The organism is Achromobacter ruhlandii (assembly GCF_902859695.1).
GTDB classification, from domain to species: domain Bacteria; phylum Pseudomonadota; class Gammaproteobacteria; order Burkholderiales; family Burkholderiaceae_B; genus Achromobacter; species Achromobacter ruhlandii.
This window is the reverse complement of the sequence record NZ_CADIJL010000002.1, coordinates 229677-287347: the sequence shown is the minus strand read 5'-3', so window position 1 is coordinate 287347 and position 57671 is coordinate 229677. Positions and strand designations below refer to the sequence as shown.

The window sequence follows — 57671 nt, the reverse complement described above, 5'->3', positions numbered from 1 at the left end:
GCTGCTGGGCGAGCACACGGCCGAGATCCTGCGCGCCGAACTGGGGATGTCCGACGACGAGATCGCCCGGCTGCAGGCGGAGGGCATCGTATGAGCGGCGTCGACCATGACCTGATCGAAGAGATCCGCGACAGCGCGCGCGACTTCCTGCAGCGGCGCGACCAGCGCCAGCGCAAGCGCGCCGAGGCGCCGCCGGACCGCGACTATTGGCGCGAGATCGCCGGGGTCGGCTGGCTCGGCATGAGCGTGCCCGAGACGCTGGGCGGGCTGGGGCTGGGCTGGCGGGCGATGGCGGCAGTGCTGGAGGAAGCGGGCCGCGCACAGTTGCCCGAGCCGCTGGTCGGCGCCGGCGTGCTGCCGGCGGCGCTGCTGGCGCGGATCGAGCCGGTCGATGCGGCGCGGCGCGACGCGCTGTTGCAGGCCGTGTGCGGCGGCGAAACGCTGCTCGGGCTGGCCTGGCAGGAAACGGAGGGCCAGCTGGAGGCCGGCGAGGCCGCCACGGCCTTCGGCGTCAGCGTGATCGAACGCGAGGGCGCGTACGTGCTCAATGGCGAGAAGCGCCACGTGGTGCCGGGGGCCGGCGTCGATGGCTGGCTGGTCACGGCCGATGGCGAGCGCGGCACCGCCCTCTTCTTCGTCGCGGCCGGCACCCCGGGCGTGACCGCGCAGGTCCACGCGCGCGCCGACGGCGCCGCCGCCTGCCACCTGGCGATCGAGTCGGCCGTGGTGCCGGCGGACGCGCTGCTGGCGCGCGACGGCGTGCTGGACGCGGTCGACGAGGCGCTGGACCTGGGCCGCCTGATGCAGTCGGCGGAACTGGTGGGCGTGGCGCGGCAGGTGTTGGCCGATTCGGTGGCCTATCTGAACACGCGCCAGCAGTTCGGCCGGCCGCTGGCGTCGTTCCAGGCCTTGCAGCACCGGCTGGTGGATGCCGCCATGCAGGTCGAGCTGGCGTCCAACAGTCTGCTGGACGCGCTCGATACGCTGGCCGCGCGACCGGACGACGCCACCCTGCGCAAGACGCTGGCCAGCCGCGCCAAGGCCCGCGCCGCGCGCGCCGGCCTGGAAGCGGCGCGGCTGGCGATCCAACTGCACGGCGCCATCGGCTACACCGAGGAATGCGACGTCAGCCTGTACTTCCGCAGCGCGCTGCACCTGGCGGCCTGGTTGGGCAATGCCGCCGCCCATCGCCAGCGCTACGGCGCGCTGGCGGCGCTGCCCGCGCCCGGCGCCGATGACGACGACGCCGCGCCCATCACGGATTTCCCGCGCGAGGCCGACTGGAACGGCATGCCGGAAGCCGACTTCCGCCGGCTGGTGCGCGGCTTCTTCCGCGCCCACTACCCCGAGCACCTGCGCCACGCGCCGTGGCGGCTGCATTGGGACGAAATCAAGGACTGGTATTTCACGCTGTCGCGCCAGGGCTGGATCGCGCCGTCGTGGCCGCGCGAGCACGGCGGCATGGCGCTGTCGCCGGCGCGCCAGATCGCCTTCATCGAGGAAGCCGAACGCCACGGCGTGGCGCGCGCGCCGGACCAGGGGCTGGTGATGCTGGGGCCGATCCTGATCCGCCACGGCACCGAGGAACAGCGCGCGCGCTTCCTGCCGGGCATCCTGTCGGGCGAGGCGGTGTGGGCGCAGGGGTATTCGGAGCCGAACGCCGGCTCGGACCTGGCTTCGCTGCGCTGCGAGGCGCTGGTGGACGGCGACGACCTGATCGTGAGCGGCCAGAAGACCTGGTCGACGCTGGCGCAGGACGCGACCCACATGTTCATGCTGGTGCGCACCGACAAGACGGTCAAGAAGCAGGCCGGCATCAGCTTCCTGCTGGTGGACCTGGCCAGCCCGGGCGTGAGCCGCCGCCCCATCCGCACGCTGTCGGGCCACGAGGAATTCTGCGAGGTGTTCTTCGACCAGGTGCGCGTGCCGCGCGCCAACCTGGTGGGCGAACTGAACGCCGGCTGGGGCATCGCCAAGGCGTTGCTGGGCTTCGAGCGCCTGTTCAGCGGCAGTCCCAAGCACGCCAACCACGCTCTGCAGCAGATCTTCAGCATCGCGCGCCAGCGCGGCCTGCTGGCCGACCCGGCGTTCGCCGACCGGCTGGCCGAGCTGCGGCTGGACGCGGCCGACCTGACCGCCATGTACAGCGTCTTCGCCGAGCTGGCCAAGGCCGGCCGGCCGTTGCCGCCCGAGCTGTCGCTGCTGAAGGTCTGGGCCACCGAGACGCACGAGCGGCTGGGCGCCCTGCTGATCCAGATCGCCGAGGAATACGGCGGCGCGGCGATGCGGCTGGGCTATGGCAACGGCCAGGTGCACGCGCTGGCGCCGTATGTCAACGCGCTGGCGGCGACCATTTTCAGCGGCACCAACGAGATCCAGCGCAATATCTATGCCAAGCAGTTGGGGCTGGAAGGCGCATGACAACGACGCGCCGGCCACGAGCCGGCGCCACAGGAGAGAGACAGAATGAACAAAGCTACCGCACTGACGGCGGCCGCCCTGCTGCTGGGCGCCGCCTTTGCCGCCCCGGGCCAGGCCGCCGCGCCCTGGCCGAGCCAGCCGATCCGGCTGATCGTGCCCTACCCGCCCGGCGGCTCGGTCGACAACCTGGCGCGGCTGCTGGCGCCGGCGCTGGGCCAGCGGCTGGGCCAGACCATCGTGATCGAGAACAAGGCCGGCGCCAGCGGCACCATCGGCGTGGACGCCACGGTGCGCGCCACGCCCGACGGCAACACCTTCGGCTTCGGCGTGCCGGGCGCCATCACCGGCCTGCCGCATGTCATGAAGGTGCCGTATGACGTGTCCAGGATCCAATACGTGTCGCTGGTGGCGCGCATCCCGCTGGTCATCGTGGTCAACCCGTCCCTGCCCGACGCCACGCTGGCCGACTTCGTCGCCAGCGCCAAGCGCCAGCCCGGCAAGTACAACTATGGCTCGGCCGGCAACGTCACCACGCCGCACCTGGGCGGCGAGCTGCTCAAGCAGCAGACCGGCATCGACATCATGCACGTGCCGTACAAGGGCGCCTCGCCCGCGGTGACGGCGTTGCTGTCCAACGAGGTGCAGATGTTCCCCGGCGACGCCTCGGCGGTGCTGGGCTTCATCAAGGCCGGCAAGCTGCGCACGCTGGCGGTGGCCAGCCCGACGCGCTTCGAGGGCCTGCCGGACGTGCCGACCACCAGGGAGGCGGGGTTTCCCGGTGTGATCGTGGAATCGAACTACGGCATCATCGCCCCGACCGGCACGCCGCCGGAGATCGTGCAGAAGATGTCGCGGGCTATCGCCGAGACGCTGGCCGAGCCGGCCCTGCGGCAGAAGATGATCGACCAGGGCGCCATACCCACGGCCACCACGCCCGAGGCCTACCAGGCGCTGATGCAGGCCGAGTCGAAGAAATGGGGCGAGGTGATCCGGCGCGGCAAGCTGGGGCTGGAATAGTCCCATGCCGGCCCGCTTTTGCCGTACCCTTATGCCGTCTCTTTCGTTGCCGCCTTATCCATCATGCCGCCTGCCAAAGCCACGGGCCTGAGCCTGGACGTCACCGCCGACCTGCACAAGTGGCGGGCCTTCCTGGCGATCGCGGAACTGGGCAGCATTTCGCGCGCCGCCCTGTATCTGGACCAGGACCAGTCGGTGCTGAGCCGCCGCATCAACGCGCTGGAACGCGAGTGCAACGCGCGGCTGTTCAACCGCACCGGCCGCGGCGTGCACCTGTCGGAAGTGGGCGAGCGCCTGTTTCCGCTGGTGCGCACGCTGCTGGGCGACGCCGAGCGGCTGGAACTGGAGCTGAACGGCGAGGCGCGCGAGCCGGCCGGCGAGGTCACGCTGGGGCTGCTGCCGTCCACCGCGCATCCGCTGATCCGGCGGCTGTTCTCGCGGCTGCGCAAGCAGTTTCCCAAGGTGCACCTGAAAATCCTGGAAGGCTCCAGCGGCCAGATCGAGGAATGGCTGACCGACAGCCGCGTCGACATCGCCATCCTGTACCGCTATGGCGACAAGTGCCCGCCGGGCGAACAGGCGCTGGCCTCGGTCGATTCGTACCTGGTGGGCGCGGCCGGCGACCCGCTGACGCGCGGCGGCGAGGTCGCCTTCGAACAACTGGACGGCCTGCCCTTCATCCTGCCCGGCGCGCCCAACGGCCTGCGCAATGCGCTGGACGGGCTGGCGCGGGCGCGCAAGATCAGCATCGCGCCGCTGATCGAGGCCGATTCGCTGCCGCTGATGAAGTCCATCGTCGAGCACGAACACATGTACACGGTGCTGCCGCTGCATGCGGTCTGGCAGGAAGTGCAGGAAGGCCGCCTGGGCATCGCCGCGCTGCGCGATCCGGCCATGGGCCGCATCATCTCGATGGCGTTCGCCCGCGCCAAGGGGCCGGGCCGCACCGTCACCGAAGTGGCCGCGCAGATCCAGAGCCTGGTGCGCGAGATCGGCGGCGAAGGCGTGTGGCACGCCAGCCCCTGACGGGGCCGGCGCGTCAATCGAAGCCGTAGAGCCGCGCCGGGTTGTCGACCCAGACCTTGCGGCGCAGGGCGTCATCGCCCAGCCAGCGCTGCGCCACGTCCACCAGGGCGTCGGCGGACGGCGCCGACGCGCCCATGCGCACGAACGGCCAGTCCGAGCCCCACAGCACCTGGTCGGGGTTGGCGGCGACGAAGGCGTCGTGGATGAAACGCGCATTCTCGTAGTCCGGCGCGCTGCCGACGCGGCACAGCGTCAGCTTCATCCACAGGCGGCCGTCGGCCAACAGGCCGCGCAGCAGCTGGAACGCCGGGTCCTGGTCGCCACGCGCCGGGACCAGGCTGCCCAGGTGGTCGATCACCAGCGGCAGGTCCAGCTTCGCCAGCGCCGGCAGGTGGCGCAGATAGGTATCGCAAGGCGCCCACAGCTGCGCGTGCAGGCCGTGGTGTTTCATGCGCGGGGCCAGCGCGGCGACCTGGTCGAACCCCACGCTGCCCGGAAACAGATTGCCGGCGGGATCGCGGGCCTCGACGAAGCGCAGCCCGCGCACCCCGCCGTCATACAGGGCCCGCAGTTGCGCGTCGCTGACCGAGGGGTCGGCCACCGCGATGCCGCGCAGGCGGTCGCCGCCCTGCGCCAGCGCGTCCAGCAAGGCATCGGGATGCGTGCCGTAGGGCGCGGGCTGCACCAGCACGCCGCGCGCGGCGCCCAGGGTGTCCAGCATGCGCAGGTAGCGCTGCGCCGGCGCGTCGGGCGCGGCGTAAGAGGACGGATGCCACAGCGGGAAGCGCTCGTAGGGGCCGAACACGTGGCAATGCGTGTCGCAGGCAAGAGGCGGCAACGGTTCGGTGGGCGCTTGTGGCATGCGCGGCGTCTCGACGCTGTCGGGCGCGTAGGGTTGCGTGGAGTCGGCGGACGCGGTCATGCCTTGCCCTCCCCGACCAGCGGCGCCAGCCGGCTCAGCGCCGGCCAGCCGTCCTGTTGCGGCAGGTCCAGCGGCGCGGGCGCGTCGTCCGGCATCGGAATCTCGTGCGCGTTCAGCGTCATCGACACCATGGTGTAGTAGCCGATGACGGCGGTCAGTTCGACCACGCCGACGGCGGCCCAGCGCTGCACCGCCTCGGCGTACAGGGCGGGCTCGACCTGGCCGGTCTCCTGCAGTTGGCGGGCGTAGGCGTAGACGATCTCGTCGTCGCGGTTGTCGAATACGGGTTCGCGCCGCGCCTGGATGGCGTCCAGCACCGCATCGGCAATGCCGGCGGCGCGGGCGGCCTGGGCGTGGATGTGCCATTCAATCTGGCTGTTCCAGCGGCGCGCGGTAACCACGATGGCCAGTTCGCTGACGCGCGGCGGCAGGCTGGTGCCAAAGCGCAGCAAGGCGCCCAGCGCCTGCCAGCGCTCGGCCAGTTCGGGGTTGTGCAGCGCGGCGCGCAAGGGGCCGACCAGCCGGCCGCGCGGGCCGGAGACGATGCGTTCGTAGACGCGCCTCTGGTCGTCGCTCATGCTGTCGGGCGTGGGCAGGGGAATGCGGCTCATCATGGTCCTTCGCTCAAGGCGTTTCGTCGGGTTGGCTGCGCGCAACCGAGGGCCGCGCGCTGAAGTCCTGGTGCCAGGCCGCCAGCGCCGGATGGCCGTCGCGCCAGGCCAGGTCCGGGAAACGATAGTCCAGATAGGACAGCGCGCACCCGATGGCGATCAGGCCCAGGTCGAAGCGGCTGGCGCGCAGGGCTGGCGCCTCGGCCTCCAGCACGGCCAGCACCGCGCGGGTCTTCAGCGCGAAGGCGTCGAGCCAGGCCTGGGTCTGCTTCCCGGCCGGCTTGTTGCGTTCCTGCCGGTACAGCAGCAGCGCGTCCAGGAAACCGTCGCCCAGCGCCTGGCGGCGCTCGGCCAGCAGGCGCGCGGCCGGGTCCGCCGGCAGCAGGCCGGCGCCGGCCAGGCCGTCCAGATAGGCGCAGATGACGCGCGAGTCGTAGACCGGCGTGCCGTCGTCCAGCACCAGCGTCGGCAGCTTGATCAGCGGGTTGTCGGCCACCAGGTCGAGGTTGGGCTTGTCCATGGCGACCGGCGTGCGCACCAGCGTCACGCGGTCGGCAATGCCGGCTTCGTACAGGACGATCATCACCTTGCGCACGAAGGGCGAGCGCGGCGACCAATGCAGTTTCATCAAGAGGCTCCCAGGAGATTCAATATCGTGATGCGGTTCAATGGCCCTGCGCGGGCCGCACCGCCGGATCGTTGGCGGCGTCCGGCGCGCGCATCTGGAACAGGTCGCTGGTGTGCGCGTACCAGCCGGCGCCGTGCATGCGGCCCAGCAGGCGCAGCGCGGGGGTGTCCACATGGAAGCGCTGCGCGTCCAGCAGCGCGTCGTCGCGCAGGTACAGCGCCACCACCCGCGCCAGCACGATGACGCGCTGCGGCGCGGCGTCCAGCACCTGCCACACGCGGCATTCCAGCGCCGCCGGGCTGAGCGCGATGCGCGGCGGCGCGACCACCCGCGAGGGTTCGGTCGCCAGCCCGGCGCGGGTCAGCTCATCGACGTCGGCCACGTAGTCCAGGCTGGTGTGGTTCATCTGCGCGGCCAGTTCGGCCGACACCAGGTTGATGACGAACTCGCCGGTCTCCAGGATGTTGCGCGAGGTGTCCTTCAACTGCCCGCCGCGCGGACCGATGCCCAGCGCCACGATGGGCGGGTCGCTGCTGACCACGTTGAAGAACGAGAACGGCGCGGCGTTGCGCTGCCCCTGCGCCGACTGGCTCACCACCCAGGCGATGGGACGCGGCACCACCACGCTGGAGAGCAGCTTGAAGGCGTTGGTGGCGCTGAGTTCGCTGAAATCGAAGTTCATGGATGCGTTCCTGGTGGCCGGCGCCGCGTCCGCGCCTGGCCGGCGGCCGTGGGCATGCGGGGTCGTGTGTCCGGTGACCCTGTGTTCATTTGGCCAGCAAGCCCAGCGAGCCGAGCAGCCGGCGCATGTCGGCCTGGTCCTTGGCGACGTAGGCGTCCGCTTCCCGCGGCGACAGCGCCATCAACGCTATCGCCTGCTCCTGCATGACGCGGCGGTAGTCGGGATCGTCGTTCACGGCCCGGACGGCGTCGCTCAGGGTGCGCACGATGTCGGCGGGCGTGCCGGCCGGCGCGGCCAGGCTGTACCAGGTAGCCGCGTCCGCGCCCGCCACGCCGGCCTCGGCCAGCGTCGGCACGTCCGGCAGCAGCGGCGAGCGCTTGTCCGACGCATAGGCCAGCGCCAGCAGGCGCCCCTGGCGGATGAACGGCAGGCTGGCCGACAGGTTCAACATGGCCAGGTCGGTCTGCCCGCCGACCACGTCGTTGATGGCGGGCGAGGCGCCGGCATAGGGAATGTGGTTCAGTTGCACGCCGGCGACCTGCTGGAACAGCTCGGCGCCCAGGTGCGTGGCGCCCCCCACCCCGGCCGAGCCATAGCTCCACTTGCCGGGTTCGGCCTTGGCGCGGGCGATCAGCTCGGGCACCGAGCGGATGCCGCGCGACGGATTGACCACCAGCATGATGGGCTGCACCGCCACCACCGAGCAGAAGGCGAAGCCCTTGACGCCGTCGTACACGGTCTTTTGCATCAGCGGCGTGACCACGTGGCCGGCCGAGGTGCCCAGCAGCAGCGTGTAGCCGTCCGGCTTGGCGCGCGCCACGAAGCCGGTGCCGATGGAGGCGCCGCCGCCGGGCTTGTTCTCCACCACCACCGGCTGGCCCAGGCGCTTTTCCAGCGCCCGCGCCAGGCTGCGCGCCACCACGTCGGCGGGGCCGCCGGCGGCGTAGGGATTGACCAGAACGACGGGCCGGTCGGGATAGGCCGCCGCCGCGGACGCGGCGCCGATGGACAGGGCCACCGCCGCCAGCAGGGATCGAAGCATCAATCGCATGGGATTTCCTTCCAGGGGCCCGGCCGCGGGGCGGGCCGGGAGCCGGGGCCTCAATCGGCGCGCGCGCCGGACTGTTCGATGATGCGCGCCCATTTCGCCGTATCGACGCGGATGCGTTCGGCGAAGGCTTCGGGCGTGCTGTGGGTGGTCTGGATGCCGTAGCCGGCCATGCGCTCGACCATCCGCGGCGACGTCATCACCGCCTTGATGTCGGCGTTCAGGCGGTCGATGACGGGACGCGGCGTGCCCGCCGGCGCCAGCACGCCGGACCACAGGCTGACCTCGTAGTCCTCGAACCCCGGCGTCTCCGACATCGACGGCACGTCGGGCAGCGCCGCCAGCCGCTGGCGGCTGGTCACCGCCAGCGCCCGCACCTTGCCCTGCCGGACCTGCTCGATGAAGTTGGACGAGGTGTCGATCATCATCGAGATGCGGCCGGCCAGGAAGTCGTTGATGGCGCCCGAGGTGCCCTTGTAGGGAATATGGCGGATGTCGGCATGCGCCGCCGTCTTGAACATCTCGCCGGCCAGGTGGCTGGTGGTGCCGTTACCCGAAGAGCTGAAGGTCAGCTCCCCCGGCCGCCGCCGCGCCAGTTCGGCCAGTTCGGCGACCGAGTTGACCTTCAGGTCGGGGTTGACCACCAGCAGGTTCGAGGTCAGGTTGGTCATCGACACCGGCGCGAAGCTGCGCTGCGGGTCGTAGCGCAGCTTGGGGTACAGCGACGGGTTGATGGTCAGCACGCCCATGGTGGAGTACAGCAGCGTGTAGCCGTCGGGCGCGGCGCTGGCCACGGCCTCGGCGCCGATGGTGCCCCCCGCCCCGCCGCGATTTTCCACCACCACGGTCTGGCCCAGCTTTTCGCCCAGGCCCTGCGCCAGCGAGCGCGCCATCAGGTCGGTGGCGCCGCCGGCCGGGAACGGCACGATCAATTTGACCGGCCGGTCAGGATAGGCCCCGGCCGCCACGGCCGCCGATATCAGGCCCGCGCCGAGCCACAGGCTGACCGCGGTCAGCGCACTTGCCATTCTCATGCTGTCTCCACCCTGGGGGTTCTTGTGTTTGCAGCATGGTAGGCGCGGGGCGGCGATGGCGCTATGCGCGGGATCGCATATCTGCTTTGTGCGGACACCGCGCGGGCCGGCGCCCGCCGGCGTGGGTAACGGCTACCCCTGAACGGCGTGCGGCCGGGATCGGGTATCGTCTGAACCTGGCCCATCCGCCCGCGCCGTTCGCAATGCCCCAACGCCCCGACCTGTTCTCGCCCCCCTCCCGCCAACGCGCCGCCCGCGCCAATTCACTGCTGTGGATCCTCGACCCGCTCGAGCGTGATCCCGGCTATCTGCGCCGCAAGATGTTCGGCTGCGACGCCGCCTACCTGGACGGCGCGCTGTACCTGGTGGTGGCCGACCGCGACATCCCCTGGAATGGCGTGATGGTGTGCACCTCGCATGACCGCCACGCGGCGCTGCTGGCCGATATGCCGAGCCTGCTGCCGCACCCGGAACTGGGCAAGTGGCTGTACCTGCCGCAGACCGACGAGGCGTTCGAGACGCTGGCGGCCCGGTTGGTGGAACTGGCGTTGGCGCGCGATCCGCGCCTGGGCGTGGCGCCCAAGCCGCGGACGCGACGGCGCAAGTCCTGGCGGGGCGAGGAATAACGCGGGCCGGCGCGCCCTTGCGCCGCGCGGCATGCCCTGACGGCTGCCACCATGGCGACGGGCGCGAAATCATCCGAACGCTGCGGTGAAACGATAAAGCGGCCGAATTGGCTCACATCGATCCGGCCCGGTCGCCAAACACCTCGCGCCAGGGCCGCGACAGCACCTCGGCGTCCGCCGTCGACAGGTATTGTGGCGCCCCCCGCGCCATGGCGGCGAACAGCAAGGCGTCGCTGGCCCCGTCCCACGGCGCCGCGAGCGACTCGTCGACCTCGCCGTCCTCGTCCACTTCGCGAATGAACGCGGCGTCGCCATCGACGGCCTGGGCGCGTTGCCGCAGCAGGCCATGGATCTGCAGCAAGCCGCCATGTACGGGTGAACGCGCCCCGCCCCGGCGGCGCGCGGCGGCCAGCACGCCATACCATTCCGATTGCGGCGGCGTATCGTCAGGCGTGGAGACGCCCTCTTCGTCTTTCGACCAGCGCTCCCAGGCGCGGCCATAGCGCTCCCAGCCATCGGCGGGCAGATCGGCGCCCAGCGCCCGCGCCTGTTCGCGCGACAGTGCGGAAATGCGGGCCAGGATGTCGACCACCGCCTGGCCGTGCGGGCCGAACAGCGCGCCCAGCGGCAGCGGTTGCAGCAGTTCGATCGCGGCGGCGCGCCAGTAGCCGGGTTGCGCCACCAGGCCGGACATGTCGCCTAGTTGCGTCACGCGCACGCGCCACAACTGCCCGGGCCAGCGGCGGCCCAGCGTCATGGTGGCAATGGATTGATCGACGACCAGCCAGGGCGGCTCGGCGCGCGCCAGCCGGACGAGGTTGCCGGCACGTTCAAGCGCCATGTCGGGGTCGGCGGCGTCGAACCAGAAACCGTCGCGGTCGGAGGAAGCGGAATGGGTGGGAGGCGTCATGGCCGTCATTATCGATGCAAAACGTCGATGCAAAGCGGCAGGGCAAAGCGTCGGCCCGTCCCTGAACGGCCCCGGGCATTTCGCCGCGCGGGCCGCGCCACTGGCCGCGACGGCGGCGCCTCAGTCCGCGGCGGCGCGCTCGGGCGCCAGGGCCGCTTCCAGCCGGTTGCCGCCCAGGGACTTGGCGCGATACAGCGCCAGGTCGGCGCGCGCCAGCGCATCGGCCAGTGGCGGCACATCCTCGTCGAAATAGGCCAGGCCGATGCTGACCGTGGCGGCGATGCCCAGGCCGTCGGCCGGGTTGGCGATGGTGGTGGCAAAGCGCCGGGCCGCCGCCGCCCCCAATTGATGGGCGCGGCGCGCGTCATCGCCCGCCAGCAGCGCGGCGAATTCCTCGCCGCCAAGGCGCGCCAGGATGACCTGCGGCCCGAGCGCATCCCGGGCTACCGTGGCGAACGCCGCCAGCACCAGGTCGCCGGTGTGGTGGCCGTAGCGGTCGTTGATGGCCTTGAACTGGTCCAGGTCGAACGCCAGCACGGCGATCGGCTCGCGCCCCGCGCTGGCCGCGATGAGGCGCGCGCCCTGCTCGAAGAACCAGCGGCGGTTGCCCAGCCGCGTCAGGTAGTCGGTCTGCGACTCGTGCACCAGCTGCACGTGGGTTTCCTCGCGGATCAGCTTGATCAGCGTCATCGGCAGCAGCACCGAATACAGCACCCCTTCGTACATGGTGATGTTGCTGGCCAGCAGTTGCACCCAGGGCCCCTCGGCGGCCACCCACCACGGCAGCAGGAAGGCGCGGCCGAAATAGATCAGCGCGTGCACGCCGGCCACCGCCACGGCGAAGTTGCGGGTTTTCGGCATCCCCATGGAATCGCAGCGCAGCAGTTCCCACGCGGTCAGGGCGCTGACGAGGGCGATGGGCAAGGCGCTGACGTATTTCCACACCACGTCCTGCCCCGGCACGCCGGCCGCCAGCCAGATCAGCGCCATGACCGCCAGCAAGCCCATCGAACGCTTGCGGTAATGGCGCCCGCTGAGCGAGGCGACGCTGTCCAGCACCAGCAGGTAACCGCCAAGGATCACCAGGTTGCTTAGCGGCGCGCCGATCGCGGCCGGCAGGTCGGCGCGGAACAAGGCGCAGATACAGCCCAGCGCCAGCGTGCCGAAACCGGCCGCCAGGATGCCCAGCGAGCGGCTGCGGTGGGGGTGGGTTCGATACTCCCAGAACGTCAGGCCGGCACTGGCCAGCAGCGTCCCGATGGTAATGAAGTACAGGGTGAGGAGATCGACGTGCATCTCGGCCGGAAAGAGGTGGCACGCCAGGAGGAAATTGCGGCGGCGTTCGCAATTTTAGGGGGAAATCCGCCGCGGATAGGTGACGGGAAAGCGGTCGCCCGGGGTCATAAGTCCCCAATTTGACCGCGCTCCCGGCGGGACGTCAGAACCGGTAGGTCACGCTCCCGATCACCGTGCGGCGGGTGCCGAAGAAGCAATCGCCGCGGGCAAGGCAGGTTCCCACGTACTGTTTGTCGAACAGGTTGGTGACGTTCAGCGCCAGGCGCATGGGGCCCGCGTCGTAGGCCAGCACCGCGTCGTACAGGGTGACGGCGGGCACGCCGTTCTGGCCGGTGCCGTCATCGCTGCTGCCGTTGTAGCGCACGCCCGCCCCCGCCAGGAAGCCCGGGGTTCCCATCACGCTGAAGCGGTAGTTGGCCCAGAACGACGCCATGTGCCGGGGAATGCTGGCCAGTTGGCGCCCCTCTTCGGCCGGCGTGCCCTTGGCCACCTTGGCGTCCAGGAAGGTGTAGGTGGCCACCAGATCGACATTGCCCAGCGACGCCAGCGCTTCCAGTTCGGCGCCCTTGGTGCGGGCCTCGCCCACTTGCACGGTGTCGGCAATGCCGTTGACCACGCCGGCGACCTTGCGGTTTTTCTCGGTCATGTCGAACACGCTGGCGGTGACCGTCAGGTTTTCGCCCGGCGGCTGGTACTTCAGGCCCGCCTCCCATTGCTTGCCGCGCAGCGGCTTGAACGCCTGGTTGGCGCGGTTGAAGCCGGCCAGGCCCTGGAACGATTCCGAGTAGCTCAGATAGGGATTGAGGCCGGCCTCGGAGCGGTACATCAGGCCAAAGCGCTTGCTCATTTCGCTGTCATCGCGCGACCCGGACGGCGTATCGTCCACCGACGCGCGCGAGCGGTCATGGCGCAGCCCCAGCATCAGCAGCCAACGCTCCCATTCGAGCTGGTCCTGCATGTAGAGACCCAACTGGTTGCCGCGCGACGTGGGTGCGCTGACCGTCGAGGTGGGCGGCGTGAAGTTGCCGTACACGGGGTTGTGCACGTCGATGGGCGCGACCGTGCCGCCCACCCCCTGCCGCGCATCCAGCACGGAGCGCTGGTAGTCGATGCCGGTCAGCAGGGTGTGGCGGATCGGGCCGGTCTGGAACTTGAACTGGCCCTGGGTGTCGACCACGAACTGCTTGAGGGTCGGCTGGTTCTGGTAGATCACGCGGCGCAGCAGCGTGTCGCTGCCCGGCACCCAGCCGTGGCCGGCGCCGTTGAAGCCGGCGGTGTAGATGCTGCGATAGTCGACCTCGCTGTGCGTGTAGCGCAGGTTCTGCCGCACCGTGACGTTGTCGTTGAAGGCGTGCTCGAACTGGTAGCCCACCGCGCTCTGCCGGGCGGTGTACTTGTCGAAGTCGGGTTCGCTGACAAAGAAGTCCTGCGGGATGCGGCCGGCCGGCGTGCTGGTGAGCGTGCCGCGCCAGGGGAAGAAGCCGACCATCGATCCGCTATTGTCTTTCTGGAAATTGGCCAGCAGCGTCAACGAGGTGGCGGCGCTGGGCCGCCAGGTCAACGACGGCGCGATGAAATAGCGGTCGTCGTCGACGTATTTGACCGAGCTGTCGCTGTCGCGCCCCAGCGCGACCACGCGATACAGCCACTTGCCGTCTTCGTCGATCGGGCCGGTGAGGTCGGCCTGGATCTGCTTGCGGTTGTGGTTGCCGTAGCTGACGCCGATCTCGCGCATCGCCTCGGGCTGCGGCCGCTTGCTGATCTGGTTGACGATGCCGCCGATGGCGCCCTGCCCGTACAGCATGCCCGACGGCCCGCGCAGGATCTCGATGCGCTCCAGCGCGTAGGGATCGGGCCGGGTGTTGTTGTAGGACCCCACGGCGTTGAGCAGGCCGTCGAGGTATTGGGTGGAATCGGTGCCGCGGATCTTGATGGAGTCGCCGCGATTGTCCGGCCCGAACGCGCCGGCCGTGACGCCGGCGGTATAGCCCGCCGCCTGCTGCACCGACTGGGCGCCCTGCAGCGTCATGCGATCCTGGGTGATGACGCTGATCGACTGCGGCGTTTCCATCACCGGCGTGTCGGTCTTGGTGGCGGTGGCGGCGCGCTTGGCGACAAAGCCCTGCACGGGGCCGACCGCGGTCTGTTCGACATCGCTGCCCGTCACGGTGACGGCGGGCAAGTGGACCTCGGCAGGGGCGGACTGCGCCAGGACGGCGCCCGGCAGGCCCAGGCCGAATACGATCAAAGGCAATTGCCGGGCCCGGAAATGCACCGGGCGCCGGCGGGACGAAAGGCGTACAGCCATGGAAACTCCGCTCGCACGTGAATGGCAATAAGAACCAGTCTTATTACAAGTTGAGGCGGAATTATAGTCACACTGTTTCAGCGGAATGCCAGGAACCGGCCGCCAGGCCAGAAATACCTGGTGGCAAATCGTGGCAGTCTGCAACCGTGCGCCAAGGCCGCCGCGGTTCAATAGCGCCACGCGGCGGCCTGCGCCGCATCCGTGCCGCGCCCTTCCCTGGGGCCGGCGTCCCGTTTCCCTTCCCACGCGCCGCGCCCCCATGGCCAACCGATCCTATCTCTACAGCCTGAGCAATCGACCCGCCACCTACGCCGACCGGCCCGAGACCATCACCGGGCTGTCCGAATGGCCCTACGCGGTGCCGTTCTCGTACCGCCTGCTGATGTCGGGCGATCCACAGTTGTGCGCCTCCCTGATCTCCGACGGCCTGGATAACGACGAACCGGAACAGCGCACCCCGCTGCACGCCATCAGCAGCCGCTTCGAGCCGGGGCTGGCGCGGATCAAGCGCTTTGCCGACATCGTGCGGACGACCGTGGCGCCGGGCGGCGCATCGGCCCCCGCGCCCGCCGCGCAAGACGTGGCGCAGGACCCGGAGCCGTCACTTCTGGAGGGCCTGAAGCGCTTGTTCGCGCCGGCCCGCGCGAAGACCGAAACGGGCGCGCGGGCGCCGTCCGGACTGCTGGCGGCGCTGGACGAGACCATCGCCTTCCTGGAGGCGCATCGCAACGACTATCTGCTGCTGGAAACGGTCGAACTGGATCTGATGGCGGCGGCGGACAAAGCCGCGCTCAAGACCCAGGTGGAACGGGAGCTGGCGCGTTGCCGGCGCGCGGGCGAAGCGCTCGACGCCTTGCCGGCGGACCCGGCCGAGGCGGGCCGCCAATTGCTGGCGGCCACCCGCGAACGCGGCGCGGCGCCGCTGGATGCCTTCCATGGCCTGCGCCTGGATGACGGCTTCGACGGCGGCGGCAACCAGCGCGTGGATTACATCCTCGGGCTGGAATGGAGCGAGGTGCTGTACTTCGATCTGCACAACCGCGCGGAATTCGAAGCGCAGCGGCGGGAACCCGAAGCAGAGGCCTGATGGTCCGTGGACTGCCCGGCCCCGCCGAGGGGTCCGGGCCGGGTGCGACATCATGTCCCTTCCGGCGCGGGCGCGGCGCGGCGTGACAAATCCGTCACTCATCTACAATCCGGGGTCACCTTGGCCGGCCCGCATGGCGGCCGGTCCGTAGCCCCCAGGTAGCATGACCCGCGCGAAGAAACCCGCTCCCAGAAAGAGAAGCTCCCCCTCCCGATCCCAAAGTCGCGCCGCCGGCCGCGTGCCGCGCTTCCTGCGCGCGCTGATCGTCACCTCGCTCGCCAGTTTCGGCGCCGCCACCTATGTGCTGCATCCGCAATGGAAGATGCCGGCGGCGGTTGGCGACATGCTGTCGCGCCTGGAATGGCCATCGCTGCAGCGCAGCGCGCCGGTGGCCCTGCCCGCGCCCAACGCGGCGCTGGTGCAGACCGCCTTCAGCGACTGTCCGCAGTTCTTCCCGAATGCCCAGCCGCCCGCGGTGCCCGCCGCGCAACGCTTGCGCGAAGTCTGTTTCTCCTCGTTCGCCATCCTGCACAACGGCTCGACCAAGACGCCGGTGTTCGTGGCCGAGCGGCTGAACCGCGAGAACCTGGCGCAGGCCAAGGGACTGCACCGCACCGACAAGTTCTACGCCGAGGCGCGGGTGCCGCGCGCCGAGCGTTCGGAGCTGGATGACTACCGCGGCTCGGGCTACTCGCGCGGCCACATGGCGCCGGCCGGCGACATGGCCACGCCCGAGGCCATGGCGCAGAGTTTTTCGCTGGCCAACATGGTGCCGCAGGACCAGAGCCACAATGCCGGCCCCTGGAGCCGCATCGAGCAGGACACGCGCCAGTATGTGATGCGGGCGGCCGGCGATGTGTATGTCTTCACCGGCCCGGTGTATGGCGACCGTCCCAAGACCATCGGCGCCGGCGTGGCCGTGCCCACGTATCTGTACAAGGTCGTGTACGACGCCACCACGCACCGCTCGTGGGTGCATTGGCAGGCCAACAGCGCCGGCACCAAGGCCGGGCCGCCGATCGGCTACGACGAATTCGTCAAGCGCACCGGGCTGCGGCTGCTGCCGCAGTAAGCGCGGGCCGGCCGACCGCGTCCGGCGGTTCAGTCCGGCGCCGTGTCGTAGATCACCGGCATGCGCCCGCGCCACCGCTCCCACGCCGCGCCGCCGACGGCCAGTTCGGCCATGAAATGCGCAACGTTGATGCGGCTGACGCGGCCGGCGTCGAAGATGGCGCTGCGGATGGGCGAAGGGTGCGTCTCGTAGGCGCTGACGGCGTCCCGGTCGATCAGGCTGTCGGGACGCACGACGACCCACTGAATCAGGGGATGCGCCTGGCCGATGATGATGCGCAGATAGTCGGAAGCCGCCTCATTGTCCGCGTGCGGCGGCACCAGCGCGCGCACCAGGGCGACCACGCCGCGCTGCGCCAGCGAGACCGGCTCGCGCAGGTCGCGGTTGCTGTTGCCGGCGGTATTCATCAGGACGACCCTGACCGGCCGGGCGGGCGCGCTCGCCACGATGGCCCGGCACAGCCGGCGCAGCGCGTCGAGCACCAGCCGCCTGGGCGGGCCATAGATGCCCCGCAGGCTCATGGGATGGCCCAGGCACGATGCCACCGCCGAGCAACCCGCCACGTGGCGCGCCAACGTGGCCTCGTCCAGATCCAATACGCTGGCCTGGATCAGCGACAGGCGCGAATCTCCCCCTAGCGCGCGCAGCGCGTCCGGAGATCGCAACAGAGCCCTTACCGGCTCGCCCCGCGCCAGCAATTGCCCAACCAACAGCCGCCCGGTCGCCCCGCTGGCGCCAAGCACAAGGGTTGTCATCGCCGATCCTCTTATTATGTGAATGTGCGATTGAGAACGGCGTCATTGTAGTGAAGCGCGGCGCGCGCGGGATACATCGTGACATGCTATTTGCGCCGAGGCGGCGGTATGATGCGCGCCGCATTCATGCACTCAGGGAGAACCATGAAGAACGTCATCCGGATGGGCCACCTCACCGCGGCGTTGCTGCTTGCCTGCCTTGCCGGCGGCGCCACGGCGGCGTCAACGCCTGCCGCGCCCGCGTCGCCCGCCCCCCAGGCCGGACCGGCCCAGCCCGACCTGACGGGCGCCGGCAACCTCGGTCCCATGAAAGAGCCGGAATACATGGCCCGCATGGAAGCCGCATTCAACAAGCAGGACATCAACGCCGACGGCTACCTGACGCGCGGCCCGCTCCTGCAGGAAGCCACGGCCGAGCAGATCACGGCCATGGATACCGATGGCGATGGCCGCATCAGCAAGGCCGAATTCCTCGCCTACGCGCTCAAGAATTTCAATAACCGCCCTAAGTTCGAGCAGAATCACAACCTGAAGCGATGACCGGACGCGCGCCGCGCATTGCCTGTTAATTATTGATACACAAGATGGAATCGGCAATCAAGCGATCGCGCGTGCGTGCTAAGTTACGTCCCCGTTAGCGGCCGCGCCGCGTGGACCTCCATCCCCGCGCGCTTTCCCTTCCCTTTCACACGACCATCATGCACACGAACCCAGATCGCACCCCGGCCCCGGCCGGAAAGAAACGGATAGCCGGCCTGCTCGCGGTCGCCCTGGGCCTGGCCCTGGGCGCGACCACCGCCTCTTCGCTGGCGGGCGACCTGCCGCCGCGCGGCGGCGGCGCCACCCAGGCGCAGACGCAGCAACCCACGCAACAGCAAGCGCAGCCGCAGGACGAAGGCCGCCTGCCGCCGCGCGGCACGCCCGCCCAGCAGGCCCCGGCCCGCACCTCCGCCCCGGCCCCCGCGCAAGCCCAGCCGCAAGTCCAGGCCCCCGCCGGCGCGCAGCAGAAGACCGAGATCAAGAGCCAGGCCGCCTACGAACGCCTGCTGCACAACAGCGGCATCAGCGTGCAATGGCTGTGGACCGACGAGCGCGGCAAGCTGAACGCGGTTGACGACAACGACGTGGTGCGCCTGGAAGGCGGCCACGCCAACGAAAACGGCTCGGTGACGATCAAGGGCCAGGTGCTGTCGATCTCGGCCGACCGCTTCACTTTCCGCGGCACCATCCTGATCGTGGACGCGCCGGACAAGGGCCGCCGCTGCGAACGCACCGGCGACTACGAGTTCCGCGCCACCGGCAAGCGCAAGTACTGGCGCCTGCAGCAGATGGAAGCGTGCGGCGGCCTGACCGACTACGTCGACATCTACTATTGATCGACACGGCGGCCGCGATGCGGCGCACCTCCGGGCGCCACATCGGGCTCAACGTCCACGTTTCACAGATGCCGGTGGCTGCACGCCATCGGCTGGTCGACCATCTGCCCGATCGCCCGCGCCAGCGCCTCGGCGCTGCCTTCTTCGAGGCAGTTGGCGCGGATCATGCGGAACCCCAACGCCAGGCTGTAATGCCAGTCCAGGTCGAACAGATGATATTCGCGCCCGTCCGCCGGGTTGCGCCAACGCACCGCCGGATCCTCGTACGCCACGCCGATGAAATCGACGTGCGAGCCGAACGGCGGCAATGCCTCCAGCGGTTCATCCGAGCCCGGCAGGCTCGGCACTTCCAGGTTCTCGCCCACGCCGACATACGGCTCGGGGCCCTCGTAGGCCAGCATCACCACGCTGAACCCGGCCGGGTCGGCGTCGTAATGCGCGCGCTGCGCGGGGTTGAGCAGCGCGCGGGCCGCCGGCCCCAGGCAGAAGTACGGGCCGCGCCAGCTGCTGCGCTCATCGTCGAACGCGGCATCGGGCGCCACGCCGTGCGCCGCCAGCAATGCCAGCGTTTCTTCCAGGGTGTCGCCGTGGCGCACCGGGATGTCGGACGGCAGATGGCCGGCGGACTGGTAGAGCGCGATCACGTCGCCGGGGGTGCGCAGGCCGTCGCGGTACTGGAACGAGCCTTCCTTCAGCCGGGCCAGCCCGTGGCTGAGGGTGTCCAGCGCCTCGCGCGGCACACGGTCGCCGCGCGGCTCCAGCAGATAGCCCTCGGCCAGCAGGCGCGCCTGCAGCGCCGGCCAGTCGGGCGGCGGCAGATGGGGGTAACGGGGAAAGATGAACTGATGATGTTCGGACATCCGGGGCGAACCTCGTAATAGCGTATTCTCTGACGTTCAGGCAACAGCAAGGATATCTGGAATGAACCCGACCGTAATCAAGTGGCTGTCCAGCGTCGGCTTCGGCCTGGTCATCGGCCGCGCCGCCTACGGCGTCATCAACTCACTGCTGCAGATGGCCTTCGGGCTGGACCAGCCCGGCGCGCCGCTCGATCCGGTGGCGCTGGACCGCATGCTGATCACGGCCAGCGTGCTCTGCCTCGTGGTGGCGGTGGCGGCGGCGGCGGCGCTGCTGCGCGTGGCCGACAACCGGCGCCGCATTGCGTGGGGCTGCCTGGTGCTGGGCGTGACGCTGATGCTGACCCTGCTGGCCGCCCTGCCGGGAATGGACCTGGGCGGGCATGCCGCCGGCTCGGCCGAGGCGCGCGACGCCAAGACGGCGCTCTTCTTCTGGTTGTTGATCTTCGGCCTGCCCTATCTGGGCGGCGGCCTGGCGCTGACGATAGGCGGCGCGGTCATGCTGCGCAGGTTCCGCGCCCCGGCGAACCGCGGCCCCTCGGCCTGAAGACGGGAGGCGCCGCTCAGGCCGGCTTGGCGTGTTTGCGGGCGGCGGCGGGCGCCTTGCCGCCGGCGGCATTGAGCGCCGCGGCGGCGCGAATCAACGCCGTCAGCGCCTGCGCGTCGATGACCTCGCCCTCGCGGATGTCGATGGCGCGGCGGGCGTTGCCCTGCAGACTGGCGTTGAACAGGCCGGCGGGGTCGGGCAGCGCCGCGCCCTTGGGAAAAGTCAGCTTGACCGCGCGCTGGTAGGTCTCGCCGGTACACAGGATGCCGCCCAGCGACCACACCGGCACCTGCCACTTCCACTCCTCCACCACGCCGGGATCGGCCGCCAGGATCACCTCGCGCACCCGCGCCAGCAACGGGCCGCGCCAGTCGCGCAGCTCGCGGATGCGGGCATCGATCAACCGTGACGGGGCTTGCGCGTTCGTGGCGGACTTGGCGCTGGGCATGGCGATTCCCTGTGGGCGGCGCCGGGCGCGGCGCCTGGCGATCTTTATACCCAAGCCGCCGGCATGCGTCCATGCGGCGGCGCGCCAAGCCCTCCCCCCGCGACGTCCGGTCACCGGGTTTGCAGTCTGACACCATTTCCCCTGGGCACGGCCAACGCCCACCGGGCCATGCCGGTACAATTTCCCCCGCGTTTTCCCCTAGCCGTCCCACCTGTCGTCCAAGCTCCTCGCCCATGTCCAATCTCATCGTCCACGGCGGCACGCCCCTGCGCGGCCGCGTCATCCCGTCGGCCAACAAGAACGCGGTGCTGCCGATCCTGTGCGCCACGCTGCTGACCGACCAGCCGCTGCGGCTGCATGGCGTGCCCGACATCACCGACGTGCGCAAGATCCTCGACATCTTCCGCACCCTGGGCAGCGAGGTGCGGCTGGACGAAGCCACCCGCACGCTGGACCTGCACCACCGCGACACCACCTTCGACGCCGCCCGCCACCGCCTGCCCGAAGAGATGCGTTCGTCCATCATGCTGGTGTCGCCGCTGCTGGCGCGCTTTGGCGTGGCGCGGCTGGAAGACAACGTCAAGGGCTGCACGCTGGGCGTGCGCGAGATCGATCCGCACGTGGACATCTTCCGCTCGTTCGGCGGCGAGGTCGAACGCGCCAGCGGCTCGCTGCTGGTGCGCAGCGCCGGCCCGCTCAAGCCGACCCATCACTGGCTCGACTACGCCTCGGTCACCACCACCGAGAACTTCGTGCTGTGCGCGGCCGCCGCGGCCGGCGAATCGACGCTGACCAATGCCGCGTCGGAGCCGCACGTGCAGGAGTTCTGCCGCTTCATGACGATGATGGGCGCCGACATCGACGGCATCGGCACCTCGCGCCTGACGGTGCGCGGCGGCGCCACCCTGCGCGGCGGCGAGTTCACCTTCGAGGAAGACTTCCACGAGATCACCACCTTCCTGGCGCTGGGCGCGATCACCGGCGGCGACGTGGTGGTGCGCAACAGCACGCCGTCGAACTTCCCGCTGATCGACCGCACCTTCGCCAAGTTCGGCGTGAAGATCGTGCATGAAAACGGCTGGTCGCGCGCGCTGCGCGACGGCCCGCTGAAGGTGCAGACGCCCTTCACCAGCAACGTGCTGACCAAGGTCGAGGCCGCGCCCTGGCCGTATTTCCCGGTGGACCTGCTGCCCATCTTCATCGCGCTGGGCGTGTGCGCCGAGGGCAACGCGATGTTCTGGAACAAGGTCTACGACGGCGCGCTGGGCTGGACCGGCGAGCTGTCCAAGTTCGGCGCGCACGTGTTCTCGTCGGACCCGCACCGCGTCATCACCTTCGGCGGCAATCCGCTGACGCCGGCGGTGGTCGAAAGCCCCTACATCATCCGCGTGGCGATCGCGCTGTTCATGATCGCCAGCAGCATCAAGGGGCGCTCCGAGATCCGCAACGCCACCCCGATCCGCCGCGCCCATCCGCGCTTCGTCGAGAACCTGCGCAGCCTGGGCGTGCAGGTCGAATGGGCGGCCGAGGAATAGCGCGGGCGGTTTTCTATAATCCCGCGATTCCTCCAAACGGCGCCACGGCGCCTTTTTGCTTCCCAGGATCCCTAAATGTCGTCGATTGCCAGCCAGGATGTCCATGTGCCCACCCCGCAAGGCCGCCTGTTCGCGCGGCGCTGGGATCCCGCCGGAGGGGATGCGGACGCGGCGCCGATCGTGCTGCTGCATGATTCGCTGGGCTGCGTCGAACTGTGGCGCGACTTTCCCGAACGCCTGGCCATGGCCACCGGCCGCGCCGTCATCGCCTATGACCGGCTGGGCTTCGGCCGCTCCGATCCCAACCCCGCCACGCTGGCCACGGGCTTCGTCGAGGCCGAGGCCGACGGCGGCTTCCAGGACCTGCGGCGGGCGCTCGACATCGGCCCCTTCATCGCCTTCGGCCACAGCGTCGGCGGCGGCATGGGCATCTGCTGCGCGGCGGCCCATCCGGCCGATTGCCGGGCGCTGATCACCGAGTCGGCCCAGACCTTCGCCGAGGACCGCACGCTTGACGGCATCCGCGCGGCGCAACGCAACTTCGCCGAACCGGGCCAGTTGGACCGACTGAAGAAGTATCACGGCGACAAAGCCGCCTGGGTGCTGAGCGCCTGGGTCGACACCTGGCTGTCGCCGGCCTTCGCGCAGTGGAACCTCGATGACGCGCTGCGCCGGGTGCAATGCCCGGTGCTGGCGCTGCATGGCGAAGAGGACGAGTACGGCTCGACCGCCCATCCCGGCATCATCGCGCGCCTGGCCGGCGGCCGGCAGGCGCTGCTGGAAAACTGCGGCCACGTGCCGCACCGCGAGCAACCGCACATCGTGCTGGACCTGACCAGCCAGTGGCTGCGGGGCGCGCTGCCGGGCTGATCCCTGCGGCCCTCGCCGCTCCCGACGCCCCGCCCTGGCGCCGCCCCCGGCCGGCATCCGCGCCTTTCGCCCGCGTCGCGCGCGCCGCGCCCCACCGGAAGGGAAAACCCCAGGGGCGATTTGGCGCAAAGGTTGTATACACTATTTGCACACCATAGTACGCGCCAGGCTCCGTCCAAGTGTTGCTGCTGTATTGGTCGGCCCGGCTTCCTTTACGGCCATGCCCACACGTGGGTCAGGGAGCTCGCCATCGATATCCGAAATCCGTCGCCCGGTCTCTACAACGAGGACCTGGCCCCCACCAGGGAGCGCCGCTGGGGCGCCTTCAGCATCTTCAACGTCTGGACCTCGGACGTGCACAGCCTGTGGGGCTACTACCTGGCCGCCAGCCTGTTCCTGCTGTGCGGCAGCTTCGTCAACTTCCTGATCGCCATCGGCCTGAGTTCGCTGGTGATCTTCTTCCTCATGAACCTGATGGGCTATGCCGGCGAAAGGACCGGCGTGCCTTATCCGGTGCTGGCGCGCGCCTCGTTCGGCATCTGGGGCGCCAACCTGGCGGCGCTGGTGCGCGCGGTGGTGGCCTGTTTCTGGTACGGCGCGCAGACGGCGGCGGCCTCGGGCGCCATCGTGGCGCTGCTGGTGCGCAACGACAGCCTGCTGGCCTTCCACCAGAACACGCAATGGCTGGGGCATTCGGGGCTGGAGCTGATCTGTTATGTCGGCATCTGGGCGCTGCAACTGCTCATCATCCAGAAAGGCATGGAGACCGTGCGCCGCTTCCAGGATTGGGCCGGCCCGGCGGTGTGGATCGCCATGCTGGTGCTGGCCGTGGGGCTGTGCGTGAAGGCCGGCGGCTTCAGCCTGGACCACGGCATTCCGATGGACGTGCTGCTCGACAAGACGCGCGACGCGGGCGTGAACGGCGCGCCGGGCAGCTTCTGGGCGCTGATGGCGGTGGGCGCCACCTGGATCACCTACTTCGCGGCGCTGTACCTGAACTTCTGCGATTTCTCGCGCTATGCCCGCGACAGGCAGGCCGTCAAGCGCGGCAACCTGTGGGGCCTGCCGGTGAACCTGGTGGCGTTCTCGCTGGTGGCGGGCGTCACCACCATCGCCGCCTACAAGGTCTATGGCGAAGTGCTGCTGCACCCCGAGCAGATCTCCACCAAGTTCGACAGCTGGGTGCTGGCGCTGCTAGCCGCGCTGACCTTCGCGGTGGCCACGCTGGGCATCAACGTGGTGGCGAACTTCGTGTCGGCCGCGTTCGATATTTCGAACGTGTTCCCCAAGCGCATCGACTTCAAGCGCGGCGGCTACATCGCGGCGCTGATCGCGCTGGTGCTGTATCCGTTCGCCCCCTGGGAAGGCGGCGCGGCGCACTTCGTCAATGCCATCGGCGCCACCATGGGGCCGCTGCTCGGCATCATCCTGGTGGACTATTACCTGGTGGCCAAGGGCCGCATCAATGTCGCGGCGCTGTATGACGAGCATGGCGAATACCGCTACCAGGGCGGCTGGAACATCAACGCGCTGATCGCCACCGGCATCGGCAGCGTGTTCTCGACCATCCTGCCCAACTTCACCGACCTGCTGCCGGCCTGGTGGGCCACCTACGGCTGGTTCTTCGGCGTGGGAATCGGCGGCGGCGTCTATTGGGTGCTGGCCACGCTGCGCCCGCGCGCGGTCCCGGCCCTGGCCTGATGCGTCCTTGCCCGAGCCGGCCGCCAGGCGCCGGCGCGGGCAGCCGCGACTCGACGACCGGGGCGCGCTCGCGGTACCCTGCATGCGATATCCGCCCTACGTGGCATCGCATCCTTGCATGGAGACTGCGCCCCCATGAGCCACCTGGTTTTGCTGCTGCTCGGTGTCGACTATCTGCACAAGCGCGCCCGCGCCCTGATGATCGGCGGTTGGCTGATGCTGGCCGCCGGCGCGTTCGTCTTCATCGACGCGCTCGATAACGCGCTCTATTTCCCGCTGAATTTCTTCGCCGCGCTGCTGGTGGTCGAAGGCATCGCCACGCTGGCGATCGCCAAGTCGGGGGTCGGCGGCCAGCGTGTGCTGCGCTACACCAAGGGCGTGTTCGTGCTGGCGGCCGGCACGCTGGTGCTGGCGGGCCAGCACCACGGCCATTTCGTGCTGTCGATGATCTTCGGGCTGCTGTTCCTGGTGGACGGGCTGATCCAGTGCATCGCCGCCTATGTGGTGCGCTACCAGCGCTGGCGTGTGGTGTTCGCCTCGGGCGTGGCCGAGGTGCTGCTGGCAATCTTCTTCTTCCAGCCCTACCCCACCCACTACGTCGGCACGGTGCCGTACTGCATCGGCCTGTTCCTGGCGATTTCGGGTGTGAAGCTGCTGTGGCTGGCGCGCCGCGTGCGCAGCCTCGATGCCAACCCGGCGCTGGCCGCCAATCCCGACCCTGCCTTCATGCCGACGCGCGCCGACGGCCCGGCGCAGAAAGTGTTCGATGGCCCGCCCCAGGCCAGCGAGCGCGCCCTGACCGTGCATGTATGGACGCCGTCGGGCTCGGCCAGGACCGCAACCCGCCACTACCCGGTGGTCGACCGCTACATCGCGGCCGTGGACATCAATGGCGTCGTGTCCACCGGCCATGCCGCGCTCGAATCGCCCGAGGGCATCTACATCAGCCTGTACCCGGCGGTGGAAATCGACCACTCGCCCGAACAGTTCGGCACGCTGCTGCGCGCCACCGCCGACAACAACGTGCCCGGCGTGTACCAGCCCGACTACGCCACCGAGTCCCAGGCCTGGTGCCCGTCGACCATGCAGGTGCGCATCCGCAATTACGACGCGGCCAAGCTGGCGGCCTTCTGGGACGAATACCGCAAGACCGAGATCTACAACCTGACCCACCGCAACTGTTCCAGCTCGGTCTCGGCCGCGCTGGAGGCGGCGCTGGATGGCGTGGTCGGCCGCCTGCATGGCCCGGATGCCGGCTGGGGGGTGATGTGGCGCCTGCTGTTCACGCCCGAGCTATGGGTGGCGGCGCAGATCCGCAAGCGCGCCCTGACCATGGCCTGGACTCCGGGCCTGACGCTGGACTATGCGCGCGCGCTCAGCATGCTGGCCGACCCGCGCCCGTTCGGCTGGTGGAAGATGTCGCAGGCGGCGCTGCGCCAGATCGCCGCGCTGCGCGCCGGCTGGCGCCGCCAGGATCGCGAGGCGGTCGCCCGCAACGCCCAGACCCAGTCATGACGGGGCTGCTGGCAGCCGTGGCGGTCGCGGGCGCGCTGTGGGGCGCGCTGGCGCTGTGGTTCCAGTCGCCCGGCGGGGGCCGCGCGCGTGTGCTGGCGCCGCTGGCCTGGCTGGCACTGGCCGCCGCCGCGCTGGCCGGATTGGCCTGGGGATATCGGTTGCCCGCGGCGGTGTTCGCGGCAATGCTGCTGATTCTGCTGGCCTGGTGGATCTGGGGCATGCGGCCATCCAACGATCGCGACTGGATGCCGGAAGTGGCCCGCACCACCTACGGCGAGGTGGACGGCGACCGCCTGACGCTGCATAACGTGCGCAACTTCGACTGGCGTTCGCGCACCGACTTCGACGCGCGCTGGGAAACCCGCCGCTACGATCTGTCGAAGCTGGCCTCGGTGGACCTGGCGCTGTCGTATTGGGGCCGGCCGGCGATCGCGCATGCGCTGGTGTCGTTCGGGTTCACCGATGGCCAATACGTGGTGTTCTCGGTGGAAATCCGGCGCAAGCGCAATGACACATTCTCGGAGATCGGCGGATTCTTTCGCCAGTACGAATTGTCGGTGCTGGCCTCGGCCGAGGAAGACAGCCTGCGCGTGCGCACCAACGTGCGCGGCGAGGACGGCTACCTTTACCGCGTACACATGCCGGCGGGCGCGCCGCGCAAACTGCTGCTGTCGTACGTGGACACGGCCACGCGCCTGCGGCGCCAGCCGCGCTTCTACAACACGCTGACGGCCAACTGCATCACCATCGTGTACCGGCTGGCCGACAAGATCGTGCCGGGACTGCCGCTGGATTACCGCCTGCTGCTGTCCGGGTATCTGCCGGAATACCTGTACCGGCTCGGCGCCCTGGCGGGCGCGGACAGCTTGCAGGCCTACCGCGACGCCGGCCGCTACACCGAACGGGCCCGCGCCACGCAGGACGCGGCGCGGTATTCGCGCAACATCCGGCGCGGCGTGCCGGGCGTCGCGCAATCGTCGGCGGTGGAACAGTAATGGCGTCCGCCCCCCTGGCAGTTGTACGCAATGGCGCGATAGACAGCCTCCCCCTTGCAGATTACTTGGCGGCACGCCGGCGCGGCTGTCGACTGTCTCCTGCCAGGCTGTCGAGATACGCGCACAGCATATCGGCCAACGCATCCGCGTAGGTCTCGATCTCGGCCTCGGTGCGCGGGCTTTCGGAGAACTGCTTGCCGACGGCGCTGAGCGTGTGGGTGATGAGATCGCCGGCCAGCGCGCGGGTGGCGTCGCTGGCCTGAGGCAAGGCCTCGCCGAGAAAGGCGAGCACGATGCGGCCGCCCTCTTCCTTGGTGGCGCGCGCCTCGGGCGCGTCGCGGTAGAGCGGCGCGGCGTCGTTCAGGGCCACGCGCATCACGGCTTCTTCGCATTCCGAGCGCACGAAGGCATGCACCAGGTTGCGCAGCCGCCGTGGCGGCGCGTGGCGGGTGTCTTCTAGCAGGCGTCGCAACAGGTCGGAAGTCTGCTGCCATTCCTGCGTCTGCAGCCGGTACAGGATGGCGGCCTTGTTGGGGAAGTATTGATAGAGCGAACCGATGCTGACGCCGGCCTTCTCGGCCACGCGGGCAGTGGTGAAGCGCGTGGCCCCCTCCTTGGCCAAAACCTGAGCCCCCGCCTGCAGGATGGCCGCGACCAGCTCGGCCGAACGGGCCTGCTGCGGCTGTTTTCTCTCGGAAAGCCGGGTGCTGCGGCGTGTGGTCATGGCGGCGCGCGAAATGCGAATAGGGAAATGCGACGAATTCGTCGTATTCTAAACCGGTGCCCTCGCCCCTTCAACGCCGACGCTTTCGCGCCGTTGGACGGCGTTCATCCCACAGGCCGCGGCATCGCCCCGGCCGCCTTGCCCCCCCGACTGGAAACGCATCGCCATGACCAACACCCTGACTTCCGCTCCCCTGGCCCCGCTGCTCGACCGGCTGTTCACGCAGGCCGAGGCCTCCTGGGCCAGTGCCGCCCCCGCCCTGGCCAACATGTCCGACGCCGAACAGGCGCGGCTGATGCGCAGCAAGACCGAATACCGCGAGTTCTACGGCCGCATGAAGGACCTGCCGCTGGCCGTATCGCCCGAGACCGGCACGCTGCTGTACATGCTGGCGCGCAGCACGCAGGCGCGGTCCATCATCGAGTTCGGCACCTCGTTCGGCATCTCGACCCTGCACCTGGCGGCGGCGCTGCGCGACAACGGCGGCGGCCGGCTGATCACCACCGAATTCGAGCCTTCCAAGGTGGCCAGGGCCGGCCAGAACCTGGCCGAGGCCGGCCTGGCAGACCTGGTGGAACTGCGCCAGGGCGACGCGCTGCAAACGCTCGCCACCGGGCTGCCCGACCGCATCGACCTGGTCCTGCTCGATGGCGCCAAGGCGCTTTATCCGGACGTCCTGGCCCTGCTGGAAGACCGTCTGCGGCCCGGGGCGCTGATCGTGGCGGACAACGCCGATCATTGCCCGGAATACCTGGCGCGGGTGCGTTCGCCAGCGTCGGGCTACCTGTCGACGCCCTTCGGCGGCGACGTGGAACTGTCGATGCGGCTGGGGTAGGACGCGGCGCCGGCTCACGCCACCGGCATGCGCTCGCACAGTTTGCCGATGGCCGCGAGATCGCCCAGCCGCGCCAGGCGCTGCACCTGCTGGCTGAAATCCGCAAAGGCCGGATCGCGCGCCTGCACGGCGCGGGCCCAATCCATCAGGTCCGAGATGCCGCCGATGTCCAGCAGGCGCTGCACCTGTTCCAGTTCGGCGCGCGACAGGCGCGGCATCGGCGACGGCGCCGGGGCCGGCTCGCCGGCCGTCGAAGGCATCGGCAGATGCAGCAGCCGGCCCAGCAAGTGGCGCAGCTCAACCAGATTGATGGGCTTGAGCAGGCTGGCGTCATAGCCGACGCCGTCCAGGGCCGCGGTCTCCTGCGGCGTGGCAGATACCGCCACCACCGGCAGGTCCGGCCAGCGCGCGCGGGCCGCGCGCAGCACGGCCGAGCCGTCGGCGCCTTCCATGCGGTGATCGGTCAGGATCAGGTCGGGCCGGCGCGCGTCGTCGGCCTGGATGCGCGCCACCATGCCGCGGCCGTTGGCCTCGCTTTCCACCTGGAAGCCCAGGCTGGCCAGTTCCTCGACCAGGAACTCGCGGATTTCCGGCGTGTCCTCGGCCAGCCAGATGCGCCGCCCGGATCCGTCCAGCTGGGGCAGCACATGCGCCGCGGCAGCGATGTAGTGGTGCGAGACGCGCGATTCGTCCACCTGCCTGAGCGGCAGCGACACGCTGATGGTGGTGCCCTGGCCCACTTCGCTGTCGACGTGGATGCGGCCGTTCATGCGCTGCACCCATTGCTGGACGATGGCCAGGCCTAGCCCGACGCCGGGCTGGCTCTCGGCCGCGCCCAGCCGCTGGAACGGCTCGAAGATGTGCTGCCGGTCGGCGGGCGCGATGCCGCATCCCGTATCGCGCACCGACAGCGTCAACCAGCCCGTGGCTTCGCCCGCGCCCGGGGCGGTGTAGTCCGCCGTCAGCGTGAGCACGCCGCCGCGCGTGAACTTGGCCGCGTTGTCGACCAGATTGGACAGCACCTGCCGCACGCGCTTACCATCCATCTCCAGCACGGCGGGCAGCGTGTCCGACAGCCGCAGGTCGAAGCGGTTGTCCTGCCGCGCCGCGATCGGCGCCGCTTCCTTGGCCACCGCGTCGAGCAGGGCGTGCACGTATTCGGGCGCCAGGCGCAGGGCCTGGCCGCCCGCGCCGGCGGCATAATCGATCAGGTCGTTCACCATGCCCAGCATGTGGTCGGCGCTGCGGCGGATGACGGCGCCGCGCGGCGCGTCGTCGCGGCCGCCGGCCTGGATCAGGTCGGCGAAGCCGATGATCGAGGTCAGCGGCGTGCGCAGGTCGTGGCTGATGCGCGCCAGGAAGTCCTGGCGCACGCGGCCGGCCTCGTCGGCCAGGATCAATGCCGCCTGCAGCGCCTGGGTGCGCTCGGTGACGGCCTGATCCAGCCGCTGGTGTTCGCGTTCGCGCGCCTGCGCCAGTTCGCGCTGGGCCGCCAGCCGTTCCTGGCGATGCTGGCGCGAACGGCCATGCAGCAGCACGGCCAGCATCAGCGACACCGACAGCAGATCCCAGGCGACTTCCGGCCCGCCGATCCAGCGGCCCGGCAGCAGGCCCTGGATATAGGCCACCCGCAGGAACAGGCAGGAACAATAGATCGCAAACGACAGCAGGAAGATGCGCGCATTGGCATGGCCGCGGCGCCAGCCGTCCGCCATGGACACCAGCCATACCAGCGCCCACAGGAAGATCAGCCCGATCAGCGCCTGCGCCGCTTCGCGGTAGTCGCCCAGCGCGGCCCAGACCGCGCCGGCCACGCCCGCGGCGATCAGCGCCAGATAGACACGGCGCCAGATGCGCACCCGATGCAGGTCGGCGAACAGCATCGCCATCAGCCCGAACAGCGACGCCGCCAACGTCGCCAGGACGCTGGGCGCGCGCAGCACCAGTTCGCCGCCGCCGGTCAATACATACCGATACAGCAGCCCCTGGAACGACAGGCTGTAGAGGATTTCGACGAAGATGGCGCAGGACAGCAGCAGGTAGACCGGATCGCGCTGGGCCGCGCCCAGCACCCCGGCATACAGGCCCACCATCATGAGCGCGCCGATCAGCAGCGCCACCACCATGGTGTTGCGCTGGGTCACGCCGACGAAGGCCGCGGGCGTGCGCAGGGTGGGCTCCATGCTGATGGCCGAACGGCTCTGCACCCGCACCAGCACCGTCATGCGCTGGCCCGGTTCGAGCCGCAGCGGCACCACGGACACCGTGGCCGGCACCTCGCGCCGCGCCAGGGGCTCGCGGTTGCCCGCCAGCAGGATGCCCGACGGCTGCCGCTGCCCCGGCGCGAACAGATAGAAGCGCACGTCCTCCAGCCGGGGCACGCCGAACGAGAGCCAGCGCTCCTGGGCGCGGTCGGAGGTATTGCTGACCTCCAGCCTGAGCCAGAACGCCGAGGCGGAATACCCCCGGTTGAGCCAGCGGGCGGTCACCGGCTGCCAGGCGCCGTCCAGGACCTGGCTGGCTTGCTGGTCGGCGGCCTTGTCCTCGATGCCCCGCAGCTCGCCGACCAGCGGCAGCGTGCCGCCCATCGTGCTCAGGTCGATGACGGGTTGCGCATCCTGCCCGCGCGCGGGCAGGCTCAGGCAGGACAGGGCCAGCCACAGCAACCAGGCCAGCCAGCCCAGGCGACGATCAGGCATGGGGATCCTGCTCCTGGCGCAAGGCGGTGGGCGCCATGCCGAAACGCTCGCGGAAAGCGGTGGAAAAATTGCCGCGGTTGCCATAGCCCACCGCCTGCGAAATGGCCTGGATGTCCAGGCCGGTCTCGCACAGCAGGCGGCGCGCCTCGCGCATGCGCTCTTCGCGCAGGAACTCGAACACGGTGGTGCCGGCGCAGCGGCGGAACGCCTGGTTCAACCGACGGGCGTTGGTGCCCAGCGCCTGGGCCAGGGCCACCAGCTCGGGCGTGTGGTCCAGCCGTTCGCGCAGCAGCTTGCGCGCGGCGCGAAACAGCACGCCGTCGAGCGACGTGCCGGTGGCGGCGGACGACGTCCCTTCCTCGGGCGCCCTGGCGGGTGGCGCCGCGGCTGGCGCGGGCGCCACCCGCAGATGTATCAGCAGGCGCAGGCGCACTTCCTCGAAATCGAACGGCTTGGCGACGTAGTCGACGGCGCCCGCCGACAGGCCCGCCACCCGTTCCATGGGCAGCGACGCGGCGGTCAGGAAGATGACGGGGATGGCGCGCGTGGCCTGGTCGGCCTTCAGCAGCCGACAGGCCGCGAGGCCGTCGCAGCCCGGCATGTTCACGTCCATCAGGATGATGTCCGGCTGCACCAGCTGCGCCTTGCGATAGCCGTCGTTGCCGTCCTCGGCCACGTACACCCGGCAGTCCTGGCTGGTCAGGAAATCCACCAGCAGCATGCGGTCCTCGGGGCGATCCTCGACGACCAGCACGCGCAGGCCGGCAAGCTGGCCCGGGATAAGCGGATAGGAGGCGTCATTCATGCCGCGCATTCTTTCATGCCGGCCGGCGGACGCGTTGGTGCCAAGCGACAAAACCATGCCGGTTTTGTGAATATTTTTCCTTGTGGCAAACGTGCCGTGCATTCCGGCAAACCTCGCAGGCGCAATCATTATTCACACATGATAGTGTTTGTTACACGAAGCTACTCGTCCGTAATGGCGATTGCTTTCGTCCCCGGGCCGCTGTAGAGCACGCCCTTCTCCGGGGGAAAACCCCAACCGGGCCGGCCGAATGGCGCCGGCAAGAATCCCGCACTGCACCGTACTTGTAAAGAACTTTAGAAAGATTGTTTATAGAAGTCTAAGAAATATATCAAAAAATATCATTTAAATCCGAATGTAACGATTGCTGCCCGAGCACCCATGCGCCGCCTATCCGAACCCCGCCGTCCCGCCGTCCATTGCCAGCCCCCCTCTTCCCTGCGCGCCGGCCTTGCCGCCGTGCTGCTGGCGCTAGCCGCCGGACCGGTGGCCGCGCAGAACGTGCCCATCCAACTGCCCTCGGGCGCCGAGCCGGGCCGCCAGTTGCCCCAGCCGGTGATGCCGGAAAGCACCCCCACCGCGCCGCCGGTGACGGTGCAGCAAGGCGGCGCCACCGAGGCGCCCGCCGGCGCGGACAAGCTGACCTTCACGCTGACCGACATGCGCATCGAAGGCATCACCCGCTACCCCGCCGATACCGTGCGTCCGCTCTACCAGGACCTGATCGGCAAGACCATCACGGTGGCGGACGCGTTCAAGGTCGCCAATGACATCGAGCTGCGCTACCGCAACGACGGCTACGTCACCACGCGCGTGATCGTGCCGGCGCAGACCATCGATGACGGCCATTTCCGCATCGTGGTGGTCGAGGGCTACATCGCCGACGTCAAGTACGACGGCGACATCGGCCCGGCGCAGGCGGCGATCGAAAAGCTGGTGCAGCGCCTGCGCGGCGTGCGTCCGATCAACGTGGCGGAAGTCGAGCGCCAGCTGCTGCTGGCCAACGACCTGAACGGCATGACCGTGCGCGCCTCGCTGGAAGCCTCGCCCAAGGACGTGGGCGGCTCGGTGCTGGTGGTGCACAGCGAGCGCAAGGCGGTGGACGCGCGCCTGGGCATCGACAACCGCGCCTCGCCCTACCTGGGCTGGAGCGAAATGACCGGCCAGGTCACGCTGAACTCGTTCGGCGCGCGCGCCGACAGCCTGACCCTGACCGGCCGCGTGGGCTTTCCGGCCTACCGCAGCAAGGCCGTGGGCGCCAACTACGACATGCTGGTCACCGACAGCGGCATGACGCTCGACATCGCCGCCAGCTACGCCAAGAGCGAACCGGGCCGCGACCTGGCGCCGCTGAACGTGGCCAGCGACGTGCAGGCCTATTCGGCCACCGCCACCTATCCGCTGATCCGCTCGCGCCTGCAGAACCTGCGCGCCTTCGGCATGCTGGACGTGCGCAACGTCACCACCGACATCACCGGCATCCCCTTCACGCGCGACCGCCTGCGCGTGCTGCGCGCCGGCCTGAGCTACGACCGCACCGACAGCTGGAACGGCATCACGGCCGTGCGCGGCACCGTGCACCAGGGCCTGGACGCCATGGGCGCCTCCAAGGAAGGCAACGAACTGGCCTCGCGCGCCAAGGGCCGTCCGGATTTCCTGAAGTTCACCGCCGAACTGACCCGCCTGCAGCAGTTGTCCGACCGCTTCAGCCTGGTGGCCACCTTCGCCGGCCAGTACAGCGCCAACCCGTTGCTGGCCAGCGAGGAATTCGCGCTGGGCGGCCCCAACTTCGGCCGCGGCTATGACGACGGCGAAATGTCGGCCGACTCCGGCATGGCGGCCTCGCTGGAACTGCGCTACGCCGTGTCCTCCGACCGCTTCCTGCCCAGCGGCGCGCACGTCTACACGTTCGTGGACGGCGGCCGCATCTGGTCGCGCAGCGAAAGCGCGCCGCTCACGCGCGCCAAGCTGTCCTCGTACGGCGCCGGCATGCGCGCCAACCTGACCAAGAACCTGTACGCCACGATCGAAGTGGCCAAGCCCATGAGCTCCGATGTGCTGACCCAGGGCAACAAAGATCCCCGCGTGTTCTTCAGCCTCTCGGCCCAGTACTAATCCGCGACAGAAAAGCGACCGACCATGACTCGTCAATCCCGCATCCTCGCCCAATCCGCCCGCCGCCAGGCCCTGAAGGCCCCGCCCCTGCCCGCGCTCACCACCCTGGCGATGGTGATCGGCTCGCTGGTCTCCGGCGGCGCCCACGCCAACCCCACCGGCGGCAACGTCGTGGCCGGCGGCGCGACCATCAATGACCGCGGCAACGGCACGCTGGACATCAACCAGTCGACCGGCAAGGCGATCATCAACTGGAAGGGTTTCAGCATCGGCGCCAACGAGACGGTCAATTTCCGTCAGCCGGGCAGCAACAGCGTCACGCTGAACCGGGTGGTCGGCAATGATCCGTCGGCCATCTTCGGCCGCCTCAACGCCAACGGCAACGTGATCCTTGTCAACCCGAACGGCGTGCTGTTCGGCAAGGGCGCGCGCGTGGACGTGGGCGGGCTGGTCGCCACCACCGCCAACATCAGCGACAAGGACTTCCTGGCGGGCAAGTACAAGTTCGACCAGCCCTCGTCCAAGGCCAATGCCATGATCGTGAACGAAGGCACGATCAGCATCAAGGACAGCGGCCTGGCGGTGCTGGTGGCGCCGGCGGTGCGCAACTCGGGCGTGATCGAGGCCAAGCTGGGCCGCGTGGCCCTGGCCGGCGCCAAGACCGTCACGGTCGACTTCCACGGCGACGGCCTGCTGAGCTTTGACGCCACCTCGGCCGTCAGCGAGCTGCCCAAGGACGCTGACGGCAAGCCGGTCTCGGCGCTGGTCGCCAACAACGGCGTGATCCGCGCCGACGGCGGCACGGTGCTGATGACGGCGCGCGCGGTCAAGGGCGTGATCGACAACGTGGTCAACACCGACGGCATCGTCAGCGCCAAGGCGGTGGGCACGCAGAACGGCAAGATCGTGTTGTCCGGCGGCGACGCCGGCACGGTCAATGTGGCCGGCACGGTCGAGGCCACCGGCGTCAACGCCGGCGAGCGCGGCGGCAAGGTGGTGGTGACCGGCGAGCACGTCAACGTGGCGCGCGGCGCCGCCATCGACGTGTCCGGCGCGGCCGGCGGCGGCGAGATCGCGCTGGGCAGCCTGGGCGTCGCGCCCGACAACGGCTCGGCCGCGTTCAGCGGCAAGTCGTCGACCGTCAAGGTGGCGGCGGGCGCCACCCTCAAGGCCGATGCGCTCATCAATGGCAACGGCGGCAGCGTCACGATGTGGTCCAACGACGCCACCGCGTTCGCCGGCAGCCTGTCGGCGCGCGGCGGCGCCCAGGGCGGCGACGGCGGCTTCGCCGAAGTTTCCAGCAACAAGAACATCGGCCTGACCGGATCGGCCGACCTGCGCGCGCCCAAGGGCAAGACCGGCCTGCTGCTGATCGACCCGACCGACCTGCGCATCGTCGACTCCGCCAGCGGCGGCGGCTCGCAGGACGGCGCGGCCGGCGACGGCACCATCAACGGCGGCGACGCCAACACCGCCAACAACACCGTGTCGCGCGGCCTGCTCGAAAGCCTGGCCGGCACCACCAACATCAAGCTGGAAGCCACCGGCCAGATCACGGTCGCGGACATGGCCGCGATCAACCTGAAAACCACCGCCGGCCACAGCTTCACGATGCGCTCGACGCAGACGGGCGGCATCCGCTTCGAGAATTCGAACACCGAGATCAGCACCCAGGGCGGTTCCATCACGCTGGAAGCGCTGGGCGTGGGCAGCACGCTGGACAACATCGGCAAGCTGACCAGCCGCGGCGGCGCGATCACGCTGAACGCCACCGGCGACATCAACCTGGCCAACGTCATCGACGCCGGCACCGGCGCGGCGCTGGTCCGCACCAGCGCCGGCTCGATCCGCAACACCGGCGGCGCCAACCAGGTGGTGGCCGGCAACAGCGTCAAGCTGGACGCCAGCGGCGGCAGCATCGGCGACCTGGCCGCCCCGGTCAACACCCAGACGGCGCTGCTGTCGCTGGCCACCGGCGGCAACCTGGCGGTGGCCAACCGCCAGACCCTGACCTCGCTCGACATCACCAGCCGTCACGCGCAACCGAACGTCAACAACAGCTTCCTGCTGACCTCGCCGGGCCTGGCCTTCGCCCTGCAGGACAACGGCGGCTACCAGCTGAACACGGTCAACCAGTCGGGCCTGAACTTCTCGTTCGCCGGCGACCGCACCATCACCGTCGGCGACGTGGCGCTGGGCGCCGGCACGCTGGCGCTGACGTCGACGGCCGGCCATATCCTCGGCACCCCGACGGGACAGTTGAGCGCCAGCCAGATCACCCTGAGCGCCGCCGGCAGCGATGGCCGCGCCGGCGCCATCGGTTCGTCGGCGCAGGCGCTGCGCACGCAGACGGCCGCCCTGATCGCGACCAGCGGCAGCGGCGGCGTGTACGTGGAAAACAGCGGCCCGCTGAACCTGAAGGCGATCGACACCACCGGCAACCTGGTCGCGCAGACCAGCGGCCACCTGACCCTGGGCGACATCAAGGCGGGCTCGGCCACGCTGACCTCGTTCCTCGGCAACATCGTCGACGATGGCAACGACGCCACCAGCATCGCCGCCGCGTCGCTGACGCTGTCGGCCGAGCGCGGCATCATCGGCGGCGCCGCGCGCGCGCTCAAGACCAACGCCAACACCCTGTCCGCCACGGCGGGCGCCGGCGGCGTCTACCTGGACAGCTCCAGCGCCAACCTGAACATCACGCAGGCGCAGGCCGACACGGGTCCGATCGTGATCACCGGCGCGGGCAGCGTCTCGGCCAACAACGTCGGCTCCGGCGGTGGCGCCATCAACCTGACCGGCAACAGCATCGTCGCCGGCCAGATCAACGCGGGCGCCGGCAATGTCACGCTGACCGCGCGCGCCGGCAACATCACCGGCACCTCGGCCTCCCTGATCACCGGCAACGTCGTCACCCTGCTGGCCCCGGCCGCCAACACCAGCTATACCGTCGGCACCGCGGGCACCTACCTGCGCACGGCCGCCGGCGTGCTGAACGCCACCGGCGGCAGCATCTACCTGAACCAGGCCCAGGGCTCGGTGCTGCTGGACGACCTGAAGGCCAATAACGGCATCTTCGTCACCGGCGTGGCGAACCTGAGCGCCAACATGCTGGATGCCGGCACCGGCACGCTCTCGCTCAATGCGCAGGGCGGCAATATCGTGCGCGCCAATGCCAACAGCGCGCTGGCGGGCAACAGCATCGTCCTGCAAGCCCAACAACACATCGGCACGGCCAGCGACCACCTCACGACGGCCACCACCAGCCTGACGCTGGGCAGCGGCGGCGACATCTACGTCGACAATCCCGCCAAGACGCTGAACTACCTGGCCATCACCAATGCGCACGCCGACCCGGCCCGCCGCAACACCATCCAGGTGGCCGCGCCGTTCCTGAATTTCGACGTCAATGACGACCTGGGCAACGCCTACGAGCTGCGCCAGGTCTACAGTTCGCTGCTGAGCCAGTTCTCGTTCACCGGCGACCAGAGCCTGAAGCTGGGCAACCTGCGCGCCGGCAGCAACATCACGCTGGTCTCCAACCAGGGCAGCATCCTGGACGACGGCATCGCCGACACGCGCGTCACCGCCAACAACGTCAGCCTCCGGGCCGCCCAGGACATCGGCACCAGCGCCAATTTCGTCGCCGTCAACGCGCCGGGCCTGACGCTGGACACGCGCGGCAACCTCTACGCCACCGACATCGCCGACCTCACCTCGTTGACGGTGTACGCGCGCCACAAGGACGTGGACGACCGCTACACGCTGGACGTGCGCGCGCCGTCGCTGCTGTTCAACATCACCGACGACGTCGGCGGCCACACGATCCACGAGGTCCGCGACAGCAACTGGGTCAACTTCAGCTTCAACAGCGACCGCGACATCACGGTCGGCAGCATCGACGCCGGCTATAGCGGCAGCATCACGCTGAACGCCGCGGGCGACCTGCGCGACGACGGCAACAAGCAGACCCGCCTGCTGGCCAACTCGGTCAACCTGATCGCCGGCAAGGCGGTCGGCGCGACCGGCACGGGCTATCTGGACGTGCTGACCGGTTACCTGAGCGGCACGGCGAGCAATGGCGGCTTCTATGTCCAGTTGCCCAATCCCACCGGCTACGCCAATTACACCGGCATCGTCACCCTGAACAACATCACCGCCAGCGACGCCGTGCAGATCGACCTGCGCCAGGGCGACGCGCTGCTGTCCGGCACGGTGCGCAGCAACGCCGGCAACGTCACGCTGAACGTGGCCAACGGCTCGCTGTACGGCAACGGCGGCGGGGTCTATGCGGGCGCCAACGACATCACGCTGTCGGCCGCCGGCACGATCGGCGGCGTGTACGGCGGCACCCTGCGCTATGTCGGCGTGGGCGCGGCGGGCCAGGCCAACGTGCAGGCCACCGCCGGCACCGACATCTACCTGAACGGCACCACCGGCAACATCAAGCTGACGCGCCTGCAGGCCGGCACCGGCCAGATCGGCTACACCCAGTCCTCCGGCACCACCACCATCGGCAGCCTGAGCGCCGGCGGCGCGGCCACGCTCACCAATTCTGGCGGCTCGCTGCTGGACGACGGCGATGCCGCCACCGTGATCCGCGCCAGCAACATCGCCCTGACGGCGGGCGGCGCGATCGGCGCGGCCGGCGCGGCGCTGACGCTGCAGGCGCCCGACGTCAGCCTGACCAGCGGCGGCAACATCGCCGTGGACAGCCTCACCGGCCTGACGCGATTGAATGTCACGCGCAATGGCACGGCCAATGGCGTGTACGGCATCACCGCGCCCAACCTGACGGCCTTCACGCTCACGGACGACGGCCTCGGCATCCACCTGACGGACATCGCCAGCTCGACCAATCTGGACTTCGGTTTCACCGCCAACAACAAGAACCTGCTGGTCGGCAACATCGACGCGGGCGCCAACGGCAAGGTCAGCCTGGCATCGGCCCAGAACATCAGCAACGACAATCCGGCCAGCCCCGGCGTCATCCGCGCCGCGACCGTCGCGCTGACGGCCGGCGCGAACGGCTCCATCGGCTCGTCCATCACGGGCGGCGCGCTGGCCCTGAGCGGCACCTCGGCGCTCAGCCTGACCGCCGGCAACAACATGTATGTCGGCAGCGACACCGTGCTGCGCAGCCTGGCCATCAACAGCCTGAAGAACGCCGGCAGCGCCAGCACCTTCGCCATCGGCGGCGGCGCCGGCCAGGTCATCACCCTCAGCGACGACGGCACCACCCAGTACCTGGAGCAGGTCACGGGCGGCCTGACCGACTTCAGCTTCAGCGGCCGCAAGAACATCCAGGTCGGCGCCATCACCGCCACCAATTCCGTCAGCCTGACCACTGCCGGCGGCGGCGTCTATTCCAGCATCACCAGCGATGGCGGCACCGGCCGCATCACGGCCGGCAGCGTCACGCTGTCCGCCACCGGCTCGGACAGCTACACCGCGCGCGACGCCAACACCGGCGCCATCGGCGCCGGCAGCCGCGCGCTGCGCCTGAGCACCAGCAACCTGGCCATCACCAACAACGGCGACATCAACCTGAACAACGGCGGGCTGGCGCTGAACAGCCTGAACCTGTACCTGTCGCGCCGCGACGCCGGCAGCAGCGTCAACTTCGACACCAACAGCTACGCCTTCGGCGGCCTGGGCAGCCAGACGCTGGCCATCTCCGGCGGCACCAACCTGTCGATCGGCGCCAGCATGGCCGGCGCGGCGCTGACCATCAACACCGATACCGCCATCACCGCCAACGCCATCAACACCGGCACCGGCTCGGTGTCGCTGACCTCGCGCTACGCCAACACCGACCTGGCCCCGACCATCGGCGGCTCGGGCCTGATCACCGGTAACAACGTCAGCCTGAGCGCGCTCGGCACCAATGGCAGCGTCTCGGCGCAGACCAGCGCGTCCAACCTGTCGATCGCCTCGGCCGGCAACGTGTCCGTCGCCAACAACAAGGCGCTGACCGCGCTGTCGCTGACGGCCAACCACAACAGCAGCAGCGGTTCGATCAATAACACGTACAACATCAGCGCCAGCGGCATGACGGCGTTCTCGCTGAGCGACTCCACCGGCGTCGCCGGCCTGACGCTCAACAACATCACCAATACCGGCAACCTGGCGCTGTCGATCTCGTCGGACCGCGCGCTGACGGTCAACAACGTCAGCACCGCCGCCGGCGGCTCGGTGACGCTGGCGAGCAACGGCACCATCTATGGCAACAGCTCCAGCGCCAGCTCGCCCAACATCACCACCGGCGCGCTGACCCTGAACGCCGGTTCGGTCACGGGCACCTACGCCACCAACCAGCCGCTGTTCGTCAGCGTCGACTCGCTCTCGTCCAACGTCCGCGGCAGCCTGTGGGTGTCGAACAACAAGAACCTGACGCTGCTGGACAACAGCGCCACCAGCTCGGCCCAGGTCAACGTGACCAACGGCTCGATCACGCAGGGCGCCGGCCGCTTCGTCACGCCGGTCCTGACGCTGACGGCCACGCAGTCGATCGGCGCCGCCGGCAACGCGATGCAGACCGACACCCGCCAGCTGACCACGCAGTCGGGCGGCAACCTGTACATCAACAACGCCAGCGACCTGTTCTCGCTGAACATCACCGCCAACCACGCCAACAGCGCCGTGGACAACGTGGTGCAGGTGGCGGCCAAGGGCCTGACGTTCAACGTCACCGACGCCGGCGTCTACACCATGACCGAGGTCAGCGACCTGACCGGCCTGAACTTCTCGTTCAACGGCGACCGCACGCTGTACGTCGGCAACGTCGACGTCGGCCCGGCCAACACCGTGAGCCTGGGCGCCTTTGGCTCGAACACCCACATCCTGAACCTGACGCCGACCTCGCACATCACCGGCGACGTGGTCACGCTGGGCGCCAGCGGCCAGATCGGCGTGGCGTCGGGCGACAACTCGGGCTCGATCCACACCACCACCGGCGAGCTGTACCTGACCGCCGGCAGCCACGTCTACCTGGACAACGACCGCGACCTGGCCAGCCTGTCGCTGTACGCCACGGGCTCGTCGGCGGCCACCTACCAGATCCTCTCCAACGAACTGCTGTTCGACGTGGCCCACAACGGCAGCCGCCTGCAGGTCAACGAAGTGCGCGACAACACCGGGCTGAACCTGATGCTGTCGAGCAACGTTGGCCAGGACATCGGCATCATCGACACCACCGAGAACGGCACGGTGCGCCTGTCGAGCAACAACAGCATCCTGGGCAGCGCCGACGACAACCAGCGCATCACCGCCGCGTCGGTGCAGATCACCACCCAGGGCTCGGGCGCCATCGGCGCCGTGGGCCGCGAGATCAACCTGTCGGCGCCGCTGGTGAACATCCAGAACGCCGGCGATGTGTACATCGACTCCGACCGCCACATCGACGCGCTGACGCTGTATTCCACCGGCAACAGCGCGCGCAGCTACAGCATCAACTCGCCCACGCGCGACGGCGGCAACATCGTGTTCCAGGCAGCGGACGGCGGCAGCGGCAGCAGCGCCGGCCTGGTCCTGACCAGGATCGAGGACGCGGGCGGCCTGAACCTGAGCGTGACCAGCGACCGCAGTATCACCGTCGGCGCGATCAATGTCGGCTACGACAACGTGGCGCTATACTCGCGCGGCGGCTCGCTGCTGGGCGACGGCGACGCCAACAGCAAGATCGACGCGGCCGGCCTGACCCTGACGGCGGCCAACGCCATCGGCGCCGCCGGCACCGGCAACGCCATCGACACCCGCGTCAGCACGCTGAGCGGCCGCGCCGACAACGGCGGCGCCTTCATCACGGTGGAGGGCAACACCAGCCTGCCGAGCCTGACCTCGACCGGCGCCAGTTCGGTCAGCAACACCGTCGGCGACATCGAGCTGGGCACGGTCAACACCAATGGCAATGCCTTCTCGGTCAACAACACCGGCGGCTCGATCCTGAGCGGCACGATCAACAACGCCACCACCGTCAACCTGACGGCCAACGGCTCGATCGGCAACAAGAGCGCCATCCGCACCAATGCCCTGAACGGCGGCACCACCACGGTCACGCTCAGCGCCACCAAGACCGACCGCGCCGATGGCAGCATCGCGCTGAACGAGACCTATGGCCTGCAGGCAACCTCGGTTACCGCGGCCGGCGACATCACGCTGGCCGCCGACACCGGCAGCAACGGCCGCAACCTGACCGTGGGCACCGTCACGTCCACCGACGGCGCCGTCACCCTGTCGACCGCGCGCGGCAGCATCACCGGCATCAACAACAGCAACCTGGTCACCGGCAAGAGCGTCAACCTGACGGCCAACTACGGCACGGCCGCGACGATCGGCGCGTCCAACTCGGCGCGCCTGCACCTGAACACCGGCAAGCTGACGATGGCCACGCCGGGCAGCATCTACGTCGATAACCTGGCCGACCTGTCCGACCTGACCATCATCCGCACCAACGCGCAGGGCTCGAACCTGGGCAGCGCCGGCTTCCTGACCATCGATGCCCAGAACCTGACGTTCAGCGGCGCCGACACCGGCAACGTCACCACCCTGACCACGGTGCGCGACACCACCGGCCTGAACTTCACCTACCAGGCCGTGGGCGCGATCAAGCTGCACGACATCGACGTCACGCAGAACGGCTCGGTGACCCTGTCGACCAATCCGTACTACTACACGGGCGGCTCGATCCAGGGCCTGAACGCCTCCTCGAAGATCGTCGCCGGCGACCTGACGCTGTCCACCGGGTCGGGCGACACGCCCAACACCATCGGCTCGTCCGGCCTGGCGCTGAACACCCAGGTCAAGAACATCGCCGCCACCGCCTCGGGCGGCATCTGGCTCAAGCAGACCGGCTCGATCAACCTCGGCAACCTGCGCGCGGGCGGCGACCTGTCGGTCACCACCACCACGGGCGACATCCTGGTCGGCACGGTCAGCTATGGCACCGGCAACGCCCTGACCCTGAACGCCCAGACCGGCAGCATCCTGTACGGCGGCGGCACGCTCTCGGGCGCGGGCGCCGGCGCCATCACGCTGACGGCGCAGAACGGTATCGGCACGCGCGACGCCGCCATCAAGATCGCCGCGCCCAACAGCCCGGTGTCGGCCACCGTCACCGGCGACGGCTCGCTCTACCTGGAGAGCAGCGGCAACCTGCTGGGCGGCCTGACGACCTCGGTCGCCAATGGCGAAACGCGCATCACCGGCAACGGCAGCCTGGCGCTGACCAGCGTCACCTCGGGCACCGACGCCACCGGCAACGACATCTCGGTCAAGACCACCTCGGGCAACATCACGGTCAAGAACGTGCAGGCCGGCGCCAACCACGGCCAGGTCACGCTCAACGCCGAGAACGGTTCGATCCTGGCCGACGCGGCCGGCGCCACCGTCAAGGCCTACGGCGTGGCGCTGAACGCCGCCAACGCCATCGGCGCCAGCAACGGCCGCATCAACGCGACCGGCCAGCGCGTCGAAGCCACCACCAGCGGCGGCATGTACCTGGCGGCGGACAATAACTCCGTCTACTCCTACCTGTCGGGCAACATCATCGACATCGCCGCCGCCGGCAATCTGCAGATCGCCAACGCGATCTCGTCCAATGGCGCGATCAAGATCACCGGCAACGGCGCCAACAGCCAGCTGGTGGCCGGCAACATCGACGCCGGCGCCGGCAGCGTCAATATCGACTTCAGCAAGGCGGGCAGCACCATCGTCGACGACCGCGAGGAATCCACGCGCATCATCGGCAACAACGTGGTGCTCAAGGCCGGCGCGGGCATCGGCGGCGCCGCCGGCTCGCCCGACAACCTGCAGACGACCGCCGCCTACATCACCGCGGAAGTCACCGGCGCCGGCTCGATCTACCTGAACGACAACCGCGCGGCCGGCACCACGCTGGCCTCGGTCATCACCCAGAACGGCGCGATCGGCATCACCACCGCCGGCCCCACCCTGGTCACCAGCGCCATCAGCCGCAACGGCTCGGCCAGCAACAACATCTCGATCGCCACCACCAGCGGCGACCTGTCGGTCAACACGATCGACGCCTCGGCGGGCGGCGACATCAGCCTGAATGCGGCCGGCTCCATCCTTGGCGCGGTGGCCAACAACCTGGTCCTGGGCAACACGCTGACGGCCGTCGCCGGCGGCAGCATCGGCTCGGCCGCCTACCCGGGCAATGGCTCGGGCGGCATCGCGCTGCGCACCAACCTCGGCGCCCTGGGCAACCTGTCGACCGCCGCCGACGGCGCGGTCATCGTGGTCAACAACATCGGCACGCGGGCCCTCAGCGCCAACAGCGGCAACATCCAGCAGAGCGGCGCCAACAGCTCGATCTACCTGACCACGGCCGGCGATCTGGACGCCAGCGGCGGCATGTCGAACACCGCCGCCAACCTGCTGCTGTCCTCGGGCGGCAAGCTGACGCTGGCCAGCGCCGGCGTGCAGGCCAACGGCACCATCACGCTCAAGGGCACGCAGGACGTGGTGGCGGCCGGCGCCGCGCCGCGCACGATCAACGTCAAGGGCACCACGCTGAATTTCAGCAGCGGCGCCGCGGGCGGCAACACCACGTTGGTGACCGAAGCCCGCACCATCGGGGCCAGCCTGACCGGCACCAGCACGCCGGCCAACCTGACGCTGACCAACACCGGCGCGCTCGACGCATCGCTGAGCGCCGCCAACGGCGACATCAGCGCCACGGCCACCGGCTCGCTGAACGCCTCGGCCACCGCCGCCGGCAGCAACCGCACCATCGCGCTGACCTCGCAGCACGGCGATGTCGAGATCGGCATCGTCAACGCCGGCGCCGCCAGCGGCACCGTGATCCTGAGCGCCGCCGAGGGCTCGCTGCTGGGGCTGGACAACAGCCTCACGGCCAACAGCCTGGACCTGACCAGCAAGACCGGCATCGGCACCCAGGCCGACCACTTCACCACGTCGGCCCGCAACCTCAAGGCCAATGTCCTGGGCAGCGGCGACATCTATGTGGACGCCTCCGGTCCGTTGACGCTGGGCCGCGTCGCGACGGCCGACGGCAACATCGGCATCGCCTCCGCCGGCAACCTGGCGAGCACGGTCGGCCTGTCGGCCGGCAACGGCGGAGACGTCGCGCTGGCCTCCACCGCCGGCAACGTCACTGTCAGCCACGACATCGCCAGCGCCGACGCGCATGACCTGTCCGTGAGCGGCGCGGCCATCGCCATGGCCGCCGCCAACACCAGCGGCAGCCAGACCTACACCGGCAACGTCACCCTCAACGGCGACCTGACCGGCAGCGCCATCGGCATCACCGGCAACGCCACGCTGGCCGGCGGCACGCGCACCCTGACGGCCAACGGCGCCAATGGCGGGGTCGCCCTCTCTGGCACGCTGAACGGCGGCGCGCAGCAGGCGGTGATCGTGGCCGGCGACGGCGACGTCACGCTGGGCGGCAATGCCTCCAACCTGGCCAGCCTGACCATCACCGGCAACAACATCGACCTGCGCCAGGTCGCCACCACCGGCGCCCAGCAGTACAACGGCGCCACCACGCTGCGCGGCGCGTACACCACCGCCAACGGCGCCTTCGGCGTCGACGGCGCCACCACGCTGGCCAGCACCGTGAGCGTGACCACCGGCAGCGGCGCGGTCACGTTCACCGGCGACATGTCGGGCGCCAACGCGCTGACCGTCACCAGCAGCGGCACCACCACCTACGGCGGCGCGGTCGACATCGCCTCGCTCAACCAGGCGGGCACCGGCGGCACGGCCATCAACGGCGGCAGCGTCACCACCAGCGGCACGCAGACCTACGTCGGCCACGTGACGCTGGGCGACGATGCGGTGCTGACCGGCGCCACCGTCACCCTGGCCAACGGCGTCGACGGCGCCCATACGCTGGAAATCGACGGCACGGCCCTGCTGACCGGCGCCATCGGCGCCACCACCAAGCTGGCCAGCCTGACGCTGGACGGCGCCGCCACGCTCAACGCGGGCAGCATCGCCACCACCGGCAACCAGCATTACAAGGGCCCCGTCACGCTGGTCCGCGACCACACGCTGAGCGCCACCACCGGCGGCGTGGCCTTCGACGGCGCGCTGGACGGCACGCATGACCTGCACGTCGTGTCCACGGCCGGCGGCGACGTCAGCTTCGACGCGGTCGGCAGCGCCACGCAACGCCTGGGCAGCCTGACGGTCGACACGGCCGGCACGACCGCCTTCAATGGCGCGGTCTACGCGGCATCGGTGCAGACCGATGACCCGGGCGCCGTGACCATCAGCGGCGAGCGCATCGACACCACCGGCGTCATGCGGTTCGGCGAACTGGTCACGCTGGGCGCCAACGTCACGCTCAAGGGCGCCAGCGTCACCCTGGCCGGCGGCGCGAACTCGACCGATGAGCGCCAGGGCCTGACCATCGAAGGCCCGGCCACGATCAACGGCCCGGTGGGCGCCGGCGCCAATGGCCGCCTGGCCTACCTGACCGTCGACGGCGACGCGACGCTCGGCGGCGGCCCGCTCAAGACGGTGGGCGAACAGTCCTACCTGGGCAAGGTCGAACTGTCCGGCAATGCGCAGCTGAGCACCGCCAACGCCAAGGTGACCTTCAACGATACGGTCACCAGCGGCAACGGCAGCGGCCTGACGGTCAGCAGCGGCGCCGGGGCCGTGCGCTTTGCCGAACAGGTCGGCGACGCCACCACGGGCCGCCTGGGCGCGCTGGTCGTCAACAGCGACGGCGCCACCACCTTCGACAAGGCCGTATACGCCGCCTCGGTCGGCACCAGCGCCGGCGGCACCGTGGCGATCAACGGCGGCCTGGTGGACACCACCGGCACGCAATCCTACGGCGAACGCGCGGTGTTCGGCACCGACACCGTGCTCAAGGGCAGCACCGTCAGCCTGCTGGGCGGCGGCGACGGCAAGCACGACCTGACCATCGATGGCAACGCCGTGCTCAAGGGGCCGCTGGGCGCCAACGACCCGCTGGCCAGCCTGACGGTCAAGGGCAACGCCACGCTGGGCGCGGGCAGCATCGTCACCGACGGCGAGCAGTCGTACCAGGGCAACGTGACCGTGGGCGGCGACGTGTCGGTGACCAGCCGCCAGGGCGACATCGGCTTCGACCGCGCGGTCGATGGCGGCCACGGCCTGACGGTCGTGGCCAATCAAGGCGAGGTGACCTTCTCCGGCCCGGTCGGCCAGGGCTCGCGCCTGGGCGACCTGAAGGTCAGCGCCGCGGGCGACATCGTGCTGGACGGCCCGGTGCGCGCCGCCTCGGTGCAGACCGGCGGCAACGGCGACGTGCTGATCAACGGCGGCTCGGTGGACACCACCGGCACGCAGCAATACGGCCAGCACGTCATCCTGAGCGGCGTGGACACCACCCTGACCGGCACCAACGTGCAGCTCAAGGCCGGCGTCGACGGCACCGAATCGGGCAAGCAAGGCCTGATCATCGCCGGCAATGCCGACATCCAGGGCGACGTCGGCGCCACCACGCCGCTGCGCAGCGTGGCCGTCAGCGGCGCCACCACCCTGGGCGGCGGCAAGACGCACACCACGGACGACCAGGTCTACAACGGCGCCGTGACCCTGAAGGGCGACCGCGATCTGACCAGCGACACCGGCTCGGTGATCCTGGGCAGCAAGCTGGACGGCGGCAACGGCAACAACCTGAACGTCAACGCCGGCAAGAACATCCAGGTCGCGGGCGACGCCACCGGCCTGGGTTCGCTGACCCTGCGCGCCGTCGACACCATCGTGTTCAACGGCGATGTCAGCGCCTATCGCGTGCAGCAGCTGGAAGCCAAGACCGCCAGCTACAACGGCGCGGTGCGCGCCTCCGGCCCGGACGGCATCGACATCTCGGGCGGCACGCTGTCGTTCGGCAAGGACGTCACCGCCGACACGGGTTCGATCCGCATCGCCAACACCAGCCCGACCGGCACCACGTCCTTTGGCGCGGGCAGCACCGTAAAGGCCGCCACCGGCTTCACCCAGACCGGCGGCGCCGGGCTGACGCTGCCGGCGCAATTGCTGGTGACGCAGGGTCCCATCAACCTGGGCGTGCCGGCGAAGCTGCAAGGCGGCAACGCGGTCATCCAGACCAACGGCGACATCACCGCCGTCGGCCTGAGCGGCCCGCAGACCTCGCTGACGCTGGCCTCCGGCGTGGGCGCCCTGCGCATCGGCCTGAACGACGCCGACCCGAGCCACAAGCTGGACGTGGCCAGCCTGACCGTGCCGAACGCCGGCTCGGCCGACATGTGGGGCGCCATCGGCGGCAAGACCGGTTCCATGGCCGCCACCATGGTCCGCAGCTCGCTGGTGGGCGCGCCGTACTATATGAACGGCGCCACCTGGGGTCCGACCGACGTGATCGACCGGCTGGCCGCGGTGACCGCGCCGCGCACGGTGATCCCGACCACCCCCAACGCCAACCCGCTGTTCCAGGGCACCGTCCCGTCCAAGGGCTTTGGCCCCGATGCGCTGGGCGCGTATGCCGATCCGCAGGTGCTGAAGGTGGCTTCGGCCTTTTCCTGGCAGCTGCCTTCCGGCGACAATGCGGTCCTGACCGTGCCGAACGGCAACAACCCGGTGCTGCAAACGACCGGGGGCAATCCGCAGCGCCCGGCCGTCGAGGGCAACCCGTCATCCGACGACGCGCGCCGCGACACCGAGACCCAATCCCAAACTCTCTGATCCGAACACCATGACTACGCAGACCTCGCTTCCCCTGTTCTACGAACAACCCCGTCCGCTCGCCGCCGGCGTGCACGCCAACCTGTCGCTGGCCGGCAATACCGGCTTCGCCTACGCCGCCAAGACCAACGCCGTGCCGCTGGTGGCCACCGAGCTGCCGACCGCGTGCCGCCACTTCCCCATCGTCTTCACCGATGGCGAGCAGCCCACGCCAGTCGCCGTGCTGGGCGTGCGCGGCCAGGAAAACCTGTTCGTCGACGCGCAGGGCCAATGGCGCCCCGGCACCTACATCCCGGCCTACGTGCGCCGCTATCCCTTCATCTTCATGGAGAACGAAGACCGCAGCCAGTACACGCTGTGCGTCGACGAGAAGGCCGCCGCGGTGGTCGAGGGCCGTGACAACCCGTTCTTCGACGAGGCCGGCGAGCCGACCGCGCTGGCCCGCAGCGCCCTGGAATTCTGCCGCGACTACCAGAACCAGCACGCCTACACGCTGGAATTCGCGCGCGCCCTGGCCGACGCCGACCTGCTGATCGAGAACCGCGCCGACATCACCCTGGCCGACGGCCAGCGCCTGGCCATGTCCGGCTTCAAGGTGATCGACGAAGCCAAGTTCAACAAGCTGCCGGAAGCGGAATTCCTGCGCTGGCGCGCCAATGGCTGGCTGCCGCTGGTCTATTGCCACCTGCTGTCGATCAACACCTGGCCCAGCCTGATCGATCAGGTGCAGCCGGTCGCCGCGACCGAGGAAGCCGCCGCCGAGGCGTGATCTTCTGGAACGCTCAAGGGCCGGCGCACGCGCCGGCCCGCGCCCCCACGGCCCCGCCGGCCTCGCCGGTCGGGGCCGTGTGCGTTACTGGCCTTGCCCGGTCGCGCGCGCCAGGAAGGCCAGCACCGCGCGATAGGACCCCTCATTGCCGGCCGCGTTGGCCGGCGGCGTGCCGCCCGCGTCCAGCAACAGGCCGGACATGGCGTGCGGCTTGCTGATCAGCGTGGCCGGCAGGCACGGATAGTGCACATGATGCCCGGCCCCCTTGCAGACGTAATGCGACGTGGGCAGCCCGTGCGCCTCGCGCTGGCGCATGACGATCTCGGAATACGCGGTGCTGGGCCAGAAGCCGTCGTCCGACGCGCTCACCAGCAGCACCGGGCCCGGATAGCGTTCCACCGGGATGCGGGCGCGTTCGAATGCGGCGGCATCGCGGCTGGCGCTCAGGAACGCATGGGTCTGCCGGTACGGCGGATCCGAGGCGTAGGCCGCCTCCCAATCGGCGCTGGGGTTGTCCTGCCACAGGTGCGGCAAGGGCTCGCCGCCCTTGCGCCAGACCTGCGCATTGCGTCCCGTGCCCGGCTCGCCGGCGCTGACCACGCCGTGCGTCACCGGCGACGGCACGTAGGCCACCACCGCGCTCACCAGGTCGGGATAGTGCGACGCCACCAGCAAGGAGGTCTCGCCGCCGCGGCTGATGCCGGACAGCGCCACGAAGCCGTCGCGCGGCTTGAGTTCGGCGCGGGCCCAGCGCAGCGCCTGCTCGAAGTATTCCAGCGGCATGTCGTTCAGGTACTTGGGCCGGCCGTCGTAGTTGAAGATGGCCAGCGCCAGGCACTGGTAGCCGCGGGCCGCGAACAGCGCCGCGCGCGGCGCGTTGACGCCGCCGGACGAGCCGTTCATGTAGATCACCAGCGGGTGCGGGCCGGGGCCGGCGGGCGTGTAGAGCTCGCCCGACAGCGTCATGCCGCCGACCTGCTCGCGCACCGCGCGGTGCGTGACGCCCTCGGCCACGAAGGTCTGCACCAGCCGCGCGGTGGCCTCACGCTGGCCGTCGGTGGCGTGCAGGTCAATCACCAGCGGCTCGCTGCGATCGGGCGGGAACACCACCCGGTCCATCTCCTCGCAGGTCATCGACCACACCAGTCCCATGGCGGACGGCTCGGCATAGCTGCCGGACACCGGGCAATCGCGCGCCAGGTCCAGGCTGCCGTCGTGGCCGGCCATGAACACCGCCTGCGAGCGCCACGGCACGCCGCTCATCGACATGCGGGCCGTGACGGTGACGAAGGCGTAGGCGGGAAAGCCGTCGATGCGGATCTCGCGCGGCACGTCGATCAGCGCGGATTCGGGACTGACGGTGATGCGGGCTGTTTCAGTCATGGCGCGTCCTCAGCCTTTCAGATCGGTCTTGGGCACGTTGTTGGCGCGGATCACGCCCGCCCACAGGGCGGACTCTTCGGCGATGACCCGGTCCAGGTCGGCCGACGAGGTGAACTCCACGGTCACCCCCTGCTCGGCGAACTGCTTGACCAGGCTGGGGTCGCGCGTGCCTTCGCGCACCGCGTTCTCCAGCGTCGCGGCGACCGCCGCCGGCATCGCCGCCGGGCCCGAGATCATCATGCGGGTGTACAGCTCGAAGCCATCGACGCCGGCCTCTTTCATGGTCGGCACGTCGGGCAGGCTCGACAGGCGCCGGTCGGCCGTCACCGCCAGCACCTGCAGCTTGCCCGACTGGATGTTGGGCAGCGCCGAGGTCGGGAAATCGAAGGTGCTCTGCACCGTGCCCGCCATCAGGTCCAGCAGCGCCGGGCCGCTGCCCTTGTAGGGCACGTCCTGGAACTGCGTGCCGGTCCTGGACTGGAAGTGCAGCAGCGCCAGGTGGTTGATGACGCCGCGCCCGGCATGGGCGCAGGTGATGTCGCCCGGCTTCTTCTTGGCCAGCGCGATGAATTCCTGCACGTTCTTGACGCCCAGCGCCGGATGCACGATCAGCAGCATCGGCGACTTGCCCATCGACCCCAGCTGCTTGAAGTCCGACTGCTGGTACGGCAGGTTGTTGTAGAGCAAGGGGTTCAGGATCATGCCGTTGGTGCCGGCAAAGCCCAGCGTGTAGCCGTCCGGCTCGGCCCGCGCCACCGCCACGGTGGCGATGATGGCCTGGCCGCCCGGCCGGTTCTCGACCACCACGTTGCCCTTGAGGATCTTGCCCATGCGCTCGGCCAGCGCGCGCGCGGCGATGTCGGTCAGGCCGCCGGGCGCGAAGCCGACCAGCAGGCGCACGGGGCGGGTGGGGAAATCGGCCTGGGCCTGGGCAAACGCCAGGCGAGGCAGCAACGGCAGCGCGGCAAGCGCGCCCAGGGCGTGGCGGCGGGTGAACGGCATAAGGCTCTCTCCAGACAGGCGCGCACGACGTCCGCGCGACAGGCGGCCGCGCGAGCCATGCGATGAACAAGGGGGGAAGGAAGCACAGGCCGCCCGCCGAACGGCGGGGGGTCTCAATGACGGTATCTTGTATGCAATATGGCGCGGGGGCTATCTAGGGATATCCCGGTGCCGGGTTCGCCCCCGCGCCGCGCGCCTGCGCGGCCCCACGCAGGAGAGGTCCGCCTGGAACCTGAGCAAAGCCCGCCTCAGGGCTTGCTCATCAACCGCTTCCAGCCTTCCAGGCCCAGCCGCTGCATCGTGTCGATGTTCTTCTCGTAGATCTCGGCGGCGTCGGGGAAGGACTCGACCGCGCGGTCGATGCTGTCTTCACGCAGCAGGTGCAGGATGGGATACGGCGAGCGGTTGGTGTAGTTTTCGATATCGTCCGGCTGGGTGTCGGCGAACTGGAACCCGGGGTGGAACGTGGCCACTTGCAGCTCGCCCACCAGACGCATGCGCTTGAGCAGGCGGTCCGACAGGTCCTCGAAGTCGTTGAACTCCAGGAAATCATCGAGCGCGTCGGGGATGATCAGCAGCGTGGTGTCGATCTTTTCCGGATCGGCCTCGGCCAGCAGCGCCAGCTCGTCCTGCAGGTCGGTCAACACGCCTTCGGCATCGGTCGCATCGCTGACGGCAAAGCGGATCTGGTCCTTGACCTGGACCGCCTTGGCGAACGGACAGAGATTCAGGCCGATCACGGCCTGGGTGAGCCAGTGGCGGGTTTCGGCAACCACGTTGGCGTAGGCGTCGGAAGTGGAAATCATGGCGGGTCATCCTGGCAAAACGCGAGTATAGGCGACCCGGTGGAAGGCCCCGCGACCGGGTTCACCCTGGGCCAACGCCCTGCCGCCGCGCCTGGGATACAATCGATCGCAATGGGAATGGAGCTTCCCAAAACCGCCGATCCCTCGGCTGATGGCTCCTGCTGACCGGGCAACATGCCCGCAGCGGGTGCCGTCCGGACAAAACCCGCCGCGGCGGGTTTCTTGTTTTTCGGGCCGCGACCTCGTCGCAGGCCGCCCGCGCCTTCAACCGGCGCGGCCCGTGGACAAGCCCCAGGCTGTTGCTCTCCATCGTTTCACCTGGAGAGAAATCTTGAATCTATTGCTGGTTTTCATCGGTGGCGGCCTCGGCTCGGCCGCCCGCTACGGCATGAGCCTGGCCGCGTTGCGCCTGGGCTGGATCGCCTTCCCCTACGCCACCCTGGCCACCAACGTGATCGGCTGCTTCGTCATGGGGCTGATCACCGAACTGCTGGCGCTGAAGTTCTCGGTGTCGCAGCCGACCCGGCTGTTCCTGACCACCGGCATCGTCGGCGGCTTCACCACCTTTTCGACCTTCGCGCTGGAGACCGCGCTGCATGTGGAACAGGGTCGCATCGGCACCGCGCTGCTGTACGCCGGCCTGTCGCTCGGGATGGGGCTGGCGGCGCTGTTCGCGGCGATGGCGCTGGTGCGGACGCTGTGACGGCGGCGGCCGGGGCGCCCTTGACGGTCGCGCTCACCGTCCACCTTTCGTCCGACATCGCCGGCGCCTGTGGCGCCGCGAGACGGGGCTGTGCTAGCGTGGCGCCACGCCCCCCACGAGAGAAACGGATGGCCATCGCGCTCACCTATTTCGCCGACCACCTGTCCGACGAAGCGCTGGCGGCGCTGCTACGGCGGCGCGAAGACTTCTACATCGAGAACATCGATGCCATGAATAGCCTGACGGCGCGCATGCAGGCGTTGCTGGCCGACGACGGATTGCACAGCGTCGTGCGGCTCGCTCCCCAAAATGAATCTCCCGGCACGCTGCTCACCCTCGTGTTCGTGGAAGCCGCGTTCGTGCTTGTCTCGCTGCGGCTGTTGCTGCGGCGGCTTGCCCACCGTCTTTCAGGCCGCCCGCGCGCGAACGTGATCCTGCGCGTGACCTCCAACGCTTCGCTCCACGTGGTCTTCCGCCCCTCGGCGCGCGGCGCCGCCGCGACGCCATGAAAAAAGCCCGGCCAGGCCGGGCTTTCTTTCCTGCGCCAACGCCGATCAGGCCGCCGGCATCGCCGCCATGGTCTGCGCGACCGCGGCGGTCAGCTTCTTGCCGTAGGGCACGTGCAGGAATTCATTCGGGCCGTGGGCGTTGGACTTGGGGCCCAGCACGCCGCACACCATGAACTGGGCCTTGGGGAAGCCCTTCTGCAGCATGCTCATCAGCGGAATGGTGCCGCCCTGGCCGATGTAGCCGCAGGGCGCGCCATAGTACTGCTGCGAGGCGGCATCCAGCGCCTGGGTCAGCCACGGCGCCGAGGCCGGCGCGTTCCAGCCGGTGGCGGCGCCTTCGTTGGCCTTGAAGAGGACCTTGGCGTTGTAGGGAGCGTCGGCTTCCAGCAGGGCCTTGATTTCCTCCGAGGCGGCGACGGCGTCGACCAGCGGCGGCAGGCGCAGCGACAGCTTGAAGGCGGTGCGCGGGCGCAGCACGTTGCCGGCGCTGGACAGCGGCGGCAGGCCTTCGGCGCCGGTCACCGACAGGGTCGGGCGCCAGGTGCGGTTCAACAAGGCCTGTTCCGGCTCGGTGGTCATGGGCAGCACGAAGCCGCCGTCGGCGCCGCAGCTCCAGGGGAAGCGGCGCCACACTTCGTCGCCCAGGATGCGGGCGGTGGCATGCACCTGTTCGATGCGGTCGGCGGGAATTTCGCAGTGCAGGCTCTGCGGCAGCAGGCGGCCGGTGGCGCTGTCTTCCAGGCGGTCCAGCAGGTGGCGCAGGATGCGGAACGACGACGGCACCACGCCGCTGGAGTCGCCCGAGTGCACGCCTTCGTCCAGCACCTGCACTTCCAGCGTGCCTGACACCATGCCGCGCAGCGAGGTGGTCATCCACAGCTGGTCGTAGTTGCCGGCGCCCGAATCCAGGCACACCACCAGGGCCACGTTGCCCAGGCGGTCGCGCAGCGCGTCGACGTAGGGCAGCAGGTCGTAGCTGCCGGATTCCTCACAGGTCTCGACGATGCCGACGCAGCGCGGGCGCGGGATGCCCTGCTTGTCCAGCGCCATGATGGCGGTGAGCGAGGCGTAAACCGCGTAGCCATCGTCGGCGCCGCCACGGCCGTAGAGCTTGCCGTCTTCGTACTTGGGGGTCCAGGGGCCGAGGCCGGCGCGCCAGCCCGAGAATTCCGGCTGCTTGTCCAGGTGGCCGTACAGCAGCACGGTGTCGCCGTTGTCGCTGCGGGTGGCGGGCGCGTCAAAGAAGATCACCGGCGTGCGGCCGGGCAGGCGCACCACTTCCAGCTTCAGGCCCGAGACCTTCTGGGCTTCGACCCACTGCGCCGCGTCGCGCACCACGCGCTCGATGAACGCATTCTTTTCCCAGTCGGCGTCGAACGCCGGGCTCTTGGCCGGGATGGCGATGTAGTCGGTCAGCGCGGGGATGATCTCGTTGTCCCACTTGTCGTCCACAAAAGCCTGCAGAGCCTTCGGATCGAGGGTAGGAGGAAGTGCGTCGTCGGGGATGCGTGCGTTCATGGCGCGGGATCCTGTGGTCGGGAAGCGGAATAATCCGCCATTTTATGCCTGCCGGGCGCCGCCGGCATCTTTTGTCCCTGTTTGCCGCGCGGCGCCGGAAAAACAGTGCCGGCTGGCGCCGCCCTTCGCCCTAGCGCGCCGCATACGCCTCGATCCGGCTCCACACCTGGCGCGCCAGCGGCTTGGCGTTATCCACCGACTGGTACAGCCGGATCTCCATGTGGATGTCGTTGCGCGCGCTGTCGGCGCGCACCAGGGCGCCGGCGCGCAGGTCGGATTCGACCAGCGTGTGGGGCAGCCACGCCAGGCCGAAGCCCTGCCGCGCCATGGCATGCAGCGCGTCCGCCAGGTCGGATTCATACATGGCCTGCAACCGCGCCGGCACGCACAGGCCGCGCAGGCGATCGCGCAGGATGCGGCCCAGCGACATGCTGTCGGCGTAGGCCAGGAACGGCACGGCGGGATCCGAGGCCAGCTTGGGCACGGCATGGCGCGGATGGCGGCTGCCCGGCGCCAGCGGCGCGCTGACCGCCACCAGCTTGTCGGCGCCGACCCGGCGAAAGCGGTAGTTGGGGTTGTCGATCTGCGCGTACAGCGGCTCGTGCGCGTGGCACAGCAGGAAATCGACCTCGCCGTCGGCCAGCATGTCGATGCCAAAGTTGAGCGTGGTGGTGACCACCTTCAGCTGGAACGGCTGCATGCCCTGCTGCACCCTGGCCATCAGCCCCGGCAGCACCGAATGCGCCAGCGTCTTGCCAGAGGCGATGGCGATGCGGCGGACACGCTCCTGTTCCGGCTTCTGCAGGCCCTGGCGCGTCTCGCGCAGGATGTCCAGCACGTCGATGGCGGCCGCCAGCATGCTGCGCCCGGCCGCGTTCAGCGCCGACACCTGGTGGCCGCGCTCGACCAGCGGCACGCCGGCCCAGTCCTCCAGCGCCTTGATGCGGCGCCCGAAGGCCGGATGCGTGACATTGCGCGCCTCGGCCGCCTGGAACAGGTTGCGCGCCTTCGACAGCGCCACGAAGTCCTCCAGCCACTTGATATCCATCCGTCTCCCCTCTTTTTGTGTGGCTGTGCCGGATCGGCACAGGCCCTGCGCATTTTGCACAAACCCCGCGCTTGTTACAACTAGTATTACGGCGTCTTCTGGAGATGCCGATGTCCGACGCCCCCGTCCTGCTGAAATCCCTGCGCAGCCACTTCCTGGGCGGCCGCGAGGTCGCGGCCAGCGGACTGCCGGTGCTGCGCAAGCAAGTGGTGGGCAACGGCGCCGCGCGCGCCATCGACATGAACGGCAGCTACTGCGCCGGCCAGTTGTACGTGCAGGAATACCGCCTGGCCGAGCCGCGCCACCCGCATCCGGTGCTGCTGTGGCACGGCGGCGGCATGACCGGCGCGCAATGGGAGAGCACCCCGGACGGCCGCCAGGGCTGGCTATGGCGGCTGCTGCAATCCGGCTATGACGTGTTCGTGGCCGACGCGCCCGAGCGCGGCCGCGCCTCGTGGGCGATGTACCCGCAGATCTACGACGCGGCGCCCATATTCCGTTCCAAGGAAGAGGCCTGGCACCTGTTCCGCGTCGGCCCGGCCGGCGGCTACGCGCCCGCCGGCCAGCCGCGCCGCGCGCACCCCGCCCAGCAATTCCCCACCGAGGCCTTCGACACCTTCGCCAAGCAGTTCGTGCCGCGCTGGCTGGCGCATGACGCCATGGCGCTGGATGCCTATCGCGAACTGCTGGACCTGGCCGGCCCCTGCATCGTCATCGGCCACAGCCAGGGCGGGGGCTACGCCACGCAACTGGCGCGCGAATGCCCCGGCCCGATCCGCG

The 57671-nt window shown here is 69.6% G+C and carries 42 protein-coding genes and 1 riboswitch (2 of these 43 cut by a window edge); of the genes, 22 read left to right on the top strand and 20 right to left on the bottom strand.

Annotated features, from left to right (window positions below):
- From HV742_RS03535 to HV742_RS03520, 4 genes are all read left to right on the top strand, one after another.
- A protein-coding gene (locus tag HV742_RS03535; protein WP_175144478.1) for a CaiB/BaiF CoA transferase family protein crosses the window boundary here: on the top strand, nt 1-94 show its 3' portion. Its footprint begins 1130 nt before the window's first position; the window shows 94 of its 1224 coding nt (coding positions 1131-1224); its start codon lies off the left edge, out of view; it ends in the stop codon at nt 92-94.
- On the top strand, nt 91-2421 hold the full coding sequence (locus tag HV742_RS03530) for an acyl-CoA dehydrogenase family protein (RefSeq protein ID WP_175144477.1): 2331 nt from the start codon (nt 91-93) through the stop codon (nt 2419-2421). The genes HV742_RS03535 and HV742_RS03530 overlap by 4 nt, the downstream gene beginning before the upstream one ends.
- A 45-nt stretch (nt 2422-2466) precedes the next feature.
- Nucleotides 2467-3438, top strand: coding sequence for a Bug family tripartite tricarboxylate transporter substrate binding protein (locus tag HV742_RS03525; RefSeq protein WP_175144476.1), 972 nt, complete (start codon nt 2467-2469; stop codon nt 3436-3438).
- A 63-nt stretch (nt 3439-3501) separates the two neighbouring features.
- Nucleotides 3502-4464 carry a LysR family transcriptional regulator gene (locus tag HV742_RS03520; protein WP_049073298.1) on the top strand — a complete coding sequence of 321 codons (963 nt, stop codon included), beginning with the start codon at nt 3502-3504 and terminating at the stop codon, nt 4462-4464.
- A 13-nt stretch (nt 4465-4477) separates the two neighbouring features.
- On the opposite strand, the gene HV742_RS03515 is transcribed toward HV742_RS03520, so the two are convergent.
- From HV742_RS03515 to HV742_RS03490, 6 genes are all read right to left on the bottom strand, one after another.
- Nucleotides 4478-5386 carry an amidohydrolase family protein gene (locus HV742_RS03515; protein ID WP_175144475.1) on the bottom strand — a complete coding sequence of 303 codons (909 nt, stop codon included), beginning with the start codon at nt 5384-5386 and terminating at the stop codon, nt 4478-4480.
- Nucleotides 5383-5997 (bottom strand): carboxymuconolactone decarboxylase family protein, encoded by a 615-nt coding sequence (locus tag HV742_RS03510; protein WP_059273023.1) that lies wholly within the window; start codon nt 5995-5997, stop codon nt 5383-5385. The genes HV742_RS03515 and HV742_RS03510 overlap by 4 nt, the downstream gene beginning before the upstream one ends.
- A gap of 13 nt (nt 5998-6010) precedes the next feature.
- On the bottom strand, nt 6011-6625 hold the full coding sequence (locus HV742_RS03505) for a glutathione S-transferase family protein (RefSeq protein ID WP_020928206.1): 615 nt from the start codon (nt 6623-6625) through the stop codon (nt 6011-6013).
- A gap of 37 nt (nt 6626-6662) precedes the next feature.
- Entirely contained in the window at nt 6663-7307 is a 645-nt protein-coding gene (locus HV742_RS03500) for a flavin reductase family protein (RefSeq protein WP_049073295.1), read from the bottom strand.
- An 85-nt stretch (nt 7308-7392) separates the two neighbouring features.
- On the bottom strand, nt 7393-8349 hold the full coding sequence (locus HV742_RS03495) for a tripartite tricarboxylate transporter substrate binding protein (RefSeq protein WP_254600960.1): 957 nt from the start codon (nt 8347-8349) through the stop codon (nt 7393-7395).
- Between the two features lie 59 nt (nt 8350-8408).
- Nucleotides 8409-9389: a Bug family tripartite tricarboxylate transporter substrate binding protein gene (locus HV742_RS03490; RefSeq protein WP_063570072.1), complete on the bottom strand. Its 981-nt coding sequence runs from the start codon at nt 9387-9389 to the stop codon at nt 8409-8411.
- Between the two features lie 203 nt (nt 9390-9592).
- Here HV742_RS03490 and HV742_RS03485 point away from each other — a divergent pair, with 203 nt between their 5' ends.
- Complete coding sequence (locus HV742_RS03485; RefSeq protein WP_068951235.1) at nt 9593-10015, top strand: hypothetical protein; 423 nt, start codon at nt 9593-9595, stop codon at nt 10013-10015.
- Nucleotides 10016-10127: 112 nt separating this feature from the next.
- Here HV742_RS03485 and HV742_RS03480 read toward each other — a convergent pair whose 3' ends face one another.
- The 3 genes from HV742_RS03480 to HV742_RS03470 form a co-directional block, all read right to left on the bottom strand.
- Nucleotides 10128-10925: a hypothetical protein gene (locus HV742_RS03480; RefSeq protein WP_254600931.1), complete on the bottom strand. Its 798-nt coding sequence runs from the start codon at nt 10923-10925 to the stop codon at nt 10128-10130.
- Nucleotides 10926-11045: 120 nt separating this feature from the next.
- Nucleotides 11046-12221 (bottom strand): GGDEF domain-containing protein, encoded by a 1176-nt coding sequence (locus HV742_RS03475; protein WP_175144472.1) that lies wholly within the window; start codon nt 12219-12221, stop codon nt 11046-11048.
- 142 nt (nt 12222-12363) lie between these two features.
- Nucleotides 12364-14529, bottom strand: a complete 2166-nt coding sequence (locus tag HV742_RS03470) for a TonB-dependent siderophore receptor (RefSeq protein WP_232734836.1) — start codon at nt 14527-14529, stop codon at nt 12364-12366.
- Between the two features lie 259 nt (nt 14530-14788).
- Between HV742_RS03470 and HV742_RS03465 the strand changes: the two genes are divergently transcribed.
- Together HV742_RS03465 and HV742_RS03460 are read left to right on the top strand one after the other, a co-directional pair.
- Nucleotides 14789-15616 carry a DUF7822 domain-containing protein gene (locus tag HV742_RS03465; RefSeq protein ID WP_068951242.1) on the top strand — a complete coding sequence of 276 codons (828 nt, stop codon included), beginning with the start codon at nt 14789-14791 and terminating at the stop codon, nt 15614-15616.
- Nucleotides 15617-15779: 163 nt separating this feature from the next.
- A complete protein-coding gene (locus tag HV742_RS03460) occupies nt 15780-16688 on the top strand; it encodes a DNA/RNA non-specific endonuclease (RefSeq protein WP_080977402.1) in 909 nt (302 codons plus the stop codon).
- 29 nt (nt 16689-16717) lie between these two features.
- Here HV742_RS03460 and HV742_RS03455 read toward each other — a convergent pair whose 3' ends face one another.
- Nucleotides 16718-17443 (bottom strand): NAD(P)-dependent oxidoreductase, encoded by a 726-nt coding sequence (locus HV742_RS03455; RefSeq protein ID WP_175144471.1) that lies wholly within the window; start codon nt 17441-17443, stop codon nt 16718-16720.
- Between the two features lie 144 nt (nt 17444-17587).
- On the opposite strand from HV742_RS03455, the gene HV742_RS03450 reads away from it, so the two are divergent.
- Both HV742_RS03450 and HV742_RS03445 read left to right on the top strand, forming a co-directional pair.
- Nucleotides 17588-17983: an EF-hand domain-containing protein gene (locus HV742_RS03450; protein WP_231891618.1), complete on the top strand. Its 396-nt coding sequence runs from the start codon at nt 17588-17590 to the stop codon at nt 17981-17983.
- 158 nt (nt 17984-18141) lie between these two features.
- Nucleotides 18142-18819 carry a hypothetical protein gene (locus HV742_RS03445; protein WP_175144470.1) on the top strand — a complete coding sequence of 226 codons (678 nt, stop codon included), beginning with the start codon at nt 18142-18144 and terminating at the stop codon, nt 18817-18819.
- A 62-nt stretch (nt 18820-18881) separates the two neighbouring features.
- Here HV742_RS03445 and HV742_RS03440 read toward each other — a convergent pair whose 3' ends face one another.
- On the bottom strand, nt 18882-19679 hold the full coding sequence (locus tag HV742_RS03440) for a hypothetical protein (protein WP_175144469.1): 798 nt from the start codon (nt 19677-19679) through the stop codon (nt 18882-18884).
- A gap of 61 nt (nt 19680-19740) precedes the next feature.
- Here HV742_RS03440 and HV742_RS03435 point away from each other — a divergent pair, with 61 nt between their 5' ends.
- Nucleotides 19741-20223 (top strand): hypothetical protein, encoded by a 483-nt coding sequence (locus tag HV742_RS03435; RefSeq protein WP_175144468.1) that lies wholly within the window; start codon nt 19741-19743, stop codon nt 20221-20223.
- A 16-nt stretch (nt 20224-20239) separates the two neighbouring features.
- Here HV742_RS03435 and HV742_RS03430 read toward each other — a convergent pair whose 3' ends face one another.
- Nucleotides 20240-20671, bottom strand: a complete 432-nt coding sequence (locus tag HV742_RS03430; RefSeq protein ID WP_175144467.1) for a DUF1801 domain-containing protein — start codon at nt 20669-20671, stop codon at nt 20240-20242.
- Between the two features lie 233 nt (nt 20672-20904).
- Between HV742_RS03430 and HV742_RS03425 the strand changes: the two genes are divergently transcribed.
- From HV742_RS03425 to HV742_RS03405, 5 genes are all read left to right on the top strand, one after another.
- The gene (locus HV742_RS03425) at nt 20905-22206 is read left to right on the top strand and encodes a UDP-N-acetylglucosamine 1-carboxyvinyltransferase (protein WP_049073282.1); all 1302 of its coding nucleotides are present in this window, start codon (nt 20905-20907) and stop codon (nt 22204-22206) included.
- 75 nt (nt 22207-22281) lie between these two features.
- A complete protein-coding gene (locus tag HV742_RS03420; RefSeq protein ID WP_175144466.1) occupies nt 22282-23076 on the top strand; it encodes an alpha/beta fold hydrolase in 795 nt (264 codons plus the stop codon).
- A gap of 249 nt (nt 23077-23325) precedes the next feature.
- A complete protein-coding gene (locus tag HV742_RS03415) occupies nt 23326-24777 on the top strand; it encodes an NCS1 family nucleobase:cation symporter-1 (RefSeq protein WP_175144571.1) in 1452 nt (483 codons plus the stop codon).
- Between the two features lie 135 nt (nt 24778-24912).
- Nucleotides 24913-26292, top strand: a complete 1380-nt coding sequence (locus HV742_RS03410; protein ID WP_175144465.1) for an HdeD family acid-resistance protein — start codon at nt 24913-24915, stop codon at nt 26290-26292.
- Entirely contained in the window at nt 26289-27287 is a 999-nt protein-coding gene (locus tag HV742_RS03405) for an Lnb N-terminal periplasmic domain-containing protein (protein ID WP_175144464.1), read from the top strand. Before HV742_RS03410 ends, HV742_RS03405 begins: the two co-directional genes overlap by 4 nt.
- Before the next feature lie 61 nt (nt 27288-27348).
- On the opposite strand, the gene HV742_RS03400 is transcribed toward HV742_RS03405, so the two are convergent.
- A complete protein-coding gene (locus HV742_RS03400) occupies nt 27349-28011 on the bottom strand; it encodes a TetR/AcrR family transcriptional regulator (RefSeq protein WP_175144463.1) in 663 nt (220 codons plus the stop codon).
- Between the two features lie 166 nt (nt 28012-28177).
- On the opposite strand from HV742_RS03400, the gene HV742_RS03395 reads away from it, so the two are divergent.
- Complete coding sequence (locus tag HV742_RS03395; protein WP_175144462.1) at nt 28178-28846, top strand: O-methyltransferase; 669 nt, start codon at nt 28178-28180, stop codon at nt 28844-28846.
- 14 nt (nt 28847-28860) lie between these two features.
- On the opposite strand, the gene HV742_RS03390 is transcribed toward HV742_RS03395, so the two are convergent.
- Complete coding sequence (locus HV742_RS03390; RefSeq protein ID WP_175144461.1) at nt 28861-31545, bottom strand: hybrid sensor histidine kinase/response regulator; 2685 nt, start codon at nt 31543-31545, stop codon at nt 28861-28863.
- On the bottom strand, nt 31538-32359 hold the full coding sequence (locus HV742_RS03385) for a response regulator transcription factor (protein ID WP_054415746.1): 822 nt from the start codon (nt 32357-32359) through the stop codon (nt 31538-31540). The genes HV742_RS03390 and HV742_RS03385 overlap by 8 nt, the downstream gene beginning before the upstream one ends.
- 372 nt (nt 32360-32731) lie before the next feature.
- On the opposite strand from HV742_RS03385, the gene HV742_RS03380 reads away from it, so the two are divergent.
- From HV742_RS03380 to HV742_RS03370, 3 genes are read left to right on the top strand one after another with little or no spacing between them, the layout of a single operon-like run.
- Nucleotides 32732-34465 carry a ShlB/FhaC/HecB family hemolysin secretion/activation protein gene (locus tag HV742_RS03380; RefSeq protein ID WP_232732868.1) on the top strand — a complete coding sequence of 578 codons (1734 nt, stop codon included), beginning with the start codon at nt 32732-32734 and terminating at the stop codon, nt 34463-34465.
- A gap of 24 nt (nt 34466-34489) precedes the next feature.
- Nucleotides 34490-49153, top strand: a complete 14664-nt coding sequence (locus HV742_RS03375) for a filamentous hemagglutinin N-terminal domain-containing protein (RefSeq protein WP_175144460.1) — start codon at nt 34490-34492, stop codon at nt 49151-49153.
- A 10-nt stretch (nt 49154-49163) separates the two neighbouring features.
- Entirely contained in the window at nt 49164-49922 is a 759-nt protein-coding gene (locus HV742_RS03370) for a SapC family protein (protein WP_054415748.1), read from the top strand.
- Between the two features lie 84 nt (nt 49923-50006).
- Here HV742_RS03370 and HV742_RS03365 read toward each other — a convergent pair whose 3' ends face one another.
- The 3 genes from HV742_RS03365 to HV742_RS03355 form a co-directional block, all read right to left on the bottom strand.
- Nucleotides 50007-51305 carry an alpha/beta fold hydrolase gene (locus HV742_RS03365; RefSeq protein ID WP_175144459.1) on the bottom strand — a complete coding sequence of 433 codons (1299 nt, stop codon included), beginning with the start codon at nt 51303-51305 and terminating at the stop codon, nt 50007-50009.
- 9 nt (nt 51306-51314) lie between these two features.
- Entirely contained in the window at nt 51315-52307 is a 993-nt protein-coding gene (locus HV742_RS03360; protein ID WP_175144458.1) for a Bug family tripartite tricarboxylate transporter substrate binding protein, read from the bottom strand.
- A gap of 248 nt (nt 52308-52555) precedes the next feature.
- Nucleotides 52556-53113 carry a DUF1415 domain-containing protein gene (locus HV742_RS03355; protein WP_059271290.1) on the bottom strand — a complete coding sequence of 186 codons (558 nt, stop codon included), beginning with the start codon at nt 53111-53113 and terminating at the stop codon, nt 52556-52558.
- A 104-nt stretch (nt 53114-53217) separates the two neighbouring features.
- A riboswitch (Fluoride riboswitch) is annotated at nt 53218-53281 on the top strand.
- 163 nt (nt 53282-53444) lie between these two features.
- Here HV742_RS03355 and crcB point away from each other — a divergent pair.
- Together crcB and HV742_RS03345 are read left to right on the top strand one after the other, a co-directional pair.
- Entirely contained in the window at nt 53445-53816 is a 372-nt protein-coding gene (gene crcB, locus HV742_RS03350) for a fluoride efflux transporter CrcB (protein ID WP_175144457.1), read from the top strand.
- A gap of 128 nt (nt 53817-53944) precedes the next feature.
- Nucleotides 53945-54325: a hypothetical protein gene (locus tag HV742_RS03345; RefSeq protein ID WP_175144456.1), complete on the top strand. Its 381-nt coding sequence runs from the start codon at nt 53945-53947 to the stop codon at nt 54323-54325.
- 45 nt (nt 54326-54370) lie between these two features.
- On the opposite strand, the gene HV742_RS03340 is transcribed toward HV742_RS03345, so the two are convergent.
- Both HV742_RS03340 and HV742_RS03335 read right to left on the bottom strand, forming a co-directional pair.
- On the bottom strand, nt 54371-55843 hold the full coding sequence (locus HV742_RS03340) for a M20 family metallopeptidase (RefSeq protein ID WP_020928243.1): 1473 nt from the start codon (nt 55841-55843) through the stop codon (nt 54371-54373).
- 130 nt (nt 55844-55973) lie between these two features.
- On the bottom strand, nt 55974-56891 hold the full coding sequence (locus HV742_RS03335; protein ID WP_175144455.1) for a LysR family transcriptional regulator: 918 nt from the start codon (nt 56889-56891) through the stop codon (nt 55974-55976).
- A gap of 110 nt (nt 56892-57001) precedes the next feature.
- Between HV742_RS03335 and HV742_RS03330 the strand changes: the two genes are divergently transcribed.
- On the top strand, nt 57002-57671 hold the 5' portion of the coding sequence (locus HV742_RS03330) for an alpha/beta hydrolase (RefSeq protein WP_175144454.1). 284 nt of this gene lie beyond the right edge of the window; only the first 670 of its 954 coding nucleotides appear in the window; its start codon is at nt 57002-57004; its stop codon lies off the right edge, out of view.

What these genes read in the sequence shown, in the direction of transcription:
- HV742_RS03530 (WP_175144477.1), top strand. Translation starts at nt 91, where the DNA reads ATGAGCGGCGTCGACCATGACCTGATCGAAGAGATCCGCGACAGCGCG.
- HV742_RS03525 (WP_175144476.1), top strand. Translation starts at nt 2,467, where the DNA reads ATGAACAAAGCTACCGCACTGACGGCGGCCGCCCTGCTGCTGGGCGCC.
- HV742_RS03520 (WP_049073298.1), top strand. Translation starts at nt 3,502, where the DNA reads ATGCCGCCTGCCAAAGCCACGGGCCTGAGCCTGGACGTCACCGCCGAC.
- HV742_RS03515 (WP_175144475.1), bottom strand. Translation starts at nt 5,386, where the DNA reads ATGACCGCGTCCGCCGACTCCACGCAACCCTACGCGCCCGACAGCGTC.
- HV742_RS03510 (WP_059273023.1), bottom strand. Translation starts at nt 5,997, where the DNA reads ATGAGCCGCATTCCCCTGCCCACGCCCGACAGCATGAGCGACGACCAG.
- HV742_RS03505 (WP_020928206.1), bottom strand. Translation starts at nt 6,625, where the DNA reads ATGAAACTGCATTGGTCGCCGCGCTCGCCCTTCGTGCGCAAGGTGATG.
- HV742_RS03500 (WP_049073295.1), bottom strand. Translation starts at nt 7,307, where the DNA reads ATGAACTTCGATTTCAGCGAACTCAGCGCCACCAACGCCTTCAAGCTG.
- HV742_RS03495 (WP_254600960.1), bottom strand. Translation starts at nt 8,349, where the DNA reads ATGCTTCGATCCCTGCTGGCGGCGGTGGCCCTGTCCATCGGCGCCGCG.
- HV742_RS03490 (WP_063570072.1), bottom strand. Translation starts at nt 9,389, where the DNA reads ATGAGAATGGCAAGTGCGCTGACCGCGGTCAGCCTGTGGCTCGGCGCG.
- HV742_RS03485 (WP_068951235.1), top strand. Translation starts at nt 9,593, where the DNA reads ATGCCCCAACGCCCCGACCTGTTCTCGCCCCCCTCCCGCCAACGCGCC.
- HV742_RS03480 (WP_254600931.1), bottom strand. Translation starts at nt 10,925, where the DNA reads ATGACGCCTCCCACCCATTCCGCTTCCTCCGACCGCGACGGTTTCTGG.
- HV742_RS03475 (WP_175144472.1), bottom strand. Translation starts at nt 12,221, where the DNA reads ATGCACGTCGATCTCCTCACCCTGTACTTCATTACCATCGGGACGCTG.
- HV742_RS03470 (WP_232734836.1), bottom strand. Translation starts at nt 14,529, where the DNA reads ATGGCTGTACGCCTTTCGTCCCGCCGGCGCCCGGTGCATTTCCGGGCC.
- HV742_RS03465 (WP_068951242.1), top strand. Translation starts at nt 14,789, where the DNA reads ATGGCCAACCGATCCTATCTCTACAGCCTGAGCAATCGACCCGCCACC.
- HV742_RS03460 (WP_080977402.1), top strand. Translation starts at nt 15,780, where the DNA reads ATGACCCGCGCGAAGAAACCCGCTCCCAGAAAGAGAAGCTCCCCCTCC.
- HV742_RS03455 (WP_175144471.1), bottom strand. Translation starts at nt 17,443, where the DNA reads ATGACAACCCTTGTGCTTGGCGCCAGCGGGGCGACCGGGCGGCTGTTG.
- HV742_RS03450 (WP_231891618.1), top strand. Translation starts at nt 17,588, where the DNA reads ATGAAGAACGTCATCCGGATGGGCCACCTCACCGCGGCGTTGCTGCTT.
- HV742_RS03445 (WP_175144470.1), top strand. Translation starts at nt 18,142, where the DNA reads ATGCACACGAACCCAGATCGCACCCCGGCCCCGGCCGGAAAGAAACGG.
- HV742_RS03440 (WP_175144469.1), bottom strand. Translation starts at nt 19,679, where the DNA reads ATGTCCGAACATCATCAGTTCATCTTTCCCCGTTACCCCCATCTGCCG.
- HV742_RS03435 (WP_175144468.1), top strand. Translation starts at nt 19,741, where the DNA reads ATGAACCCGACCGTAATCAAGTGGCTGTCCAGCGTCGGCTTCGGCCTG.
- HV742_RS03430 (WP_175144467.1), bottom strand. Translation starts at nt 20,671, where the DNA reads ATGCCCAGCGCCAAGTCCGCCACGAACGCGCAAGCCCCGTCACGGTTG.
- HV742_RS03425 (WP_049073282.1), top strand. Translation starts at nt 20,905, where the DNA reads ATGTCCAATCTCATCGTCCACGGCGGCACGCCCCTGCGCGGCCGCGTC.
- HV742_RS03420 (WP_175144466.1), top strand. Translation starts at nt 22,282, where the DNA reads ATGTCGTCGATTGCCAGCCAGGATGTCCATGTGCCCACCCCGCAAGGC.
- HV742_RS03410 (WP_175144465.1), top strand. Translation starts at nt 24,913, where the DNA reads ATGAGCCACCTGGTTTTGCTGCTGCTCGGTGTCGACTATCTGCACAAG.
- HV742_RS03405 (WP_175144464.1), top strand. Translation starts at nt 26,289, where the DNA reads ATGACGGGGCTGCTGGCAGCCGTGGCGGTCGCGGGCGCGCTGTGGGGC.
- HV742_RS03400 (WP_175144463.1), bottom strand. Translation starts at nt 28,011, where the DNA reads ATGACCACACGCCGCAGCACCCGGCTTTCCGAGAGAAAACAGCCGCAG.
- HV742_RS03395 (WP_175144462.1), top strand. Translation starts at nt 28,178, where the DNA reads ATGACCAACACCCTGACTTCCGCTCCCCTGGCCCCGCTGCTCGACCGG.
- HV742_RS03390 (WP_175144461.1), bottom strand. Translation starts at nt 31,545, where the DNA reads ATGCCTGATCGTCGCCTGGGCTGGCTGGCCTGGTTGCTGTGGCTGGCC.
- HV742_RS03385 (WP_054415746.1), bottom strand. Translation starts at nt 32,359, where the DNA reads ATGCGCGGCATGAATGACGCCTCCTATCCGCTTATCCCGGGCCAGCTT.
- HV742_RS03380 (WP_232732868.1), top strand. Translation starts at nt 32,732, where the DNA reads ATGCGCCGCCTATCCGAACCCCGCCGTCCCGCCGTCCATTGCCAGCCC.
- HV742_RS03375 (WP_175144460.1), top strand. Translation starts at nt 34,490, where the DNA reads ATGACTCGTCAATCCCGCATCCTCGCCCAATCCGCCCGCCGCCAGGCC.
- HV742_RS03370 (WP_054415748.1), top strand. Translation starts at nt 49,164, where the DNA reads ATGACTACGCAGACCTCGCTTCCCCTGTTCTACGAACAACCCCGTCCG.
- HV742_RS03365 (WP_175144459.1), bottom strand. Translation starts at nt 51,305, where the DNA reads ATGACTGAAACAGCCCGCATCACCGTCAGTCCCGAATCCGCGCTGATC.
- HV742_RS03360 (WP_175144458.1), bottom strand. Translation starts at nt 52,307, where the DNA reads ATGCCGTTCACCCGCCGCCACGCCCTGGGCGCGCTTGCCGCGCTGCCG.
- HV742_RS03355 (WP_059271290.1), bottom strand. Translation starts at nt 53,113, where the DNA reads ATGATTTCCACTTCCGACGCCTACGCCAACGTGGTTGCCGAAACCCGC.
- HV742_RS03345 (WP_175144456.1), top strand. Translation starts at nt 53,945, where the DNA reads ATGGCCATCGCGCTCACCTATTTCGCCGACCACCTGTCCGACGAAGCG.
- HV742_RS03340 (WP_020928243.1), bottom strand. Translation starts at nt 55,843, where the DNA reads ATGAACGCACGCATCCCCGACGACGCACTTCCTCCTACCCTCGATCCG.
- HV742_RS03335 (WP_175144455.1), bottom strand. Translation starts at nt 56,891, where the DNA reads ATGGATATCAAGTGGCTGGAGGACTTCGTGGCGCTGTCGAAGGCGCGC.